This window comes from Pseudomonas sp. c313 (assembly GCF_055407145.1).
Genome location: NZ_JBUZRD010000009.1, coordinates 1 through 56534, shown reverse-complemented (window position 1 = coordinate 56534; position 56534 = coordinate 1). Strand labels below are relative to the sequence as shown.

Below are 56534 nucleotides of genomic sequence, written 5' to 3'. Positions count from 1 at the left end.
TGCGTCCAGCCAGGGTGCGCACCTCGTCGGCCACCACGGCGAAGCCGCGGCCCTGTTCGCCGGCCCGGGCGGCCTCGATGGCGGCATTGAGCGCGAGCAGGTTGGTCTGCGCGGAGATCGACTTGATTACGTCGAGTACTCCGCTAACCCCTTCGATATCCTGGCCGAGGCGGGTGATCGCGGTGGCCACGCTGCCGATGTCGCTGCTCAGGGAGACGATGGCCTGGCTGTTCTGGGTCACGTGGCCCTGGCTTTCGCGCGCTGTGCCGAGGGATTTCTCGGCAGTGTTGGAACAGTCGCTGGTGGTGTGTGCGACCTCCTGGGCACTCGACGACATTTCCGTTACAGCGGTGGCGAGCAAGGTGTTGTCCAGGCGCTGGGTCTCCGCCCGCTCGGTCATGACTACCGACAACCGCGCAACGTCGTCGGCTTGGCGCAGCAGCTTCGAGGACTCATCGGCAATTGTGCGTAGCATCAGCCGGAGGCTGCCGGCGTAGCGGTTGACCGCGCCGCGCAGCAGGCCGATTTCATCCGCACGCAGAATCTCCAGCTCGGCCGCGCCGGCGCCTTGCTGCTCGCCCAGACGGTTGATTTGCAGAGTGGTTTCGTCGATCTGCCTTAGCAACGTGCGCCCCGCTAGCCATGCCAAGCCGAAAATAAGCAGCAGCACTGGTACCAGGGTAGTGAGGATGTCGATGGTCAGGCGGCTGGCGATCGCGGTCATCTGTGCTTTCGGCGTGACTAGGCCAATCACCCAGCCACTGGCGTTGATGCCCGTCAGGCTGACGTAGCCGGCCGAGCCGAGTCGGCTGTCGTCCTCAATGGCGAAGGTATGCGCCTGCTGCTGGCCGGTCTTGCGCCATTGCGTCACGCTGTTGAACCATGGCGCGCTGTTCAGCAAGCCGGTTTCGTCGGCTACAGCCTGACCTTGGCCGACTGGGAAATAGAGCACCTTGCCTGAGGCGTCCAGGGCGAAGGCATAGCCGCCGGTCACGTTGCCGTTTGCCTTGAGAAAGTCTGCCAGACCGGTGAGGGTCAGGTCGATGGTAGCGACCCCGGCGAAGCGCTGATCGCGGGTGTAGCCGATGCTGCAGGTGGTCATCAGGATCTTGCTAACCGGGTCCTCATAGGCGTCCGACCAGTTGCAGTGGCCATCTTTGCCGGCCTTCCCCTGGGCGTACCAGTCGGCTGCATGGTAGGCCTCAGCCTGTGGCGCGTTGTATTCCTCGGAGTAGCCCAGGCTGCTCTGGTTGCGCGCCCAGTAGAAGCTCCGCCTTTCGACACCGGGAGTGAAGGCATTCGGCTCGGGCCAGAGGCCACCACCGGCCACCGCCGCGTCGCCCTGGGAGTCGATGATGCGCGCAAGGCTCGGCTTGATCAGTTCCACGTCGTTGGGCAGGGTCGCGCCGAGGCTGGCCATAGCACCCACCCGTCCGTCGATTTCGGCTAGCTTGATGCTCAACTGGCGCGCGATGGCCACCGCCGATTGCTGCGCGCTCTGGGTATTCGACGCGATCAGCTTGGGCTCGCCACTGAGCACCATCACCGCGTAGATGGAGCCGGCGGTGACCAGCACGATGGCGCCCATCGCCAAGCTGAAGCGCGGCATGATTTTTACAGGCAGCAGGCGCATGGCCGTCTCCTTGAGGAGTAAGAGAACCGGCGCCCTAGGCGAACGGCAAACACAGTATCATCTGGGGCTATCGGCGCCTTGCCAGGGATCATGAGGGCGCCGGACCAATAAACTGCACCTTTGGACGGTCATCAAGCCGCCGTGTCCGCCAATTCGAGGCCAGTTGATGGATACCCTTGCGGCCGCTGATCGGTGGTCCGATCGCGTAGGATATTTATCTCTACTTCGCAGGCTTGACCGAAACGACCTCAATGAACCTGTATTTTTTCCGTGCCATCTTCGTCGCGTCCAGTTCAGCCTGAAGCGTGCTTAACGTGTTGGCCTCGTGGGTGAACAACTCGGTCTTCCCTTCGAACTCGTTACCTACGCGCAACGTAACCTCCAGCTCAGCCACCTATAACGTCCCCTTGACCTGCGCCATGCTGTGTTTTTTCCACGGTACGACACAGATGAAAACCCTCTCAGTTCGTCGAAAACTCTAGGCCAAACATGTCCTCGACACGACCTGTAACAATGCAAGTGTCGTTATCCCGTTTGCGCAGATACCATGCCCTCTCTTATGCCTGGCGCCTATCAGGCTAAACACGACTCGAATATACAACCTGAAACAAGAGGTATTAAACGGTGAGAATTGTACTTGTGCTGCTATTGAGTGCGCTGTCCATGCAGGCCTTGGCGGCCAATATGGGTGAACGCCTGACACCCTGGACCTTACAAGATCAGCACGACCAACCCTATACCCTGGACGCGAAAACCCACGTCTTGCTGGTAGCTCGAAATATGGACGGCTCCAAGTTGGTAAAGGCCGCGTTGGAAGATCAACCCAAAGGCTATCTGGAAGCACGCAATGTTGCCTTTCTCGCTGATGTGCAGCGTATGCCTTCGTTGATCGGAAAATTTATCGCGATCCCGGCCATGCGTAATTATAGCTACCGTGTCGTCCTCGACCGCGATGGTAGTGTCGCGGTTAATTACCCAGGTGCAGAAGATAAGGTGCTGTGGCTGCAACTGGATAACGGAATCCTGGTGGCCCAGCAGGAGTTTACCAATGCTGATGAACTGCGTTCAGCGTTGGAAAAGTTGCCAGCTCAATGATTTCGATGATCTGTCCTTGGGGCAATAGGTGTAGGGGGATAAGGTCCAAAGGAATGCTTTTGGCAAGCACCCGGTAGTAGATTTTGAGCAGGTTAAATGGCTAAACAACAGCCTCAAGGCGATCATATGAAAAAAACGGCCATAATAACGGGCGCCAGTCGTGGGATTGGCTACGCTATTGCCAAATATCTGGCTTCATGCGGTATGGATCTGATTTTGATCGCCCAACATATCGACGGTCTCTCCCGGGCAAAGCAGTCAATCATGGATGCGCACCCAGAATGCTGCGTTCATGTCGCCCCCGTTGATATGGAGGACGCGGCGTTTTTCAAGGTAGTTGTCGCATCAACCGTCTAACTATGCCGCTCTTTTCTCAACCTGTTGCTCTCGATCCGGGTTCAACAGCACGGTGCCGATCGGCTCCCAGTTACGTGTTCGACCCGACCACCGCTCAGGCTTTTTCTCTTTGGCTCGTTCGTACAGCTCATGTCGCCGGGCCAAGACCTGATGGTCCAGTCCTCGATGCCGCTCAGCCGGTGTGACGAACCGGATTCGGCTATGCCGGTACTCGGTGTTGTACCAGCGCATGAAATCCTTCACCCAAGCGCGTGCGGCGTCCAAACTGGCAAAACCATCCTGCGGCCATTGCGGGCAGTATTTCAGTGTTCTAAACAGCGACTCCGAGTACGGATTGTCGTTGCTGACCCGCGGTCGTCCCCGCGAAGGCGTAATGCCCAGTTCATACATCTTGCTCAACAGCGTCACCGATTTCATCGGCGCGCCGTTGTCCGAGTGCAGCACCAGCGGTTCGCGTAAACACTGCTCGCCGATCACGCTGCGTTGTAGCAGCGCGGCGGCTTTCTCGCCGCTTTCCTCGTCGTAGACCTCCCAGCCCACGGCCTTGCGGCTGTAAATATCCTCGATCAGATAGAGGTAGTAATACTTGCCGCGTATCGGCGATGGCAAATACGTGATGTCCCATGACCACACCTGATTGGGCGCTTTGGCTGCATGCGTCGTCGGTGCTGCGTACCGCCTGGGGCGCTGACTACGGCCTCGATGTTGCTGTTGACCCGTCGCTCGCAAGACGCGATAAAACGTCGCCTCCGACGCCAGATAGCGCCCTTGATCGGCCAGGCGCGGCACGATCTGGCTCGGCGGCAGGTGGGCGTACTCCGGGCTGTTGCACAGCGTCACAATCGCCTGTCGCTCGACCTCACTCAGCGCATTACGCGGCGTTGGTCGTGTGACAGTCGTTCGGGCATCGGCCTGGATAACGTCTGTTTCAGTCCACCGCTGCAAGGTCCGAAGCGATAGACCAATTTCCCGACAGGCCCTGATTTTTCTGGCTCCCGTCGCGACCGCTTGGCTCAGCCAGTCAACGAGTAACTGCCGCTGCGGCAAAGACGTCAATTGTCCTCGTTGTCGGTCCCCCAGTAGTCGTTGAGCTTTTTTCGCAGCACCAACAACGCCGCTGTTTCAGCGAGTGCCTTGTCTTTGCGGCGCAGTTCGCGCTCCAGTTCCTGGATGCGTTTCTTATCTTTGCGAGACTGCTCCCGATCTTCTTTTTGCTGGGCCTTTTCCGATTTCTGGCCGGTGATGAAGGCTTGTCGCCAGGCAGTGATTTGCTCGGGGTAAAGGCCTTTGCGGCAGCAATACTCGCCCAGGTCGATCTCGGACAAACCGGACGCTTCAAGGACGACAGCAAACTTGGTTTCGGCTGACCAGTTCTGAGCCGATTGCTTGTTTTCGGACACTGCACTTCCTTCAGAACTGAGCTGCTTGCGCCAGTTGGACAAAGACATTTCGCTGACCCCTTCGCGCCGGGAAACCTCGGCCATCGACAGGTTCAGTGGGGGAAGCAGCATCTTGAGTAATGCGGCTCTGCGTTCAGGTGAATAGTACGGCACGACCAGTCTCTTTCCGCCCCCGATATGCTTTTTTAGGAAAAACCGGAGAGGCGACAACTATCCTGACACCGGGGCTGCGGCAGCTTTTATGCCGTTCGTCTCAGAATGATCGAAAGCCCCAAACTAACTCTACAAGTCGTTCTGCGATCAGCACATAAGCAGCGATAAGGGAAAGTTGGAGGAAAAGGGGGAACCGTAGCTTGGCGAGCCTGCGAACTCCGTCACTTATATTGAGCACCAAAAGGATGGTTGATAAAGCGATTAGGCCCCACCCAGCCATACCGGAAACCAAGACCCCAATAAAAAGATCATGCTTTCCTCTCAGCGCGCTGGTACCCGCTGCAAAAAGAAGAGCACATACAACCAAATTCTTAATATTGTCAAAGATTTGCGAACTCAGATCGAGCTCTAGCAGTTCCAGATACCTCTTCCAAATATGCCGCATAGTCGATATGCCTAAATTGAGATGTATTGCAAACGGGTGGGTATATAACGCCCAAATGTATCGCCCAATTAAATTGCGTGCCGGACTTAGCTGGCCCATTCAGACGTTATTACTGTGTCGCAGGGCAGCCATCCGATATCCTGCTGGCTGCCTCGCTGATCAACGCGGCTAGGCGTTTGACGTTGTTCTGTTGGGCTGTCACCAGATCTTCGATGGACGGTCCTGACGGCGTCTGCAACGTGCTGCGGCAGGTGACCAGCGAGTTATCGCCAGCGCCGAGTGGGCGCAGGCGCCACTTGACGTCGATCAAGCCATACTGGCCGGGAATCGAGTCAAAGCGCTGCACATCCACCCGCAACGACACTTTGTGTGGCGGGTTGGCGTTCGACAGTTGGTCCACCAGTGCACTGCGCAATTCATCCGCAAGACTTGCACCCCACCAGTCGGTTTCGAGGATCGCCAAGCTGCTATTGCCCTGGCGAATGACGATCTGCGGCCGGTCAACCTGAGGCGGCACGCTGAGGCCTTCGATCTTGATTTCGACACCACTGCCTCGCGCCGGTTGTGCCGGGGTCAGGGTGTGAAAGTGAATCGGATCGCTGCGGCACGCGGTGAGCATTAGCAGCGCGGCGACCAACGTAAACTTTGGCGAAAAAGCCATGGGTGTTGCTCCTGTGGTCAGTTACGCGGTGGCCCTTGCAGATCTGACGGCGCCGCATTGTCGGGACGGCCACGAATCAGCGATTCCGGGTGTCGTCCCAGATAATCCGAGAGTTCACGCAGGGAACGCGACATGCGTTTGAGTTCATCCAGGGTCTGGGTCAGTTGTTCACGCTGCGGCGAGTCTTCGGCCAGGGTCGAACTGGTCGACTGCAAGGTCTTGCTGACGTCCGCCAGGGTGGTTTGCACGCCGGGCAGGGTCTTGGCGTTGAATTGCGCCAGGCCTTTGCGCAACTCGACGAGGTTGCTGTCGAGGTGTCTGGCAATCCGTTCCACCGGCAGCTTGTTGATCTTGTCGACCATGGCTTGGAGTTGTTCCTGCAATTGCTCGAGGCTGCCAGGAATGGTCGGGATGCTGACCGGCCGGGCATTTGGATCGAACGTGACTTTTTCCGCTTTAGGGTAGAAATCCAGCGAGATGTACAACTGACCGGTCAACAGATTGCCGCTACGGGCTTGGGCACGCAGACCATTTTCGATGAAGGTACCCATTAGCCGTATGCTAGCGGCTTCGTCAATGGGGTCATGCTTTAGGGCTTCAATCATTTTGAGGCGGGCATGACCGAGGTGTTGCGGGTAAATCACGATGCCGACATTGACCGGGAAACTACGTTTTTTTTCGTCGAAATCCAGATTTATCGTCACCACTTTGCCGATTTCCATGCCGAGGAATTCCACCGGTGCATCGACCTTGAGCCCGCGCAGGGCCTGCTCGAATCGCAGACTCAGATACTGCGCCTTGCCATTGGGCGGGGCGAGGGCAGTTTGCTGGTCGTCGAACAGCTCGAAGGATTTCTCTGCGGTGGCCGGTTGATCGTTGGGGCTATAGTCCGGGGCACGGAAAGCGATGCCACCGACCAGCAATGACGATAGTGATTCAGTCTTCACCGCAAAGCCGTTGGCGCCGATGTTCAGGTCAATACCGCTAGCGTTCCAGAACCGGGTGTTTTCGGTGACATAGGCGTCGTTGGGCGCGTGGATGAACAGTTCGAGGTTGACGCCTTTGCCGTCGGGATCCAGCGCATAGGCCACCACTTGGCCGACCGGGATCTTGCGGTAATAAACCGGCGAGCCGATGTCCAGCGAACCAAGGTCCTGGGAATGCAGGGTGAAGCGCTTGCCCGGCTCGCCATAGGTAATGGGCGGCGGGTTTTCCAGGCCTTTGAAGTTTTTCGAGCGACCGTCGGAGTGACCGATATCGGCACCGATGTAGTCGCCGGACAACAATGTATCGATGCCCGACACACCGCCAGCGCCAATACGCGGGCGCACGACCCAGAATTGCGAGTCTTCGCTGGTAAAGGTTGCGGCCTGTTTGGACAGCTTGATCGTGGCGTCGACGCTCTTCTGGTCGTTGCTCAACTCCACGTCCGAGACTAGGCCGATCACCACATTGCGGTATTTGACTTCGGTCTTGTTGGCGGTAAGGCCGTTGCCTGTCTTGAAGGTCACGACAATGGTCGGGCCTTCCTGCATGAGACTGTGTACCACCAGGGAAATCCCCACCAGCACGGCCACAATCGGCACGATCCATACCAGCGATACGCTGAAACGACGGGTCTTGATATTGGCCTGACCTGGGGCTTGCGGCCCGTCAGTGGCTTGGGACTTCATCCGTGACCTCCTCGTTGTGTGGTTTGTCCGGCGGGTTATCCCAGATCATTCTCGGATCGAAACTCATGGCCGCGAGCATGGTGAACACCACCACCAGCCCGAAAAACAGAATGCCCGGGCGCGGTTCGATATCGGCCAGGGCTTGAAACTTCACCAAAGAGGCAACCAACGCCACCACAATGACGTCGAGCATTGACCAATAGCCGATGACCTCGACAAAGCGGTACAGTTTCGAGCGCTCCTTGCGCGCCCATTGGCTGTCGCGCTGAACGGTAATCAGCAATAGCGTCAGGGCGACGAACTTAATGCCGGGCACCGCGATACTGGCGATAAAAATAATCAGTGCAATGTCCCACGCACCATGCTGCCAAAACTCCAATACACCGCTCATGATGGTGCTGTCGGCACTGTTGCCGACCATCTTGGTGTTCATCACTGGCAGCAGATTGGCCGGCACGTAAAACGCCAGCGCGGTGAACATATAGGCCCAAGTCCGGGCCAGGGCATTGGTCTTACGCCGATGCAGCGGGGCGCCGCAACGCTCGCATTCATGAGGGGCGTGGGTGATGTCACAAGCCAGGCCACAGGAGTGACACAGGCACAGGCCGAGTTCGCTGGCGAGCGGAGGCGTTGTCATAAGGTGTCCCACAGCTCGCGAATATCGCGCCCGGCAAGGCGGATCATCATCAGGCTGAGAATTGCCAGGGCAAACAGGCCGATACCGGGCAGCACATTCAGCACCCCGGCGAGCTTGATCACCGCAACCATCGCCCCCAGCAGACAGACTTCGAGCATGCTCCAAGGCCTGAGGGTTTCGAGCCAACGCATGCAGAATTTAAAGCCGGGCGCGCGCTGGCGGGCGAGGGCGAAGCTCAATACCCAGATCAGCAGCAATAACTGGAAGATCGGCGCGATGATCATGGCAATTGCTGCGACCATGGCGATGAAGGTGATCGGTCCCAGACTCAGGGCCAGCATCGAATCCCAAAGCGTGGCGCTGTTTTTCAGGCCTTTGAGACTGATGCTCATAACCGGAAATAAATTGGCGAAAATCCACAGCACCAATGCGGTGAAGGTCAACGCCAGGCGCTGCTCCAATGTAAGGCCGTTATAGCGCTGGAGCACGCCGCCGCAGCGGGAGCACAGAGTTTTTTGATGTTTGGCGAGCATGACTTTTTCATACACGCAGTCGCAGTGCTCGCAGATGATCAGTTGGTCAGTCGTAGCCATAGGCCGCACTCGCCAGGAGACAGGAAAGTCAGAGCACTTCCTCAATATAGAAGCGCATCGCGATTGAGCAAATTCTATTGAAGGAAATAAAAAACCTAATGTCGCCTCACCACAAGTCCAAATATTTGCTATACCCCTTATGCTTCTATGCTCTTGTCTTTCGAAACTCATGAACGAGTGAAACTTGTCTGCTTTTCATTTTGCACATTGACTGAGCGGTCATTGCCATTGGCGCGGCAGTCAAGGCGATTCAAGAATGAGACTGGTTTTTTGTTGAATTCATCTGTGTGGCTTCGCTGACCACGACGGGGTGTGCGAATAAGTTAAGCGAACCTGATGAATACTCTGGCTTTCTGAAAGACTACAGCCGGTTGACAGAGTCCCAATCGGCCTCCGGCGTGCCGGTTATGCGATGGATTGATCCCAAGCTAGATTTGAGTCGGTACACCTCTTTCTATATCACGTTAGTAACAACGGCCGTCAGCACTGCCTCCGGTGCCCGTGATCAAGAAACCAATATTGCGACAGAAGCGGTATTTCTCGATGGTGCGACTCAGCAAATCGTCGCGCAGGTGGTACGCAAGGGCACGGGGGCGCCGCTGGAAAATGATAGTAAGGTAATGAAAGCCACTGATATGAAAAGGTATTGGACGGCTGGGCAAGTGACCTGAACCAAACCTACATGAAGCTCAAAGCAAAATGATACATAGCATGGATCAGCATATTTTCGATGGGCTGATTCCAACGCTCTCGCTTGGATCAGGCGACTTTACGGGTCGCCTGATCGAGAAAATGGCAAGTTACCTTGTGCCAAATGATTATCTGTAAAGTCACGCTGCTTCTACATTGGTCACTCGCGCTGTGCGAATAAACAAGGCTCGCACCTTGTCCCAAAAATTTCCACCCAGCACAAAAAAACTGCCGATCAGCATGAGATCACCCAACAGCTGAAGCTGCCAGAGGTTTGGCCGCAGCCCCGGCCAAATGCTGTCGACGTAGGGTTCAAGAAAGGCCGAGATCAGCGGCAGGCAAAACATGACGAGACCGATGTGATGCCGCATCGGGCCAACTTCAGTTTCTGAGCTGGGTGCCAGTGACGTCACGTAACCAAACACGCTGCGCTTCAACTGCTGGAACCCAGCCTTGCCCATGATGGCGATAACCAGGATCAGCAGGACCTTGTTACTGATAAACAGGACGCCCGTCAGCGCGGCGATTTTTGATCCCTGCACACCAAAGGCAGCACCCAGCGGTACCATCAGCCACGATCCCAGCATGAGACAAAGAATGACGATACCCAGTTTGAAACGCCAGCCGGCCGAATGGGGTTGGATAGTCATGATGGTTGCACCTTTTTGATGGATCGCTGCAGTTTGTTGGCACGCTGAAAAGCGTAGCAGCTGATACATGGCAGCGAGTCAAACTACGTTTGAATGACCTCCGCTCGGATTTTATTCGGCCGGCTATGCTCCAGTGATCTATCTGGTTGGAACCCGTTATGCATTCACGTGCAGTCATGCTGATCAGATCGGGGACGCTCTTGCTGCTGCTCGGCCTCTGCGGCTGCATGCGTGTAGGGCCGGACTTCCAGTCACCCGGCGAAGACTGGGTCAAACACTGGAGCACGCCGGCTTTGGAGAAGACCAGCGAGCGGGGGGCGAACCCGGATATCCGTCAGTGGTGGCAAGTTTTCGCCGACCCGGTGCTCGACCAATTGATTGTCGACGCAGATGCGCACAACTCCAGCCTGAAAATTGCCGGTCTACGGATAATGGAAGCCCGGGCGCAATTGGGCATCGCCCAGGCCGGACGTTACCCGCAACTGCAACAGGCCAGTGTTGATGGCCTCTACGTGGAACGCCGTCAGTACAGCGGCAGCAACCCGCAGAACAGCCGATTCTTGCAGTTCAGCGAAGGCGTCGACGTGGGCTGGGAACTGGATTTCTGGGGCCGCTTCAGCCGGGCCATTGAGTCTTCCGACGCCAGCTACTTCGCCGCCCAGGCCAACTACGAAGACGCGCTCGTGCTGCTGCGTGCCCAAGTGGCGGTCACCTACTTTTCGCTGCGCACCACCGAGGCGCGATTGCGCGTCGCCCGCGACAACACCCGGCAGCAAAAGCGCAGCCTGGACATCACCCGCAAACTGTTCAACAGCGGCCAGACGGCTGAGCTCGACCTGCAGCAGGCCAAGACCCAGTACCTCGGCACCCTGGCGAGCATTCCCAACCTCGAAGATCAACTGCATCGAACCCGCAATGCCTTGTCGGTGCTGACCGGGCAAGCGCCGGGGGAGTTGCCGCAAGTGACGGACAATGAAGGGCTGATCCCGCTGGTAGACCGCGCGGTGCTGCAGGATGTGCCGGCTAACCTGCTGCTGCGCCGGCCCGATGTGCGCGCGGCTGAGCTGAACGTTGCCGCCCAGTCGGCGCTGATCGGCGTGGCCGAAAGCGACTTTTATCCGTCGCTGAGTTTACTTGGGAGCATCGTATGGTCGGCCAGTTCGGTAGGAGGCACGTCCAACAACCTGGATTTTATCGGCGGTCCCAGCCTGCGCTGGAACCTGTTTGATCACGGCAAGATCAGCAACAACGTGCGGGTGCAGGACGCGCGATTACAGCAGTTGATTGAGTCTTACCGCGACACTGTGCGCCAGGCCGCCCGCGAGGCTGACGATGCCGCCAGCGGCCTGAGCAAATCCCTGGAACGTGAACGCATCCTGCGCCAGGCCGAGGTGGCGGCCAAACGTTCGCTGGTGCTGGCCAGCGCGCAGTATCGCGAAGGTTTTTCAGACTTTCAGCGGGTGCTGGATGCCCAGCGTGCACTGCTCGACCAACAGGACAATTACTTGATCAGCCGCAGCGATGCCGTGAGCAATCTGATTGCCCTGTACAAAGCCCTTGGCGGTGGCTGGTACGCCGCCCAGCCAACCATTGACAGCGCCACGCGCAAGCAAATGGAAAAACGAACGGACTGGGACGACCTGCTGGACGACCCCGCCGCTGCGCAGCCCGCCTATCCACTGCCCGACAAGGTGAACAACCATGAGTGAAGCCGCACCGCCCCCTGTCGAAGCGCCGGCGCCGAAAGCAACGGCACCGGCCGCCGACCCGGCGAAAAAAGGCATCAAGTGGGTGCTGCTGTTGATCATCCTCAGCCTCGTCTGGTACTTGCTCGCCGACCGCTTCACGCCTTACACGCAGCAGGCGCGGGTCGGGGCGTTTGTCATTCCGGTGGCGGCGGAAGTGGCGGGGCGGGTGATCCGCGTAAACGTGCGCAACAATCAGGACGTCAAGGCCGGGGACATTCTCTTCGAGGTCGATCCGCAGCCGTATCAGATCGCCGTTGATCGCGCCCGCGCGGACCTAGAATCGACCCGTCGCCAGATCGGCGCCGGCACCGCTGGCATCGCCTCGGCACAAGCGTCGCTGCGATCGTCCCAGGCCAACGAGCTCAAGGCGCGACAGGATAATCAGCGGCTGGAAGGCTTGTATCGCGAAGACCGGGGAACGGTGTCTGTGCGTCTGCTGGAAGTGTCGCGGGCCAATCTCGAACAGGCCGCCAGCCAAGTGGCGGCGGCCCGTGCCGAAGTTCAACGGGCGAAGGAGCAGGAGGGCGGTAACGAGGCGGAGAACGCACAGCTACGCAGCGCTGCGACGGCGTTGTCGAAAGCCGAGCTGGACTTAGCCAATACTCGCATCTACGCGCGTTCAGCGGGGTTGATCACTGACCTGCGCACCGACGCCGGACAGTTCGCCGCAGTCGGCAGCCCGGTGATGACACTGATCGCCATCCACGATGTGTGGATCAGCGCCGAAATGACCGAAAACAACCTGGGCCTGATCCAGCCCGAGACCCCGGTGGCTATCGTGCTGGATGCGCTGCCGGGCGAAGTCTTCGAGGGCCGTGTGCGCAGTGTCGGTTATGGCGTCAGTGTTGGCCAAGCGACAGCGCCTGGCACCTTGCCGAGTATTCAGAACAGCCGTGACTGGCTGCGCCCGGCCCAGCGCTTTCCGGTGGTGATCGAGTTCGGCGAAGACGCCTTGAACAGCCTGCGCGACAGTCGCGGCATCCGGGCCATACGCGCTGGCGGTCAGGCTGAAGTCATGGCGTTCCCGAGCCAAGGCAACCCTCTGAACCCGCTCGGGCGGGTATTTTTGAGTCTGATGAGCTGGTTGTCGTATGCCTACTGAGCGCACCGCCCGGGATCAGCGCACCCTGCGCCTGGCCACGGGTACGGCGTTGTGCCTGGCCGCCAGTTTCGGTCTGGCGTTGCCGATTCCTTTTCTCGCGCCAGTGCTGACGCTGCTGTTCCTTGCGACCCTTAATCAGCCGCTACCGTTCAAGACCGGGGTGGCGCTGGCGTTTGTGGCGATGCTGACCACCGGTATCGGGCTGTTGTTGATTCCGCTGCTGCGCTATTACCCGGTCAGTGGGCTGTTGCTGATTAGCCTCGGTCTGTTCGTGGTTTTTCGTTTTGGCCTGCGCGGTGGCAACAACCTGATCGTGACGTTTCTGGTAATTGGCTTGACCATGATTTCGGCTGCCGGGATCGCTGGTTTCGACCTGGCACTGATGGTCATCGGTGCGCTGGTCAAGGGGTTGCTGCTTGCCGTGATCGTAGTGACGTTGAGTCATGGTCTGTTTCCCGAGCCGGCCAATGCACCGCCAGCATCCGCCGCCCCGACACTGCCGGCAGAAGACGTCGACCGGGTCGCTTTGCGCGCCACGTTGATCGTGCTGCCGACGTTCCTGCTGGCGCTGATCGATCCGGCCAGCTACTTGCCGATCATCCTGAAAGCCGTCAGCCTCGGTCAGCAGAGTTCTACCACGACCGTGCGCAACACCGGTCGCGAGTTGCTCGGCTCGACGCTGCTCGGCGGCGCATTGGCGATCCTGTTCTGGTGCGCCCTGAGCCTGTTTGTGCACCTTTGGATGTTCTTTTTGTGGATGCTGCTGTTCGGCCTGGTACTGGCGCGCAAACTCTACGCCCTGAGCCCGACCCGGTTCAGCCCCGGATTCTGGCTCAACAGCCTGATCACCCTGATTATTCTGCTGGGCCAGTCGGTGCAGGACAGCGCCGCCGGCAAGGACGTCTACACTGCAGCCGCCGTGCGCATGGGGCTGTTTATCCTGGTGACGTTGTATGCCTGCCTGATGGTTCACCTGCTTGTGCAACGTAAGCAAGATCGAAGCTCCGGCAACCCTCTCACTGAGACTCAGGGATCAACCTGATAACCCCGTCCTTGCAAGCAACTTGAATAGGCTGATGAATTGGTTGTCGCGGTGGTCTTTTGCTGCGCTCGTTTGTATAGCTTTTTTGGTAGAACCTGTGGGATTTGAAGCCCCGTCCAGTCGTGCACCCTGAATACGTAACGATGGGATGTTTTAACAATGTGATGTTCATCAATCTCCTGTAAACAGATGTGAGGATTTGACCTCTATATGCGGAACGCATGCGCATGACAATAAACAGCACGAATGATCGTGGACCGCTCTCTGTATTTCTTATCTTTTTGCGTCTAGGACTGACATCTTTCGGCGGCCCAATTGCACACTTAGGGTATTTTCGCGACGAGTTTGTCACTCGCCGACAATGGCTAACTGAGCGCAGTTACGCCGACTTGGTTGCTCTTTGCCAATTCCTGCCGGGACCCGCGAGTAGCCAGATTGGCATGGCACTTGGGCTTTCACGTTCGGGTTACCGTGGGGCGCTGGCTGCGTGGGCGGGATTCACATTGCCCTCGGCGATCCTTCTCATCCTGTTTGCTTTAGGTATTTCCAACTACGGTGAAATCATCGCGCCTGGTGTGCTGCATGGCCTGAAAGTCGTGGCTGTCGCGGTAGTTGCTCAAGCGGTATGGGGAATGGCTCGCAATCTATGCCCGGATGCGTTGCGGATTACCATCATGGCGATTTCGACGTGTGTGGCGTTGCTGGTGCCGTCTGCATGGGGGCAGATCGGTGCAATTGCCGTAGCCGCTGTTGCCGGCTTATTCCTGTTCAAGCCGGCACAAGCCGCCGAACATGATCCATTGCCGATCAAGGTCGGTTACCGGGCAGGTTTATTCTGGTTGTCATTGTTTTTCGCGTTGCTGGTTGGTTTACCGATCTTGAGTCAGTTGCTCCCCAGTCAGACGCTCGCCATGGTGGATGCATTCTATCGCTCCGGGTCCCTGGTGTTCGGTGGAGGGCATGTGGTCTTACCGTTGTTGCAAGCAGAAGTCGTGCCTTCAGGCTGGGTCAGCAATGAAACCTTTCTGGCTGGCTATGGGGCAACGCAGGCTGTCCCAGGGCCGCTGTTAGCGTTTGCTGCATTCCTTGGCGCCTCGATGAGCACCGCACCCTCTGGCTGGATCGGTGGGTTCATTTGCTTGCTGGCCATTTTCCTGCCGTCTTTTTTGCTGATTGTTGGCGCTTTGCCGTTTTGGGAGCAGTTACGACGCAGCGTACACACTCAGGCAGCGTTGCTTGGTATCAATGCAGCGGTGGTGGGCTTGCTGCTCGCGGCGCTTTATCAGCCGGTATGGACGAGCGCGATCCACCAACCACAGGACTTCGGCTTGGCGCTGGCGTGCCTGGTCGCTCTGATGTTCTGGAAGCTAGCGCCATGGTTGGTCGTGATCGGTGGTGGTGTGGCCGGATGGCTGCTGAGTGTGGTGTTTTGACGTTCGCTTCAGTCCGTCAGGTATTTCCAACCGGCAGGATCGCTCAGGGGCAGGCTATCGACGTTTCCTTTTCTGGCTGACGGCCAGTTCAAACAGCAATGTCGAACGTCCAGTCACTTGGTAGTGGTCGCCAAACTTGAACACTTCCTCCGCCACCAGTTCCGGCTGGTTGGTATCTAACTGTAATTTCCAATGTTGCCCTTGCGGCACTTCGGGCAAGACGAAGGCAACTACGTCGAAATGTGAGTTGACGATAATCAAGAGCGAGTTTTCTCCACCCGCTTTGCGAATGCCGGTAGGTTGCGCACGGCCATCCAGCAGAATGCCCATACATCGGTTGCTACCATCACTCCATTGCTCGTTGCCCATCTCCTGGCCATTGGGCTGTAGCCAGCTGACGTCCTTGATATCCAGATGCTCGTTGTAGACGCCTGTGAAGAACCGGTTGCGACGCAGCAACGGGTAGCGCTTGCGTAGCTCGATCAGGTATCGCGTGAAGTCCTGCAGCTCGGCGCTTTTTTCGCTGATGTCCCAGTTGATCCAGCTGATCTCGCTGTCCTGGCAGTAAGCGTTGTTGATACCGCCTTGAGTTCTTGCAAACTCATCGCCGGCGAGCAGCATGGGCGTGCCTTGAGCCAGGAACAGCGTGGCGAGTAAATTGCGCATCTGTCGGTAGCGCAATTCGATGATCTCGGGGTCATCGGTTTCGCCCTCGACGCCGCAGTTCCAGGAGCGGTTGTCCGAGTGGCCATCGCGGTTATCTTCGCCGTTGGCTTCGTTGTGCTTATCGTTGTAAGACACCAAATCGTTGAGCGTGAAGCCATCGTGGGCGGTAATAAAGTTTACAGAGGAGGCCGGCTCGCGCCCGCGTCGGTTGAACTGATCGCCAGAGGCCAGGAAGATCTTGGCGAAATCCCCGAGGCGATCATCGTCGCCTTTCCAGAAGGCGCGGGAGACGTCGCGAAACTTGTCGTTCCACTCCATCCAGCCTGGGGGGAAATTACCGACCTGATAGCCGCCAGGGCCACAATCCCAGGGTTCTGCAACCAATTTGACGTGGTTCAGGGTAGGGTCTTGGCGGCAGGCATCGAGAAAGCCACCGCCTTCATCGAAGCCGTGGGGTTCGCGGCCCAGGATGGTCGCCAAGTCGAAGCGAAAGCCATCAACGCCCATCTCGTTACTCCAGTAACGCAACGAGTCGGTGACCATCTGCAGTACACAAGGATGGCTCATGTTCAGGGTGTTACCCGTACCGGTGTCGTTGATGTAGTAGCGCGCATCGTCCGGCATCAGGCGGTAATAGTTGGCGTTGTCGATGCCCTTGAGTGAGAGCGTTGGGCCCATCTCGTTACCTTCGGCAGTATGGTTGTAGACAACATCAAGAATGACCTCAAGGCCAGCCTTGTGGAGTCGCGAGACCATAATCTTGAATTCGCCGATAGAACTGCCAGCCATGTAGCGTGCATGCGGCGCGAAGAACGCCAACGTGTTGTAGCCCCAATAATTTCGCAGGCCTTTCTCAAGCAGGTGGTTGTCATCCAGGAAGTGATGGATGGGCATCAGCTCAACCGAAGTTACGCCTAGTGACTTGATGTATTCCACTACATCACTTTCGTGGAAAGCGGCAAACGTACCGCGCGCAACTTCCGGCACACTGGGATGTTGTTTGGTAAAACCGCGCACGTGGGCTTCATAGAAAACGGTACGGGCCCATGGAATATTTGGCTTGGGCGTGTTGCCCCAGGTAAACGCTGGATCGATCACCCGGCAGCGCGGCATGAACGGCGCGCTGTCGCGCTCATCGAACGATAGGTCAGCATCGGGATGGCCTATGGTGTAACCAAACAGCGCATCGTCCCACAGCAGTTCACCCACGATCTGCTTGGCGTACGGGTCGATTAGAAGTTTGTGATGGTTGAAACGATGGCCGTTTTTCGGCTCATAACGCCCGTGCACTCGATAGCCATATAAAGTGCCAGGCCGGGCGTCGGGTAGGTAACCGTGCCACGTTTCGTTAGTGAACTCTGGCAGCTCAATTCGCTCGATTTCCTCTTTCCCGTCGGCATCGAATAAGCAAAGTTCGACCTTTGTAGCGTGGGCCGAGAAAATTGCAAAATTGACCCCGGAACCGTCCCATGTTGCTCCGAGCGGATAGGGTTGGCCTTCCTGAACACGTGAATGCATTGATGAGATCCCTGCAACATGGCGTTGGGTCGATTGACTTGGAATAGAGTGACCTTGAAGGCATTGCATTGTTTAAACCATAACAACCTATTGTTTTTTATTGAAAATTTATGCGGACAAAGAAAAAGACAACAGCGCCTTGATGCGCGATTCCAATACGCTCTCTCGCTGTTTATCCAAGGTATCGAGAGCATCACTATGAAGCAGTGCGTCACGCGTTTTTCAGGTATTGATGGTTGTCTCCTCGTTTCGGGAAAAAGTTCGAACCAAGCCAGCATGTTTCTCCGTACATATGGTGGTGTTGCAGCCCTGCTTGCGGTCACCAGTGTTTCAGCCGACCCACTGTCCGCACCTAGTCTTTCCAGCACGTTGCAGCCGAACGACAACCCTTTTGCCATTGATGCTGGCCCTCTGGGGAAAGTCTACGTAAGCGGGCAACTGACAGGGATCGCCCTGTGGCAAAACCATGTGGTCGATGCACCCGACACCGGCAATTCGCGGTCGCTGGCCGATGTCAGCAACGCCCAGGTGGAAATCCAGACGATCGAGGGGCCGCTGCAGTTCTACATTCAGGCCGGATCGTATGCGCTGCCCTCCCTTGGTACGGCCTATCTCAAGTCGAGCAAGACCGTGGACAGGCTTTACGGCGACGTCCCCGTTGGTTACCTGAAGGCAGTGATCAGCCCGGAAATCTCCGTAATGGCCGGCTCGCTGCCCACAATGATCGGGGCCGAGTCGACCTTCACCTTCCAGAACATCAACATCCAGCGTGGGCTGCTGTGGAACCAGGAGCCTGCCATCAGCCGTGGTGTGCAGGTCAACTATTCCAGCGGCAAGACCAATGCAGCGCTATCGCTGAACGACGGTTTCTATTCCGGCAAGTACAACTGGGTGACGGGCTCCTTCTCATATGCCTTTGATGCCGCCAACACCTTGAGCGTGATCGGGGGAGCAAACGTCTCCAGCAACTCGAAGTCCTCGGCCGCGACACCCACGGCGCAGAACAACAGCCAGATTTACAACGTGATCTTCACCCACACCGATGGGGCATTGACGCTCACGCCCTACCTGCAATACACCCGGGTCGATAAGGACTCGAAAGCAGGTATAGATCGCGCAGCGCAAACGTACGGGGCAGCGTTCCTTGCCAAGTACAGCTTCTCTAGCCACTGGTCGATCGGCGCCCGCGCCGAATACCTGGACAGCAACGGCGGCGGCTGCGGAGCCGACGAGGACTGCTCGCCCACCAACCTGCTTTATGGAACAGGCTCCAACGCCTGGTCGTTGACCGCTACGCCCACCTATCAAGATGGTCGCTTCTTCGTGCGCGGCGAACTCGCCTACGTGCGCGCCGAGGAGGCCACCTCTGGCTCAACCTTTGGCGACAGCGGTACCCAGCACGATCAGGTTCGTGTGCTTGCTGAGGCCGGCGTGCTTTTTTAATTGGCGTTTGGATGCTTATAAGGGGATCAAGGACTTAGGTGCTTGATCCCCTTTCTCGTTTTTAGCGTTGGCGGACTCGGCTTCAGAGGGGCCTTACGGTTGATGATCGCCAGCTATAACGGTCGAGAATACTTGACGCGGGCTTTTCTATTTTCGGGTAATGGCATGGGAGGGTAGCATCAAGCCACTTCGCAGCGGCCTATACGCTAGTTTGCAGTGCAAGGAGGATCGGCCCCTGTTGCGGGCTCGATCAGCAGGCGGCCCGTTAGCCCCACTAAGAAGAAAAAAAATCAGAAGGAGCGTTTATGTCCACGTCTACCCCCGCCACCAGAGCGGACTTTGAACACCTTGATCAAATTGATGAATTGCGCAACTCCCGTGAGCGTTTCGACTTGCCCGAGGGCGAGATCTACCTTGATGGCAACTCACTGGGCGCGATGCCGGCACACATTCCGGCGCGGATCGAGAAGGTTCTCAAACAGGAGTGGGCCCAAGGCCTGATCCGCTCCTGGAACGATGCCGACTGGTACCCTGCGCCCCAGCGCACCGGGGCGAAAATTGCCACGTTGATTGGTGCTCATGGGCACGAAGTGGTCGTTGCCGACTCGACCTCGATCAACCTGTTCAAAGTGCTGGTCGCCGCCACCCGCTTGCGTCCTGGGCGCAGCGTGATCCTGGCCGAACGCGGCAACTTTCCGACTGACGTTTACATTGCCGATGGCGTAGCCGAGCTGACCGGCAGTCAGCTGCGTTGCGTCGAGCCGGATGACATCCTTGATGCCCTGGATGAGGACGTGGCGATTGTTTCGCTGACGCATGTCAACTTCAAATCCGGCAAGCGTTATGACATGGCGCGCATCACCGAGCGGGCTCATGCAGTCGGCGCACTAGTGGTTTGGGACCTGTGCCACTCGGCCGGTGCCATGCCTGTCGCACTGAACGAGGTCAACGCCGACTTCGCCGTGGGTTGCGGCTACAAGTACCTCAACGGCGGTCCGGGTGCGCCGGCGTTCGTGTTCGTCGCCGAGCGTCATATCCCCCACATTCGCCAACCGCTCACGGGCTGGCATGGACATGCCAAACCGTTCGATTTTGACCACCACTTTCGACCTCACCCCACCATTGACCGCATGCTCACCGGCACTGCGCCGCAACTGGGTGTGCTGGCGCTGGAGGCGGCACTGGAAGTGTTCGACGGCGTCGACCTCAAGCTGTTACGGCAAAAAAGCGTGGCCCTGGGCGACCTGTTCATCTTGCTGTGTGATCAGCAATTGGCCGGTCTGGGCATCGAGTTGCGCTCCCCGCGTGACGGTGAGCAGCGCGGCAGTCAGGTGTCGCTGGCCCATGAACACGCCTATGCAGTCATGCAGGCGCTGATCGCGCGCGGCATTGTCGGCGACTTCCGTGCGCCGGACATCCTGCGGTTTGGTTTTGCCCCGCTGTACATCCGCTATGTGGATATCTGGGACAGCGTGGTTGCCTTGCGTGAAATCTTTGAACAAAAAGAATGGGATCGCCCGGAATTTCTGGCACGCAAATCAGTGACCTGAGCCCCTCCCACCGATTCGGAGCATATGTGCAATGACAAAAATAACCAGCACCTTCGAACACTTGATAGACCGTGAAAAAGGCTTGAAGCAAAGCCTCACCAGCGGCCAGTTGTCGATGATCGCCATTGGTGGCGCCATCGGCACCGGGCTGTTTCTGGGTAGCGGTTTCGCCATTGGTTTTGCTGGCCCCAGCGTTCTGGTCAGCTATGGCATCGGTGCCTTGATTGCCCTGTTGTTGATGGGCTGCCTGGCAGAAATGACCGTGCACCACCCAACCTCGGGGTCGTTCGGTTCCTTTGCCGAGTTCTACGTGGCACCGTGGTTTGGCTTCGCGATTCGCTACGCCTATTGGTCGTCGATTGTGTTCGCGGTCGGCACCGAAATCACCGCCGCTGCGATGTACATGAAGTACTGGTACCCGGACGTGCCGGGCGGTTACTGGATGGTCGCGTTTTCCATGGCCCTGATCGTTGCCAACGCGTTCAGTGTCAAGGTGTTTGGCGCCATCGAATACGTGTTCTCGCTGATCAAGCTCTGCGCCATTGTCGTGTTCATTCTGTTGGGGGCCTACGTCGTGTACGGTGCTCCGGCAGACACCAGCATCGGCTTTGCCAACTACACCAATGACCGGGGCTTTTTCCCGAACGGCTGGTGGGGGACCTGGGTAGCGGTGATCGTCGCGTTCTTCAGTTACCTGAGCATCGAGATGATCGCGGTGGCGGCCGGTGAGGCCAAGGACCCGCAACGTGCGGTGACCCGCGCGTTCCGGATCACGGTCGTACGCCTGGTGGTGTTTTACCTGCTGACCATCGCGCTGGTACTGGCAATTGTGCCTTGGGGCCAGAACAGCGGTGGCCAGAGCCCATTCGTTACGGTGATGGCGGCGACCGGAGTGCCTTACGCGGGAGCAGTGTTTAATGCGGTGATTCTGATCGCAGCACTGTCGGCGATGAATAGCCAACTCTACATAACCACCCGATTAATGTTCAGCCTGTCGCGGGCAGGGCAGGCACCGACGATGTTTGGCCGCTTGAACAGTAAAGGCGTGCCGCTGCCAGCGCTGTTGCTGTCGTCAGTTGGGATTGGTCTGGCCACACTGCTGTACCTGGCTTATCCGGAAAAAGCCTTCACCCTGATGATGTCCATCGCGATGTTTGGTGCGATGTTTACCTGGGGCGGGATTTTCCTTACGCACCTGTTTTTCCGCCGCCGTCAGGCCGGTCAACCGTTGGCCTTCAAACTTTGGGGCTATCCGTGGACCAGCCTCGCCGGATTACTGCTGATGCTGGCGGTGATGATCACCACGCTGTTCACTGAAGAGTTTGCCCCGACCTTGCTCTGCGGTATTCCGTTTCTGGTGGTGATCCTGCTTATCTACTTCCTGCGCTTTCGGCAAAAGGCCCCCGTTCTAACGGACGAGCCCAAGCCTTTGCCACTGCAACGCTAAGTGGCTCCGCCTGACCATGGAGGGTCAGGCATTTTCTTTCTGCTGATACGTTGACCAGGCACACCGCTGCCCTGGTCGACTGCGCGCGCCGATAAAACGCTTTTCGGCTCGCTTTCCAGATTGGGGTTGTCATGAATCACACCAGAATCATTGTTCTGTTGTTGGCCAGCGCCTGCGCGTTGCCTTCGTTTGCTACGCAGCCAGCGGAGTCTGGGCGCGGTTTTATCGCGGGCAGCAGTGCCGAGGTATTGTTGCGCAATTCCTATTTCAATCGCAGCAAGGAAGACGGTCGCCGCGATGCCCGCGACTGGACCCAGGCCGTGCTCGGCCAATACACCTCCGGCTTCACCGAAGGCACCTTCAGCGTTGGCGTGGATGCTTTTGCGTATATGGGTTTGAAGCTGGACGCACCTGCCGGCAAGTCTGGCACCGCCAACCTGGCGGTGCATGACGATGGGCAACCGGCGGATAGCTATTCCAAGGCCGGCGCGGTGCTGAAGCTGCGGCTGTCCAACAGCATTTTGAAATACGGCGAGCAACGACCAGAAACGCCGGTGTTCGGCGTTAGCCATTTTCGCATCGTGCCGCAGACTGCCACCGGATTGTCGCTGTTCAGTCGCGAGTTCGAAGGGCTTGAGGTTCAAGCCGGACATTTTACTTCCGCTACCAGCCCGGTCACCACCAACGCCGATGGTGATCTGTGGGCGGTGATGGCCGGGGTTACCACGCCGACGGCGGACTATTTGGGGGGCAGCTATCAGCTGGCGCCGGGACTGACCGTAAGCCTGTACGGCTCGCGTTTCGAAGACATTTGGAACCAGTACTACGCCAACCTCGAAAGTCGCACTGACCTCGATGCACTGAACCAGTTTGGCCTGGGCCTGACGGTCTACCGCACCGTGGATGAAGGGCGAGCCAAGGCCGGTGAAATCGACAACACCAGCCTTGGCTTGTCGACCTTCTGGCGCAGCGGCGCACACCGCTGGTTGTTGGGGTTGCAGAAGATCGATGGCAATACACCGTTCGATTACCTGGGCGTCGGTGACAACGACCGCAACGGCCGCAACGGCAACGATCAGGGCGCCTCGATTCTGTTGCCGAACGCGGCGCAGTTCTCCGATTTCAACGGCCCGCAAGAGCGCTCCTGGCAAGTGCGTTATGACCTGTCACTAGCGCCTTACGGTGTGCCCGGCCTGACATTCATGAGCCGCTACGTGCGTGGGTGGGGTATCGACGGCAGCCACATCGCTGCCACCGGCCCTTATTCCGGCCGCTACGGCGACGATGGCAAGCACCACGAAACCAATCTGGAAGTTCGCTACGTGGTCCAGTCCGGTCCCGCCAAAGGCCTGAGTGTACGGGCGCGACAGGCCTGGCACCGGGCGAACGGTGACCAGGGCTCAGGCGACCTGGACGACTTCCGGCTGATCACCGATTACCCCATCGACATTTTGTAAGGCCGGCGCGTGGCTTCGGCATGAGGTTTTTCAACGGTTCACAACGCTTGGCAATGACCTGTATCGCCCAACCGGGCTCAACCACTGGAGTGAATAATGAAAACAATGCGACTCCCCAACAAACCCCATGTGCCATTCCTCAAAGGCGCGCTTACCACCTGTGTGATGTTGGGCCTATGGACCAGCGTCCAGGCGGACAGCTCGGCACCGGTCAACATCACCGACCCGTTCGTCAAGCAGCAGACTGCGTTGTCTGTGGACAAGATTCCACCGATGCCGGCGCCGGGCAGCTATGGCATGGACAAAGCCACGGGCAAGTTCACCCACCCGGTTGCCACGCCGTTCAGTCACGAGGGCGAGCCGTTTGCCGGTGAGCTGGATTACTGGGATACCAAAAGCTACATCAAGAACATGACGGTCGAGGCGTACTATCCGATCACGGTAGAGCCGTTCCACACTTGGCAGAACATCGTCGACTTCGATGGCAAGCGTTACCTCTATCAGTACGTGCGCCGCAACCTGAAGGTCTTCGATATCACCCATCCCAAAGACGTGAAGCTGGTGTTCACCAAGGGCTCGACCTGGGGCCCGAAAGGTCCGAGTGCGGAAGAAAATCCGTATGCCCCGGACGATATGTTTGGCGCGGCCTCGGTGCAATGGAACAAGAAACTGGGCAAATACATCATGGTCCAGTCCTTCGAAGTTCGTCGCTTTGGCGTATTGAGTGACAAATACCGCGAGCCGGAAAAAGTCGAAGCCATCCGCAAGTCCAAACACCTTAAGGGTTTCAAAGTCTACGAGATGAACGGCCCGCTGCCGGCCGACTGGAAACTGATCGCCACCCGCACCACCGACATCGAGCATCCCGATGCCCCGATTGGTGAACAGCAGGGCTCCGGGGTGCGCGACATTCCGGCTTACTTCGGTGGCGATGTGATGTACGTGGCCGCAGCGCCAAGCGACAAATACGCACTGACTGAATACCCCAACGACCTGTACAACGCCGGCTATCAGTCCTGGGATATGTCGGACCCGAGCAACCCGAAGCTCTTGCAAATGCTTACCGTGCCGGGACAAATCGTCGGTGATCCGAAGCACGAAGCGGTGTTCAAGGCCAATTCTCGGGCGGGTAACCGCGCTTCGTGGATGGGGGCGCGAATGTCGTTGTTCATTCCAAAAACCGTCGAGCAGGGCGGCAAGTATGGCTATGCCGCCATGGGTGGGATGGGCCTTTACGTGGTCGACATCACCCAAGCCGACAATATGAAAGTGGTGGGCCATCTGGAGTTCCCGGTGAGCGTAGCGGGTACTGAAGGCGACAATATCGACGTCTCGCAAGTGGAGAAAACCGGGCTTATCTACTTCAGTGGTTATCCGCTGTCGGAAGATTGCTTCGAGGCTAAAAAGGATATTTTTGCGGTGAGCGTCAGCAACCCACAAAAGCCGTCCATTGAGTATGTGCTGCCGCGCCCGACGCCACCGAAAGAAGCGGCCTTCACCGATTACTGCCAGCGTAAAGGCAGCTTCGGGCCAAAACGTTCGGGTTACTACACCCAGCCAGGGATCTCGCGTGAGGGCATCTTGCCGTACGCGTTCTACAACGCCGGCGTGCAGGTGTTCGATGTGCGCGAGCCTGGCAAACCGACCATCGGTGCGTACTTCGTGCCGCCGTTCGATACCAAGAACGTAGCGAGTTACGCCATGGGCAACCTGACCCACGGTACCTACACCGAGTACGACCGCAACCTGATCTGGGTTTTCACCAACCACGGCTTCTACGCACTGTCGACGCCGCTGCTGGGCAAGCCAAGTTTCGACGCCCCGAGCAAACCATGGCCGGGCCGAGACTGAATACGCGGTAACTGACGACTCACAATAAAAATAAATAAGAAAAGTCTGGCGGTGGCTCGGTATCGAGCCATCGACCAGCACTTTCGCAGTGTCCGGAGTTTTTCATGCGTAAATTATTACTCGCCCTTCCGTTGATGAGTGGCGCTTGTTATGCGGAGTTCAAGGTGTCCGGGGTGGTTGACCTGACGTACGAAGTGGCGCGCTCGGGAGGCGACACTGTGGATCGGCTTACGGGTGCGGGCCTGAGTGCCAACCGCATTCAGTTCAAGTGGACACAGGAGGTGACCGATGACATCAAGCTCAATGCTGTCTACGAAGCCATGTACAACCCTCACTCTGACGACTCGACTGGTAAACGCGAAGCCTATTACCAAGTGATTTCCGAGCGCTGGGGCACCCTCAGCGTCGGTCGCCAGGACACGCCGTCGGCCAACAGCTACGGCTACGCCGACCCGCTTTACGGCAACGACTACAGCCTGATCAACAACGTCCAGGTGTTTTATGCATCGTGGCGGGAGAACGATTCGCTGATGTACATCAGCCCGCGTTACGAGGGCTATCAGTTTCGCGGCATGGCCACCCTGGGTGAGAAGGATGGCAGCCGCGACGGCGTGGTCTACAGTACCAGCATCGATTACTGGGCCGACAGCCCGTGGTATTTCGCCGCCGCCGTTGACCGCAAATACCAGCGCAACCTGTGGGACAAACACACCATGGAGCAGGCGACCGACGCCTACGTCACCGTGGTCTACAGCATGGGCACCACTGATCTGACGGCGGTCTATCACCGTTATGTCGGTTACTACGCCTATGCGCCCTGGGTGGATTTCGACTCCCGCGGCAGCGACCTGCAACTGGGCATCCGTCACAACTTCTGGGACACCCAGAACATCGCTGTCAGCGTGGTCTACAAGGACGACCGCAAGAACGAGGCGTTGAGTGACGCCAGCGGTATCAACCTGGCGTATATCTACAACGTCAACAAACAGACCGACCTCTACGCCGTGTATGGCTACGTCCACCACAACCGTGATTCGCAGGTGCGTTACCCGGTCAGCTGGAACCTGGAAAGCCCGTTACGCAACGAAAATCCCGAAGGTTTGCAGATGGGCGTGCGATACAAGTTTTGATAGTTTGCAGATTTCAGGGCGCCGTGAGGCGCCTTTTTTTGGGCCTTGAAAACCTTGGGCCGGGTCCTGCAGAGACTGGACGTTGGGCATAAAAAAGCCCCGCTGCAATCACTCGCAACGGGGCTTGATGCAACGTGAATCCTCAGAGCCCGAAGAACGCCTCTGCGTTACTCCCCAGAATGCGCGCCTTGGTCTGTTGATCCAGTTCCGGGTGTTCGATCACACCAGCGCCGATACTTTGTTCGCCCAGCGGGAAGGGTGAGTCGGAGCCGAGCATCACTCGGTCGCTGCCCATTACCTCCACCAGCAACTTCAGCGAGCGCGGGTCGAACACGGCGGAGTCGACGAAGAAGCGTTTGACGTAGCTCGATGGCAGGTTCGGGCAGTCTTCACGGACGATGTCGCGGTGTTGCCAAGCGTTGTCCACCCGTCCCAGCAGGAAGGCAAAACCCCCGCCGCCGTGGGCAAAGCACAGGCGCAGCGATTGCGGAATGCGTTCGAAGGCGCCGGACAAAATCAGCGATAAAATACCCAGCTGGGTTTCTGCGGGCATCGCCACCAGCCACGGCAGCATCCACTTGCGCATGCGCTCGCCACCCATCATGTCCCAAGGGTGCACCAGCACGGGAATGTCGTCCTGCGCGCAGTGGGTGAAAAACGTCACCAGGCCTTCGTGGTCGAGGTCGTGATTGCCAACATGATTGCCGATTTGCACACCCACATGGCCGGCGGCCCTGGCCCGACTGGCTTCGCGGCAGGCTGCGTCGATGTCCTGCAAGGGCACCTGGGCTAGCATTTTTAGCCTGCTCGGCGCTACAGCGGCCATTTCCAATGCACGGTCGTTCATCAATTGCGCCCAAGGTAGGGCGCGTTCGATGGGGGCGTCATAGGCGAACATCACCGGCGTGGCGCACATGATCTGTACGTCCAGGCCTTGCTCGTCGAGGTGTTCTATACGGCGGTTCATGTCCCACAACACGTCATGCACCGGGCGAAACGGTTTATCGCCGACCATGATCTGGCCGGTGCGCCCGCTGGTGTGCAACCACGGCCCTCGATCGCTGCTCAGGCGAGCGGCCTCGGCTTGGCTAATGGCGGGGAAAAAGTGCGAATGCATGTCGATTTTCATGGGCGTTTTACTTCTTCGAGGGTGCGGTGCCAGGTCTGCCAGTCACGACCGGGATGGATTTCGCCGCAGCCATTGCAGCGCCGTTCGGCGTCGCTGGTGGCGTAGAACTGTTCATAGACGGGCGGCAGGTCGTTGACGATGCTTTGCAGCTGTAGCTCATACCGTTTGACCAGCGTGCCGCAATGGGCGCAAGACCATTGAAGGGCGTCGAACTGACCCTCTGGTCGCGCTTTTTCGATCACCAGGCACAGGCTGCCCGGCTCTGGGCGCTGCGGTGAATGGATCACATGCGGGGCCATGAGGTACAGGTCGCCTTCGCGTAAATCGATGCGCTCGTATTGGCCACGGTCCCAGATGTTCAGGTACGCATTGCCCCTGAACTGGTAGAAAAATTCTTCCACCGGATCGTCGTGAAAATCGGTGCGTTGGTTAGGGCCGCCGACCACCGTAACCATGGTGTCGCTGTCTTTCCACAACTGACGATTACCCACCGGCGGCTTGAGCAGGTGCGCGTATTCTTCGATCCAGCGATTGAAGTTCAGGGGTGGACTGAAGTGATGCTTGTCCATCTTGTTGTCCTTAGCGATTGAGTGGGGCGTAGGCCACGCCTTTGATTTCGATGCGCAAATGCGGGTGTGGCAATTGGTGCACGGCCACGGTGGTGCGGGTGGGACCGGTTTCGTCGAAGTACTGCGCGTAGACCTGGTTGTAACCGTCGAAGTCATTCATGTCGACGAGAAAACTGCTGATCTCCACCAGATCGGCAAGACCTGCGCCTTCGCTGTTCAGAATTTCGCGGATGTTCTCGATCACGGCGCGGGTCTGTGCACGAATGTCGAGGCGAGTGGTGCCCATGGCATCGACTTCCACGCCTTCGAAGCTATTATCGGGACGGCGTGAGCTGGTGCCCGACACGTAGAGAAAATCGCCGGCACGCTTGATATGCGGAAAGCGTCCGCGAGGTTTGGCCTTGCCGGGCACTACGGTAGATCGACTGATGCTCATTTCAACTCTCCTTGCCGGGCGGAAACGCTGAAACCGCACTCGCCGAAACCGGCAATTTCCACGCTGACATGCGCACCTGGGCTCAAGGCCTCGGCAGCAGTAGCGGCGCCGGCCATGATCAAACTGCCTGCGGGCAGGGCGATTTCCGCCTTGGCCAGCAACTGCGAAGCTTGCACCAGACTGCGTAGCGGATGACCGAGGATCGCGGCGGTCGAACCGGCCTGAACCAGTCGGCCATTGATGCGCATCAGCACCCCGGCATTGGCCAGGTTGGCGAAGTCTCTGGACCAGGCACCGACCACCAGGCCGGATGAAGAACAGTTGTCGGCGACCACGTCTTCGAGGCTGAACTTGAACGCCTGATAGCGTGAGTCGATGATCTCGATCGCAGGCGCCACAGCTTCCAGATAGTCAACCGCTTCGAGCGCGGTTAACGGGCGGTCGATGGTCCGCCGAGTGAGAAAGCACACCTCCGGTTCGGCTCTTGGGTGGATGAAGCGCCGCAGGTCAACGACACCGCCATCCTCTTCGAGCATGGCATCGGTGAGCCAGCCCCAGATCAGGCTGTCGACGCCCATCTGGATCATCTTCGCGCGGCTGGTGAAACCCAGTTTGAGGCCGATCATGCGTTCGCCGGCATCGTAGCGATGCGCAATCGAGGCACGTTGAATCAGGTAGGCGTCATCGAGGCTGAAAGGGCTGTGGGTGCTGAACTGGGTCACCGGCACGGCTCTGCGTGCCGCCTGATCCAGAGCGTTGGCAATGTAGGCAATGTCGGTGCTCATGGGCGTTGTTCCTTGCGCGAGTTCAGAAGGTCTAGTGCGACATCAATGATCATGTCTTCCTGCCCGCCGACCATGCGCCGCTTGCCGAGCTCGACAAGAATATCCACGGCCTTGATTCCGTATTTGTGCGCCGCAATTTCGGCGTGGCGCAGGAAGCTTGAGTACACACCGGCGTAGCCCAGGGCCAGGGTTTCGCGGTCAACGCGTACCGGGCGATCCTGCAGCGGGCGTACGATATCGTCGGCTGCGTCCATCAAGGTGTATAGGTCTGTGCCGTGGTTCCAGCCCATACGTTCGGCGGCTGCGATAAACACTTCCAGCGGCGCATTGCCGGCACCGGCGCCCATGCCGGCGAGGCTGGCATCGATACGGTCACAGCCTTCCTCGACCGCGACAATGGAGTTGGCCACGCCGAGGCTCAAGTTGTGGTGTGCATGCATGCCTGTCTGGGTTTCAGGTTTGAGCGTGGCTTTGAGGGCCTGGAAGCGTTCGCGAATATCCTGCATGCCCATGGCGCCACCGGAGTCGACCACGTAGATGCAGGTGGCGCCGTAACTTTCCATCAAGAGTGCCTGAGCGGCCAACTGCTGGGGGCTGATCATGTGGCTCATCATCAGGAACCCGACGGTGTCCATACCCAGTTTGCGGGCGTACTCGATGTGCTGCCGCGACACGTCGGCTTCGGTGCAATGGGTTGCCACACGCACAATGCGCGCACCGGCCTGATAAGCATTTTTGAGGTCGTGCAGAGTGCCGATGCCGGGCAGCAACAGTGTCGCGACCTTGGCGTGGGTGAGCACATCACTGACCGCTTCGATCCATTCCAGATCGGTGTGGGCGCCGAAGCCATAATTGAAACTTGAACCTTGCAGGCCGTCACCATGGGCGACCTCAATCGAATCGACGCGCGCCTGATCCAGCGCACGGGCGATTGCCTGCACCTGATTCAGTGAGTATTGGTGACGGATCGCATGCATACCGTCGCGCAGCGTGACATCGCTGATGTAGAGCTTTTTGCCCGGGTTGAACGTCATTGCAAATCTCCTCAGGCGTTAAGCATCGACTGCGCCATACACTCGGCGGTGGCCAAGGCAGCGGAGGTCATGATGTCGAGGTTGCCGGCATACGCAGGCAGATAGTGGGCAGCGCCTTCAACTTCGAGGAACACCGAAGTCTTCAGGCCGCTGAAGCGTCCGTGGCCGGGAATCAGCAGTGGGGTGTCGGCGCTGATGACGTCGAACTGCACCTTTTGCTTCAGACGATAACCCGGCACGTAGGCCTGAACCGCCTGAACCATTTCTTCGATGGATGCCTCGACCTTGGCCTGCTCGACAGCCTCAGACAGCACATACACGGTGTCGCGCATGATCAGCGGCGGCTCGGCGGGGTTCATGACGATGATCGCCTTGCCCTTGGCTGCGCCACCGATCATCTCAATGGCCCGAGAGGTGGTTTCGGTGAACTCGTCGATGTTGGCGCGTGTGCCGGGGCCGGCGGACTTGCTGGCAATCGAGGCAATGATCTCGGCGTAATGCACATTGGCGACGCGGGAAACGGCGGCCACTATCGGGATGGTCGCCTGCCCGCCACAGGTAACCATGTTGACGTTGAGCTGATCCAGATTGTGCTCCAGATTCACCACTGGTACGCAGTAGGGGCCGATGGCTGCCGGTGTCAGGTCAATCAAACGGATGCCCGGTTTTGCCTTGCGCAGCAGGGCAGCGTTGTGTACGTGGGCGGCGGCCGAGGTGGCATCGAAGACGAAATCGATGTCGGCGAACTGTTCCATCTCGATTAGCCCTTCGACACCTTGATGGGTGGTCGCCACGCCCATGCGTTTGGCGCGGGCCAGGCCATCGGAATGCTCGTCGATGCCGACCATCACCGCCATCTGCAAATTCCGGGCGTTGCGTAACACCTTGATCATCAGGTCGGTGCCGATGTTACCGGAGCCGACGATGGCGATTTTCAGTTTTTGGCTCATGTTCGATTCCCCGGTCACGATTGCAGGTCAAAGGCGGCACTGACACTGCCCAGGCCCTGGATGTGGGCGGTAAATACATTGCCCGGCTGCGCCGCGACCATTGGCCCGAGAGCGCCGGTCAGCAGAATGTCGCCGGCGCGCAACGGTGTGCCGAAGCGCACCATGATGTCGGCCAGCCAAACGGCGGCGTTCAACGGGTTGCCCAGGCAGGCCGCACCGGCGCCAACCGACACTGGCTCACCGCCCAGGGTCATGCTCATGCCGCAGCGCACCAGGTCCAGTTGCGACAACCGTACCGGGCGGCTGCCCAATACAAACAGACCCGACGACGCGTTATCGGCGACAGTATCGACCAACTGGATATCCCAATTGGCGATGCGACTTGCGACCACTTCAATGGCTGGCAGCGCAAACGCGGTGGCCCGTATCAGATCGGCGATGGTGTGGCGTTCGTGGCACAGGTCGTGCTCCAGCACCAGGGCAACTTCTGCCTCAACCTTCGGTTGTTGTGTGTCGAGCCAGGCAATCGGCTGATCGTCACCGCGGGCCATGCTGGCGAACAGTTGGCCGAAGTCCGGTTGATCGACGCCGAGTTGTTGCTGAACGGAATGCGAGGTCAGGCCGATTTTGCGCCCGACAGGACGCTGGCCGGCCTCGATGGCGGCTTGGTTGTTGTACTGCTGTACGGCGTAAGCGAGGGCGACAGGGTTCGCAGAGGGGTCGGCGGCGAGGGCGCTGGCGATCAGTTCGCGGACTGGCGGGCACGGTTGCCCGCCCCGTTCGGCCTGGCGCAGCCGATAGGCCGCGTCAATGAGAGCTGCATGCATGGACGAAACTCCGGGGCTCAAGGGTTGACACAGATGGTGGTGATTTGAGAGTAAAAATCCAGGGAATGGCGCCCACCTTCTCGACCTAGTCCTGACAGGCGAGTGCCGCCAAATGGGGTGCGCAGGTCGCGCAAAAACCAGGTGTTAACCCATACCATGCCGACTTCAAAACGCCGTGAAACCTTGTGTGCGCGCTTCAAGTCGCGGGTCCACAGCGCGGTAGCCAGCCCATAGGCCGAGTCGTTGACCCGCTGCACGACTTCGTCGTCGCCGTCGAAGGGGGCGATGTGGCAAACCGGGCCGAATACCTCTTCGCGCATGCAGCGAGCATCGTCGCCGAGGCCGGTCCAAATAGTTGGTTGCACGTAGGCGCCGTTATCGCGCTCGTCGCCAAAGTTGGGTACTCCGCCGCCAGTGACCACTGTCGCGCCTTCACTGCGGGCCAGTTCGAAGTAGCTCAGAACTTTGTCGCGATGCTTGTGGGAAATCAGCGAGCCCATGTTCACTCCGTCTTCATCCGGGTAGCCGATTTTCAGCGCTTCGGCGCCAGCCTTCATGGCCGCGACAAAACGCTCGTAGATCGGTCGCTCGACATACACCCGCTCCGAGCACAGGCAGACCTGCCCGGAGTTGGTGAAGCTGGAGCGCAGGACACCGGCCACCGCCGCGTCGAAATCGCAGTCGGCAAACACCACTGCCGCGTTCTTGCCGCCCAACTCGAACGACACATCACGCATGCCTTCGGCGGCGACTTTCATGATGGTTTCTCCGGTGCGTGACTCCCCGGTGAAGGTAATGGCGTCGACATCCTTGTTGCGGGCCAGGAACTCACCAGCCGAACCCGGCCCGAAGCCGTGCACCAGATTGAACACGCCAGCGGGCAAACCGACTTCGTGCATGACTTCGGCGAGCAGGGTGGCGGTGGAGGGTGAATCCTCCGACGGTTTGATCACCACCGAGTTACCACAGGCCAGCGCCGGGGCAACTTTCCAGGTCATCAGCAGCATCGGCAGGTTCCATGGCGAGATGATCGCCACCACTCCGTGGGGCTTGCGCACCGAGTAGCTGAACACGTCGTTGCCATCGGCGGTGCGCATCTCGAAGCACTCGCTGCCGGCTTGATTGATCAGCTCGGCAAAGGTGCGGAAATTGTGAATCCCGCGGGGAATATCCAAGGTGCGCGCTTGTTGCATCGGGCGCCCGGTATCGGCAACTTCGGCGGCGACGAAGTCTTCGAAACGGCGTTCGATGGCGTCGGCGATACGCTGCAACACCGCAGCTCGCTGACTGGCGCTGTATTCTCCCCATGGCCCATGCTGCGCGGCTTTTGCTGCCGCAACGGCACGGTCAACCAACGCCTTTTCGGCTTCACAGACATGGCTGAGCGTACGGCCGTCGATGGGTGAAATGTTGGGGAAGGTCTGCTCGCCGGCGACGAATTCGCCCGAGATATAATTACGCAGCAACTGCAAGGGTGCAGACACATCAGCCTCCGAAAAGCGTGGGTAGTCGGAGGAAGTGTAGGGAAAGTGGATATTAGTGAATAATAAAAATGTCGCGCCTTTCTATATCTATTTGGAATACCAGAGCCAGGCCTTCAAAGGGTGATTTGCTGGCGCTCATCAGACTCGCAACGGGCCTGATTCAGGCACTCGCGAAACAGCCGCGCCGCGGGCCCCAGCGCCCGCGTATTGGAGAAGAAACAGCCAATATCGCCGAACTGCAAAGGCGCTCCCAAGTCGAAGGCCTTGAGCAAACCGGCACCGACAAACTGTTGAGAGGCTTCGTAGGGCATCAGCGCCACGGTCTGTTGATCCTGCATCAGGGTGATGTTGGTGAGGATCGACAGCGACTCGACCACGTTGTCCGGTGTGGCCAGATCTGCGTCTGCGAACAGTTTGTCGGCGGTGCGTCGAAGCAGGGAGTCGCGGGTTGGCAGCACCCACGGATACTCATGCAAATCGGCCAGGCTGACCGGCGACCGCTCGTGCAATGGATGGTTGGCCCCGGCGACCACACTCAACTCTTCGGCGTACAGAACCTCGACATCGAGCATGGGTGACTCATTGCGCCAGCGCCAATCGTCAGGCACCCGACCCACCACCAGATCGACTTCACCCACGGCCAGGGCCGGAAACAATTGGTCCATCTGCCCGACCCGTAACGACACCAGCACACCGGGCGCCTGTTGCTTGAGCAACTGCATAGCTCTGGGTAGTAAAGACGTCGAGGCAGAGATCAGTGTGCCAACCATCACGTGCCCGGAGGTGCCTTCCTGGAAGGCGTTGACCTCGTCGGTCAGCGAACGCAACTCTGCCAGCAACGACTTGGCTCGCCGTACCACCAGTTCACCCAGTTCGGTGGCCGTGACGCCGCGATTGCCACGGATCAGCAACGGCGCATCGAAGTACGACTCCAACTCATGAATGATCTTAGTCACCGCCGGCTGAGTCAGGTTCAGCGCCTGCGCGGCACGCACCAGCGAGCCACTTTGCAGCACCTGATCGAACACCACCAATTGGTAGAACTTCAGCTTGCGCGCAACAGAGATCGTGGTGAACTTCATGCAGAGCCTCGAGTTACGCTTGGGCGCAGTGGATAGCCTGAACCGTGGGCGGCGGAGTGCGGGAGGGCGCTATAGTAATCACAATCAGGTGGGGGCGGGGAAGAGGTTGGAAGGGCGGGGGCCGCCAATGCTCGACTCCTGGCGGCTTTAAAACTTTAGTTAAGCGGTCATCTCTTGCATTGAATGCTTCGTCGTACCTGGAGTTCGCCGCAATGACCGCATCTGGTATTGACGACAGGCAAGAACCGGCCAAAAGCAGCCATTGCGCTTAAGTGGTCTTGTGCCGTAGAGCGCTAACCCAACACAGGCAAATCACCGATATTGTTTTATGGAAGGGGTGTCCTTTTCCTGTACTGGTATTACAACGACATGATATTTCCAGCCAGTGATATGGCGACACAGGATTTAAGTAGCCTTTTGCTTGATGTCCGTTATCGTGTCGGAAAAATTACCTAGCGTTGGGCGTTCTTACCCGACGAGTGCGGCAATTTCCGCCGATGTTCATTTAGGAGCGTACACGTGATCTGGTTTCTTGAAGGTCAATCCAGCCAACGCGACATTATTATGGGCGCGCGTGAAGCATTGCCGGCGAGTGTCAGGGTTTTTGCCTCCCATCGTCAGGACCGGCCCGAAATTACAGGGCAGGCCGACGTTAGCTTTCAAGAGCCTCAAGACAACCAGGAGCGTATTGACTGGGTGATTGAAACGGCACTTGAGCACCGCATCGAGGTGGTGCTTGCTGGTCGTATCGGCAGTTTGTACGAAACGGCCCGAGATCGGTTCGACGCTGCTGGCTTGCGCCTTGTTACGGGCGGTATGTCCATGGATACCTTCAATAACGTGGACGATAAAAGCCTGTTCACTGCCGAGGCCGAGCGTGCGGGGCTCGCTTGCACGCCGGCGCTAACGGTGACCAATGCCCAGGAACTGGCCGCTGCTTATGAGGTGTTGTCGAGCCAGGGAGAGGTTTGCATCAAGCCTGTCGTCGGGATCTATGGCCAGGGGTTCTGGCGGTTTAAGTCGGGTGTCGACCCGTTCCGCTGTCTGGAAAACCCAGACGCGCGGGAAGTCGACTTTGATACCTACCTGAAGATTTACATGTCCGGCGCAGAGCGGGTGCCCATGTTGGTCATGCCTTATCTGGCCGGCAACGAGTGCTCGGTGGACATGGTTTGCGAGTCGGGCAGGCCCGTGGCATTTGTGGGCAGAAGAAAGCAGGGTGTTTACCAGACATTCGAGCGCGAGTCGGTCGCCGTGGAGTTAGCCCTCAAGGCAGCCGCGCACTTTAAGTGCGATGGTTTGGTGAACGTGCAGACACGGGATGACCACGAGGGTATTCCCCATCTGCTGGAGATCAATCCGCGCTACTCCGGAGGTATTGGCTACACCCGGGCGACAGGGGTGAACCTGGCCGGAATATTTGCCACTCGTCGGCTGGGTCTGCCGGAGCCTGCGAAGCAGTGGGTCGAGGGTGTGCGCGTGAAGCCCATCACGGTTGCCGTGATAGCCTCTTCCTGATATTACAGCGCCATACAGACAGTGAATGATTCTTGATGTGTTGGCATAATTGCCGCCACATCGTTCAAGGAAGACCAGGATGAAGGCGCTTACACCCGGGGCAAACACCGCGATTTCAGGTGTAAAGACTACATGGACACTGGACTGTAGTAACTCCAGCGCCTTCGGTGAGTACGCCGCCGTGGCGTTGCTCCCTGTCACCGAGAAGCGTATGCCGACAGGGGACCCTGCGCTGTTTCAAGTCACCCAGAAATGGATGGAGTGGAGCGGCACGCCAGCCTCAATTGGTTGCTCCCTTGATTTGTCAGCGCTGCCCGGCGGCAGTGAGGGGGTGTTGCTGGTCGTTTATACATTTGCCGCAGCAGGCCCTGTCAGTGAACTCAAGGAGTTGCGTCTACAGGTCGACAACGAGGTCGAGTTGTCCCTCGATTTGCGCAATAACGGCGAATCGGCCATTGTCATTGGCGAGTTTTATAAACGTAACAACCAGTGGAAGTTCCGCGCGCTCGCCGAAGGCTCGGCCTATGGCCTTGCCGCGATGGGGCGACGGATGGGCATTGTCATCGATGACGCACACCCGACCCGCCGTTCGTACTCAGGCGATTCACCGAGAAACCGTGGTTCTGCCACGGGCACCGGTTTTGCCGTTTCACCCAGTCATGTGATGACGTGTGCCCATGTGATTGAGGACATGCAGGAGCTGCACATTTCCTCTTTTGCCGGTCGTTACCGCGCCGAAGTGGTGGTGGTCGATCAACGAAATGATATTGCCCTGTTGCGGGTTCAGGATTGCCCGCCACTGGTGCCAGTGGTCTTCAAGGAAGGCGCCAGCGGCGCGTTGGGCGAATCGGTGATTGCCCTTGGCTTTCCGATGGCGGGCCTGGCAGGCGGTGGCGTTCATGTGACACAGGGAGGGGTGTCGGGCCTGTTTGGGCTACACAACGATGCCAGTTTGCTGCAATTCACCGCAGCGATTCAGCCTGGGTCCAGTGGTAGCCCATTGTTTGATACCAGCGGCGCGGTCATCGCCATGGTGACGTCGACCTTGCCGGACGCGCAAAACATGAACTTTGCCGTCAAGGCCGGCCTGCTTCTGGCTTTCCTGGATGCCTGCCAGGTGTCCCCTTCCAAATCGCCAACGGGCCGCCTGTATTCGACCTCGGAAATGGCCCGTGAAGCACAATCCTCGCTCTGGCGGATCGAGGCCAGAAATCCGTAGAGGCATCTTGCTTGAAACAATAGTGAGCGATGTCTGACTCACTAAAACGCCTCTTTTAGGAATGTTGTACATGGAAGCCGCAGTAGTGAAAGCACCGATCTATCGACTCAGCGCGCAGCTCAAGCGCGGGTTAATGGAAGTTGATGTAGAGCAATCCTCCATCGCCCCCGAATCCTTGTTCGGGTTCGCCGAGCGCCGTAATCCAAAGCGTGCGTTCCTGTTTGTATCCCGCGTGCTGGGCAAGCATATTCCTGTGCGCCCATCGACTATGCAGGCCAGTTACGAAAGCCTGGCCGCCAAGATTCCCGCCGACTTGCCGGGGCCAGTGCTGGTGATCGGTATGGCCGAGACCGCAGTGGGCCTGGGGGCCGGTGTACACCGCGCTTATAGCAAGACTCGCCCGGACACGGTTTATCTGGTGAGCACGCGCCATCCGGTGGGCACTGAAATGTTCGCCCGTTTTGAAGAAGAGCACAGTCACGCCAGTGCACACCTGATCCATCAGCCCACCGACCCCGATATTCGGGAAATGATGCAGCAAGCGCGCTCCCTGGTGCTGGTGGACGATGAAGCCTCGACCGGCAAGACGTTCATCAATCTGCACCGGGCACTGATAGAGGCCGGGCTGAGCAAGGTAGAGCGGGTAGTGACCTGCGTGCTTACCGACTGGTCCCAGGGCGCTGTGCGCAATGCGCTGGGCGAGACCGCCGATGAGGTGTCCCTGCTGCAGGGCACGTATCGTTTCCTTGAGGATGTGAGCGCGCCATTGCCGGAAATGCCCGATGTGGGGGCGGTTGCGGTGGGTGAGTGGCCGATCGATCCGTGCAATGACTGGGGCCGTCTGGGCGTGCGTCATGTGGATGACACGCTGGCACCGGATATTCAGGTCAAGCCGGGTGAGCGGATCATCGTTGTGGGGACTGGCGAGTTCGTGTGGCGTCCGTTCCTGTTGGCTGAGCGCCTTGAAAAGGCAGGGGCTGACGTCCATTTCAGCTCCACTACTCGCTCGCCGATTGCCTTGGGCCATGAGATCGGGAGCGCATTGTCGTTTGCCGACAACTATGGTCTAGGTATTCCTAATTTTCTTTACAACGTGCGGCCAGGGCAATTCGATCGGGTATTGATTTGTAGCGAAACACCTGTCGAAGCGGTTCCCCAATCGCTGATTGACGCACTGAGCGCAGAGGTCATTGTCGATGAGCAGTAAGCGTCCTCTGATACTCATCGACCTCGATGACACGCTGTTTCAGACTGCCCGCAAGATGCCCGAAGGCGCAGCCCGGCATACTGCGACGCTGGATGTCGATGGCCAGCCCAATGGCTACATGAGTTCGGTGCAGAAAACCTTCGTGGAGTGGCTGCTGGAGTCTGCCGATGTGGTCCCGGTCACGGCGCGTAGCGTCGAAGCCTACAGCCGCGTGCAATTGCCCTTTGTCGCGGGAGCGGTGTGCTCCCACGGTGGGGTGATCCTTCAGCCCGATGGGACGTTGGACATGGACTGGCATGGGCAGATGACTGATGTGCTCGCGGCCTATCAAAGTCGGCTGCCTGCGCTCAGCGCAGCGACCTTGGCCATTGGCCAGGAAATGGGGTTCTCCCTGCGCGGTTGGGTGGTCGAAGAACAAGGCCTGCTCAACTACGTGGTGACCAAGCACAACGAGTCCGATGACTCGGTACTGCAAAAGGTCCTGGCTGAAGTTCAGGCCCGTGGCCTGCTGGAAGGTCTGCATATTCACGGCAATGGCAACAACCTGGCCTTCCTGCCCAATGGCTTGGCCAAGCGCCAGGCGGTCCAGGAATTACTGCGTCGAGACCGAGCCGTTAATGGCGAACGCCCGGTGTTGGGGTTTGGCGATAGTGTCACCGACCTGGGTTTCATGAACGAATGCAACTTCTGGGCGACGCCGGCCAATAGCCAGCTGGCAAAGGTTGTGGAGGCGATGATCCATGCTTGATGCTTTCGCCCATCTGACAACCGTCGGCAGCGGTAGCTACCTGGCTGACGACGTGCTCTTCCTGTTGCAGCCCGTCGAGATCGAAGTGACGGATGTTCAGGAGAAAGAGCGCCTGATCCAGACACAACAGAAGCATTACTCGGAGATGATCAGCCAAGAGTCGGCGCCTACCGAGGTTCACAAAGAGCTGTACCAGCGCGCCATGCAGCAGAATGCGGCCAGGATGGCTGGCGACGTGCAGTCCCTGGCCATCGCTTTGGATCAGGCCTGCAAGGGCCCTTCGATTGCGCTCGTGTCTTTCGTTCGTGCGGGTCTTCCGCTGGGTGTGCTGCTGCGCCGCGCGCTACTTGACCTGGGGCGTGAGGCCCATCATTACGGCATCAGCATCGTACGTGATCGCGGTATCGACATGATCGCCCTGGAAGCCGTCATCGAAGCTCACGGCGCTGAAAACATTGTGTTCGTGGATGGCTGGACGGGTAAGGGCGCGATCTCTGGCGAGATCCAGCGTAGCCTCAAGGGCGATGCGCGGTTTCCTGAGCAGCCACGCCTTGTGGTGCTGGCCGACCCCTGTGGGCGCGCCTGGATGGCGGCTTCGGCCGAGGACTGGGTGATTCCATCCGGCATCCTTGGGGCTACGGTTTCCGGCCTGGTCTCGCGCTCCATCTGGCCTGCCGAGGGCGGGCTGCATGGGTGCGTGGTTTACGACCACCTGCACGAACACGACGTGACTCGCGACTTCATCGACCAGATCGAGGTCGTACGCCGTACGTTGCCTGCGGTCGAGTCTGTCGCCCCGTGGACGCAAGCGCAGCGCACCGAGTTGCAGTCTGCGGCGCTGGAGGTGATCGATGTTATTTCCGGGCGTTTTGGCATTACCAATCTGAATCGGGTAAAACCCGGTATTGCCGAGGCCACGCGGGCCGTACTGCGCCGTGTGCCGGATCAGGTTCTGGTGCGTGATCGCAGTGACCCGGACGTGCAGTTGCTGATGCACCTGACCGAACGGGCCGGTGTGACGGTAGAGGAAGTCGGTGCGGCCCTTGGCCCTTACCGTGCCGTGACCGTGATTCGGAGTTTGAGTTGATGAAAAGATTTTCGCCTTACGCCCTCGGCGCCACGCTTTACATGCCGGCCACCCGGGAGGACATCCTGGACGTGGTTTTTCGCAAAAAACTGCCTGAACTGCGGTCCATGGTGGTGTGCCTTGAGGATGCGGTTGCCGAAATAGATGTCGACACGGCATTGCGCAACCTGCACCGCCTGCTCAGTGCCATTGAACAGCAGGGCGGGCGTTCGGATGACGGGCCGATGCTGTTCGTGCGCCCGCGGGACTCGCAAATGGCCGCGGTGCTGAACGAGTGGCCGCTGATGGTCCATGTCGACGGTTTTGTCGTGCCCAAGTTGAGCCTGTCGAACCTGCGCGCCTGGGAGTCGGCGGTCACTAACCCGGAAATTCTGCTCATGCCGACCCTGGAGACCCGGGAAGTCTTCAACCCGGGGGCCATGGTCGAGTTGGGCGAAGCCCTTAAAGAAACGCTGTTCCCGCGGATCATTGCGCTGCGGATCGGCGGTAACGACTTAATGGGCTGCCTGGGTTTACGACGCAATCCGGCCACGACCCTGTACGACACACCCATGGGCTATGTAATCCCCATGCTTGCCGGTGTGATGGGGTCCCAGGGGTTTGCCTTGACCGCGCCGGTGTTCGAGCAGTTGGCGACACCCCATCTGCTGTTGGAAGAGTTGAATCTCGATATTGCCCATGGTCTGGTGGGTAAAACCGCGATTCATCCAAGCCAGATCAACACCATCCAGGACAGCTTGCGCGTTAGCCTGGAGGATCTAAATTGTGCCAAATTAATGCTGAATGAAATTGCGCCCGCTGTTTTCAAACACAATGACGCCATGTGCGAACCAGCGACTCACCTCAAATGGGCAACCAATATCCTTGAACGCGCCAAGTGGCACGGTGTCAGGCATGTCGACGCGGGTCATGCCGACCCGTTAATCCGTCTTGCAGAGGCTGGCCGATGACCCAGGAAATGCTTGAGCGTGGCCCTGCGGGAGCTAAAGTGCTATCGGTCTTTGACTTTGATGGCACGTTGACGCGCCATGACAGCTTTGTACCGTTTCTTAGATTTGCATTTGGTAAGCGAGAATTTATCCAGCGCCTGCCGCGTCTCCTGGGCCCGAGCGTGAGCTACCTGACGCGTCGTTTGTCGCGGGACGAACTCAAGGCAAGGTTGATTGCTGCTTTCCTGACCGATACCAAGGAAGAATGGGTGCGGCACAAGGCTGCAGAGTTCTGCGGCCTGTATTGGGCTCGCCTGATGCGCCCGGTCGGTTTGACCGCTGTCGCGGCCGAAAGACAGGCTGGCCATGAGGTCACGCTCTGTTCTGCTTCCCCTGCGTTAGTCTTGAAGCCGTTTGCCGATCGTCTCAATATCAAATTGATCGGCACTGAACTAGAGGTTGTTGATGGACGTCTGACAGGACGTATATCGGGTAATAACTGCCGCTGTGAAGCCAAGGTACATCGCCTTGAAGCTGTGTACGGCGACTTGACCCAATACCGGCTGCGCGCCTGGGGCGATACGCGCGGCGATCAAGAACTGTTGGCCGCAGCACAAGATCCACACTGGCGACACTTTCACCCCGTATGGCGCCGTGGGCGTATGCGGGTAGCCAAGGCCGGGGATCGAGGTGCAGGCATTATGGCCGTTGCAACTCACCCGGCTGAAGGCAACAACGATAAACACCAGAAAACGACGATCAACAAGGAGCGTACAGATGGCCCTGACTCTGACTAAAAACCAAACAATCTCCCTGGAAAAAACAGCGGGCGGTGGTGGTCTTACATCGATCAGCCTTGGCCTGGGCTGGGACCCGGAGAAGTCCGGGTTCCTGGGGCGATTGATGGGCAACAGCGGTGAAGTCGACCTGGATGCTTCCTGCATTCTGTTCGATGAAAACCTCAAGCCGATTGACTTGGTGTGGTTCCGTCAACTGCAATCGCGCGACGGTTCGATCAAACACTCCGGCGACAACCGTACCGGTGAAGGCGATGGCGACGACGAAACCATCACCGTTGACCTGCAGCGCCTGCCGGCCACGGTCAAATCGCTGGTGTTCACCGTGAACAGTTTCACGGGGCAGAACTTCGAAAAAATTGCCAATGCCTACTGCCGCATTGTCAATGCGAGCAACAAGACCGAACTGGCGCGCTTCAATCTGTCCGAGAAGGGCCGTCATACCGGTGTGGTCATGGCAAGCCTGGTGCGCGAGGGCGGCGACTGGGAATTCAAGGCCATCGGTCAAGTGACCAACGGCCGTACCGCTGACGATCTGGTCAGCCTGGCTGTTCAGGCCGTGCGCTCATGACGACCCTGGGACCAGGCGCAAACGCTCCGGTCGCCACCGGTCAGGCGCAGGTCGAGATCAGCTACTCGCCGATTCCGGGCGCTGATATTGATGTGTCTGCGTTTGTTCTGGGGGCCGCCGGGAAAGTCCGTGGCGACACCGACATGTGTTTCTACGGGCAGACCACTGTACTGGGCGGCACGGTGCAAATGACCGAGTCCTCGGCCGGTCGCGCAGTGTTCACCCTCGACTTGTCGCGCCTTGAGGCGGTGGTCGAGAAAGTGGCGCTGACCGCGACGATTTACGAGAACAAAGCCAGTTTTGATCGCGTATCTCATCTTGCGCTGACCGTTACGGGCGGTATCGAGGCGCAGATACCCACCACGGGCATGAAGGAAACCGCGTTGATTCTTGGCGAGTTTTACCGTCGCCAGGGTGAGTGGAAATTCCGCTGTGTGGCCCAGGGTTTTGCCGGTGGCCTGGAGCCGTTGGCCAAGCACTTTGGTGTGGAAGTTGCGGCGCCTGCTCCGGTCGTAACGCCTGTACCTGCTCCGGCCCCTGCGCCCGTTCCGGCAGCGGCGCCGAAGCCTTCGGTCAGCCTCAGCAAAATCACCCTCGACAAGACGCGCTCGTCGATCAGTCTGGAAAAAACGTCCGAGGGCTTTGGCGAAATCAAGGTCAACCTGAACTGGAACAAAGGCAAGGGCGGTGGTGGCTTTTTTGCGCGCAACACCTCCATCGACCTGGATGTCGGGTGCCTTTACGAGTTGCAGGACGGCTCCAAGGGCGTCGTTCAGGCGCTGGGCAACTGCTTCGGCGATCTGGATTACGACCCCTACATTCAGCTCAAGGGTGATGACCGTACCGGCGCCGTCAGTGATGGCGAATGGCTTCATATCAACGGTAAACACTGGGGCAATATTCGACGGGTTCTGGTGTTTGCTTTCATTTACAAAGGTGCACCAAACTGGCGGGAGACCGATGGTGTTGTGACCATTCATGTCCCGGGCCAGCCGCCGATTGAAGTTCGGCTGAATGAAGAAGGAGGCCGTCAGGGCATGTGTGCAATTGCCCTGCTGGAAAATGTTGGCGGCGGCGTCAAGGTGAGCCGACGCGTGGACTTCCACAATGGACATTCGGCCATGGACAAGGCTTACGGTTGGGGCATGCGCTGGTCGGCAGGTTCCAAGTAATCCGATTATCAAACTAAAGTTGAATGCGGCGGGCCATTCCGGTCCGCCCTTGAGGTGAACAACATGTTGTCATGGCTGAAAACCAATGCGGCGCTTGCCCGCGAGAAACTGACCACCGAGGTGGCCAAGTTCAAGAACAAAGAGTTCATGGAAGCGGTCGCCAACAGCTGTGCCATGGTTGCAGCGGCTGATGGTGAAGTCAGCTCGGCAGAAAAAACGAAAATGGCCGGGTTCATCAGCAACTCGCCCGAACTGAAAGTGTTCAACCTGACCGACGTTATCAAGGTCTTCAACGACGCTTGTGCCAAGTTCGAGTTCGACTTCCAGATCGGTCAGGCCGAAGCCCTGAAAAACATCAGCAAGATCAAAGGCAAGGACGGTGCGGGACGCTTGCTCGTTCGTGTCGCCTGTGCCATCGGTGCCTCGGACGGCAATTTCGACGACAAGGAAAAAGCCGTTTGCCGCCTGATCTGCCTTGAGCTGGGCCTTCCCCCAGCTGACTTTGAACTGTAAGGAACGACACTGTGGAAGTTAGCCAACTGGGTTTCCCCCCGCTGACCATCGCCGTGTTCGTGGCGTTGGCGCTCGGCGCCATGATTATCGACATGTTTACCCATCGTGGTGACAAACCCATCAGCCTGGCCCAGGCCTCGGCCTGGTCGGTGTTCTGGATCCTCATCTCGTTCGCCTTTGCAGGGTTCCTGTACTTCGAGCACGGTTCAGAAGTCGCTACGCTGTTCATCACCGGTTACGCCCTTGAAAAAGTCCTGAGCGTGGACAACCTGTTCGTGTTCATGGCGATCTTCGCCTGGTTCAAGGTGCCCAATGGTCTGCGTCACCGCGTACTGTACTGGGGCATTCTCGGTGCGATCGTGTTCCGCCTGATCTTCGTGGCCATTGGTACCGGCCTGTTGGCCTTGGGGCCGTGGGTCGAGGTAGTCTTTGCCCTGATCGTTGCCTGGACCGCTGTGATGATGCTCAGAAGCGGTGGAGACGACGAAGAAGAAGAGGATTATTCCACGCACATGGCTTACCGTTTCGCCCAGAAACTCTTCCCTGTGTGGCCGAAACTGCATGGTCATGACTTCTTCGTGCGTCGCAAGACCCTGGAAGCCGAACTGACCAAGCCAGAAAACCAGGGCATGTCCCTGGCCGCCAAAGGCGGTTTGTTCGCCACTCCGTTGTTCCTTTGCCTGGTGGTGATGGAAGTTTCCGACGTGCTGTTTGCGTTCGACTCTGTCCCGGCAATCATCGCCGTCAGCCGCGAACCATTGATCGTCTTCTCGGCCATGCTCTTCGCCATTCTGGGTCTGCGGACCATGTACTTTGTGCTGGAAGCCCTGAAACGCTATCTGGTGCACCTGGAAAAAGCCGTCATCGCACTGCTGTTCTTCATTGCCGTAAAACTTGGCTTGAGTGCGACGGACCACATTTTCCAACACGGCTACACCATTGATCCGAACACCAGTTTGATCATCGTTGTCGTGGTTCTGGCTATCGGTGTTTTTGCCAGTGTGCTCTTCCCGCAAAAGGAAGAAACAGAAGCTGAAAAACCTTAACGTCAAACACATTACCCACAAGGAGTTGTACTCATGGCACTGACCCTTCAAAAAGGCGGCAACCTGTCCCTCTCGAAGACCGATCCGACACTGACCAAGATCCTGATCGGTCTGGGTTGGGATCCTCGCGCTACCGACGGTACGGAGTTTGACCTGGACGCCAGCGCGTTCCTGCTGGGTGCCAACGGTAAAGTACGTAGCGACGCCGACTTTATTTTCTACAACCAGCTCAAAAGCGCTGACGGTTCCATCGAGCACGCCGGCGACAACCGCACCGGTGCCGGCGATGGCGACGACGAAGTGCTGAAAATCGATCTGAGCCGCGTACCTGCGGATATCGACAAGATCGCTTTCACGGTCACCATTCACGATGCTGACGCTCGCAAGCAGAATTTCGGTCAGGTCGGTGGCTCGTTCATCCGCGTAGTCAACGAGATCAGCGGTGCTGAAATTGTGCGTTATGACCTCGCGGAAGACGCTTCGACCGAAACGGCGATGATCTTCGCTGAGCTGTACCGTAACAACGGTGAGTGGAAATTCCGCGCCGTTGGTTCGGGCTTTGCCGGTGGCCTGAAGGCTTTGGCCAACTCGTTCGGTATGAACTTCTAAACTCCACGTCTATTGAGCAAGGAAATTGATCATGGCTGTAAGTCTCTCCAAAGGCGGCAACGTATCCCTGTCCAAAGAAGCACCAGGCCTGACCGAAGTAGTCGTAGGTCTGGGCTGGGATCCTCGCGTCACTGACGGCACCGAGTTCGACCTCGATGCATCGGTTTTCGTCGTGGGCGAAAACGGTAAAGTGCTAGACGACAACAGCTTCATTTTCTACAACAACAAAAAAACGGCTGACGGCTCCGTTGAGCACATGGGCGACAACCGCTCCGGTGCCGGCGAAGGCGACGATGAGCAAGTGACTGTGAAACTGACTTCCCTGGCCCCGCTGGTGAAGAAGCTGGTATTCGCTGTCACCATTCACGATGCCGAAACCCGCAAACAAACCTTCGGCCAGGTTGCCAACAGCTTCATTCGTGTGGTGAACAAGGCTGACGGTAAAGAACTGGCGCGTTTCGACCTGAGCGAAGACGCTTCGACCGAAACCGCGATGATCTTCGGCGAGCTTTATCGCAGCGGTGAAGAGTTCAAGTTCAAGGCGATCGGCCAGGGTTTTGCTGGCGGCTTGAAGCCTCTGGCTGAAGCCCACGGCGTTAGCATTGGCTAACCCAAAGGGTTGAAAAAAAGCCCCGTCTTTCGAGCGGGGCTTTTTCTTGTCTGCCTTTTACGCATGCATGGCTGGTGGTGCCTGTCGTTCGATCAAGCGGCTGATCAATTGTCAGATACAAAAAATCCGGCGGATGGCCGGATTTTTTATCAAAACATGGGTCACGTCACCTGTAGGACTTGGGTCAATTTACCAAGGTCTGGTGACGTCGCTTCAGGCGACGCTTTACGAACACGGCTACAAAAATAAGCACTAGTGTCATTACGCTGAAGAACACCGTATTGAACCATGGAAATGGCTCCGCCCGGCTGTTCGTGGATTCGATAGCTGTGATGTTTGGGAAAACCGAAAGTATCTTAATGCGCCATCCGTAGTACCGAATGATCGCCAACTGCTCAGCATCACGAGAGTAGCCTTGGGCCTTCGCTTGGACGTCTGCAGAGTCGAACTTGAAATACCAGGGGAAGGACCAGCCAGTATCTTCATTGCGGTAGACCATGACTTTCTTGGAGTCTGGGTCTTCGGTGTTGATGAAATAAACGTCCCTGGTCGGGCCATCAGCTGGGTTTTCAGCATTGATGACGCCATCGTGGTCGACTCGCTTGACTTCAACTCCCGTGATCAGCACCACATCATGTTGAGGGAGGACGTAGAAAAGCCCCAGTGCGCCAGCGCTCACTATAAGCAGTACAGCAACTAGAATTACGCCTTTGAGCAACTTCATGCATTCACTCCATTTTAGAAGGTAGGAATTTTGCCCGTTTTCTTCGCAAGAGGGCATGTTTAGTTGATAGCCATCGTCAGTGTTGCATGGGGAAGATAGAGGAAGCGGAAAAATCCTGGTTCGCTAGCATTGCTGGATGAAACAGCCGCCAGTGAAGTTTTCCAGACACTGCGGGTCAATTACGCCACACAGGCATGCACCGATCATCAACCATCCAATGAGGCTGGCCGGCCTGTATGCATACGCCACCTACCCAGCGCTCCCTGGCGCCATGGTCCAGCCAATACGCCGTTCCCTTCAGCACCTGATGCCCCAGCGGTGTCAGCGTCAGCAACCTCAGGGGCCACTGCAGATGGGTATCTGACTCGGTCAACAGCGGCGTCTCGCAGTCAATCAGCGGGCGCATAAGCGCATGGAACATCAAGTCCCCCAGATACGGCAGTGGCTCGCGCTGGGCCATTAACTCGGCGAAAACTCTGGAGAATGCCACCGGGCCAGCTTCCTCTATAAATTGTAACGCCAGGTGTTCAGTCAATGATAAACCGTCCCGAACCCCCGGAAGTTCCTGCAGCTGGCGCAGCAGTGCCGGTGCTAGAAGTGGCAAGCAGCGATGCGTGCCGTGGGCGAGTTCGGCAAGTTTGACCGGTGAGCTGTCGCAATAGGCCAGCCATGCCTGCCGGGCCAGTTGCACGGTTTGCTCATCAATGGGGCGGCGCTGCGGCCATAACCAGGCCAATACGTCGGGAGCCAGTTGGCCGATGCCGATGAAGCGCTGGACGCCGGGGATACGGTCGACTTCTATCAGCTCAAGCTTGAGTGGTGCGCGCTCCAGGCCTGCCAGGGCACGAATCAGGAACAGTTGGTCGTAGGCGTCTGCCTCGCACCACAGCACGCTGTGTTCGTCGTTGGCCAATAACGTGAGGTGGTTGTATTCGTCGTCGAGCCTGCGCGCTACATCGGCGCAGTCCATCTCAAACGCCTCACTGATATAGCGGCTGCGCACTGCCCGGTATTGCTCGGCAGGCAGGTTTGGAACAGGCCCCATGCATAACGGATCGGACAGCATTCGAAAGTGGCCCTTGAACCCCGCCAACTGCAGGCTATGCGCAATATCGTTGCCACATCGCCAGTGGGTGCTCAGGGCTTCATCGCTCGCCGCAAAAACTGGATGGCGAGCAGCGAAATCAACCGCATCCACGTGTGCCTTGAGTTTTGGCCAGCTACTGAAACCCAACTGTCTGGCGATCAGCCACTGGGCGTCGGACAAAATGGGCGATGAGGATGGAGGGCCGCCAGGGATCAGGGAAAGTTGTTCGGGCGCCGCACCACTTTTCATGCGCAGCAGAAGCTCCTTGGCGCGCTTGCGTTGCTGCTCAAGGTTGATACGGCCGTCATGGGACGAGGATACTGGATGTTGCGACATACGATCTCCTTGCACAAACCTTGTCCGCTTTAAGGTTGGGAGTCGTAGAGATGTGGTATTCAGTCAAGGTCCTGGGCGCAGCCCTTTCCGCGGATGGAGGCGTAGATGGCGCCTTGCGGGAATATAGGCAGTGGCGTATTTGATTGCAAGCCGTTCAGTATAGGATTGAGTCCATGACGGACACCGTTTACCCGTTGATCGAAGCCAGGGCACTGACGCGAATGGATGAGCGCCATCAGGCTCAGCTGCTTCACACCACTGACTTCAAGCTGTACCGCACAGACCGTATCTCCATCACCGGCTCATCAGGCTCGGGAAAAAGCGTTTTCCTCAGGGCGCTTGCCTTGCTGGACGCGCCGACGTCTGGAGACATCCTGTGGAACAACCAACCCGTTCCCAACGCGCTAATACCCAGGTATCGCAGTCGCATCTGCTACCTCTCGCAGCGGCCGGCACTTATTGACGGTACGGTGGAAGATAACCTGCGCTTTCCCTACAGCCTCAAGATCTTGCAGCACCTGGACTTCGATCTGGAAACGGTAAAAGTCCTGCTGGACCATGCCGGAAAAGAGCCAGGATTCCTGTCGAAAAGGGCGGGTGATCTGTCGGGCGGCGAGTCGCAGGTCGTTTCGTTGATCAGAACACTGCAACTGGACCCGCAGGTGCTACTGCTGGACGAACCGACAGCGGCACTCGACCCTGCATCGTCTCTAGAGGTTGAGGCCTTGATACAGGCCTGGTTCGACAACGGCTCGGGATCGGCCCATGCCTACATTTGGGTTTCCCACGACCAGACCCAGGCGCAACGAATGAGTACCACCCGGTTGCACATGAGCGCTGGTGTGTTAACCGGAGCCATCCCGTCATGAACTATCAAAACCTGTCGGTGCTGGATATTTCTATCGCCGCCTCGTTGATCCTCATCAACGGTGCGCTGTCACTGCTGCTGAAGCTGGGCCTTGAGCGACAACTTCTTTGGGCCGCTATCCGCACGGTGGTTCAACTGCTGGCGATTGGTTACCTGCTGGGCTGGGTGTTCGAGTTTGCCTACTGGTATGTGGTGTTGCCGCTGATGTGCTTGATGACCCTGATCGCCGGCATGTCGGCAGCGGGGCGGGGCAAGCGCACGTATGCGGGCCAGCGTGTCGACAGCATTGTGTCAGTGTGGGGCAGTTCGTGGCTGGTGACTGCCGTGGGGTTGTTCGCCGTCATCCGCATTCATCCTTGGTACGAGCCGCAGTACGCGATCCCTATCCTGGGGATGATCCTCGGCAACACGCTGACTGGCGTGTCCCTGGGGATTGAACGCATGACCCAGGAGTTGACCTCGGGACGCAACACCATCGAAATGATCCTGGCGTTGGGCGGGTCGCGCTGGGAGGCGGCGCAGGGCGCCATCCGCCAGGCCGTCAGGGCCGGCATGATCCCGACCCTCAACCAGATGACGGTGGTCGGCATTGTCAGCCTGCCGGGTATGATGACCGGCCAGGTGTTGGCGGGAGAGAGCCCGGCGGACGCGGTTCGTTACCAGATCGTCATCATGTTTCTGATCGCCGCGTCATCGGCATTGGGCACGGTAGGTGCTGTACTGCTCACCTACCGACGGCTGTTTTCAGCCGATCATCGTTTCTTGAGGTACAGGCTAGAAGAGCGGCCTTAACCGTGTCGGTTACGCTCGTCTGCTGCCTCAGGTTTGGCGTTTGATGCTAGTGGCATCACCGAGCAATCCGCCGCCATTGTCAGTGGCCTATCGCTGCCCGAGTGGTTGATCGAGATTGAGGCGCAGGCGTTGATTCTTGACTGAGCAAGCTCCTACGGTCACCCAGGGCTCAATAGCGAATCATCACCGACTTCAGCTCGGTGTAATCCTCGATAAACGCACCGCCAAACTCCCGACCCACGCCCGAGGACTTGTTGCCACCAAACGGCACCGCTGGGTCGAGCAAGGTGTGCATGTTTACCCAAACCGTGCCGGCGTTGATTGCCGGCACCATGCGCAAGGCCTTGCCCAGATCGTTGGTCCACAGGTTGGCGCTCAAGCCGCCGGAGGTGTTGTTCATCAGCTCCAGCAGGTCTTCCTCATGGTCGTAGGGGAAGAAGGTGGCAATCGGGCCGAAGGTTTCCTCATGGAGCAAGGTGTCGTTGGCGCTGTTGGCGAGGATCACTGTGGGTTCGACATAACAACCGGGCCGATCCATCCGTTTGCCACCGTGGATGATGGTGTTGTTTTCAGCGCGTGCGGTGGCGAAAAACTCTTCGAGTTTCAACTGATGCTAACGGCGGGTGACCGGACCGAATTCGGTGCGTTCATCCAGGGGTGAGCCGATCGGCGATGCGCAGCAGGGTCAGCGGTGTGAACTCGCTGGGTTTGATAATGATGCTGCAACCGGTCACCAGCGCAGACGCGAGTTTCCAGATGGCGATCATGGTGGAGAAGTTCCACGGCACGATACCCACCACTACGCCGACGGGTTCGCGCAGGGTGAACGCGGTATAGCGTTCGCCGGCGAAGGAGGGCAGCGATGGGGTGATGGTCTGGCCGCTGATCTTGGTCGCCCAGCCGGCGTAGTAACGCAGGAAGTGCGCCGCTTGGTCGACTTCAAAGGCCCGGGAAATCTGAATGATCTTGCCCGACTGGCAGGTCTCGATCTGCGCCAGTTCCTCGCGGTGGCGCTCCAGCAGGTCCGCCAGTTTCAGCAGCACGTTGCCACGGGTTGCCGGTGCGACTTGGGACCACAGCTTGAAACCGCGATTGGCTGACTCCACCGCCGCATCGATGTCGACGTGATCGGCATCGACGACACGGGCGATAACGTTGCCAGTGGCAGGATTGATGACTTCCAGGGTCTGGCTGGAATGGCTCTGGGCATAACCACTGTCGATAAACAATCGATGGTCTCGACCCAGGAAGGCTTCGACTTGGGGTAGCAGGGAAATATCGCTCATGGGGTTTCCTGATTACGAATAAAGGAAAGCCTGAGGTTAACCAGCGGTGGCTGCCGGGGCTTGACTGTGGCTGCCGCGGGGCATGTCTGTGGCTGCCAGCTCGATCAGACCGTCAGCTGTGGAAAGTGCAATCTTGGCTGTGGAAGGTGCATTTTCGTCTCGACGGGCCGATCCCATACTTGCCCTGCATCCAGCACCGTTCCTCGATTTTGAACAGGTGCAGGACATCCAATAATAAGCAGGGCCATCCATGAAAAAGCCAAACGCGCTCCTTGAAGACCTCAAGTCCATTCTGCCGACCATCCAACTCTTGAACCGTTAACACAATGGCTTCGTCGGTGAGATCAGGCGATGTTTTGAAGCGCTCGGACTCCAGGCGCTTGAGCCAAAGGCAAAAGCCGTTGCGCTCCCAATAGAGGATTTTCACTCGGTTACGGTGGCGATTCAGGAAAACGAAAAGCACGGGATCGAACACCGCGACCTTGATATCCAATTCGACAAGGGCAGACAGGCCGTCGATAGATTTTCGAAAGTCCACGGGTTTAGGGTAGAGGTACACTTTTTCAACTTTGGCGTCGGGGCGCATCATAGTTGCTGGCTCCTGAAAGAGATCGGGAGCACAGCTTCAGGCTTCAACTGACGGATTTGAATGTGGGCACGGTGGATCGCTTACACTGGATTTTCCCCTACTTACCAAGTGGACTGATCTTCTAGGCTGGCCTTCAGGAGATCGTCTTTCCACTCCTCATTTGCGAATCTAAAGATATCTTCGAAAAAACCTCTCGGGTCATCTATCTCGGTCTCATCCCAAGCCATGCTTATATATTTGTCATGGTCGCTTTCAAATTCTTTCGAAAAATTAAACTCTGGAATTTCTAATGCGTCTTTCAATATGGTAATTAAGACAAAGCGGTGTCTGTAAGGTAGGTACATAAGATCCTTTAAAATAAACGACCTAATGATCTCTTCTCGGTCTTTAGAATCGTTAGGGTTGTATTGCCAGAGCGCTTCGCCTTTAGTTTCTTCACGGTCATATATCGAGAGCGCTCCCAGTATATGGGAGGTTTTTGGCTCGTAGGGAGCATCTATATATGGAATTTTTAACATTTTTTTTCTCACTGGAAACGCAGTGAAAGGTAAGCGACCCATAAACCACGCATGGCAAAAAACCGATGTGAGCTTTTAGCGCGAGATAGTTGCATTACAAAGGGGATGGATCTATTTTAAGATTTTATGTAAATAGGTCCATCCCCCTTATCGATGCTGTGGCTTCCGTCTGGTATCGTGTCAAGCACTCAAGTAAAACTTTCATAAAATGGCGATGATCAGAAATCTCATCATCAAAATATGTATCGAATAGGTAGAGAACGGAGTCGAAGTTGTTATAAATGGATAAGTAGTGAATTAAGGTGCTAATAAACCAATTCTGGTCGTCCTTTGTATATGAAATAAACTCTGGCTTGGTTAGTGCGTCGAAAAGTTCTGATAATTCTGTTGCGTTATTCACGTTTTTCGAGGCGATAAGTTCTTCTCTTTCTAGGTCTTTGATGTTTTCAGTGCTGTATGTGAATAGAAGGCCTCGAATTATCGAAAGGTTAGGTGGTTTTTTCATTTTACAAACTCCGTAAAGGCGGTAATGGGCTTGCCGTTTTTTGTCGAGAACCACAATTGCTTTTGTTTGCGTACCATATTTAAGGCCATCATTTTTATATCCCTCGCCAATGACTTTTTCCATGTCTATAGAAGGCATCGCACCAGCTTTGCTGTTGACTTTGTGTAACAGGGGCGATCTATTTTGTTTTTTGAGATTTTACGTAAATAGGTACGTCCCTTTTATCTTGAAGTTGTACGTAAATATATCCGCCCACTTTATGTTGAAGGTCACAAAGATTTCATGGTTGTACGCAGACCAAATGTGGGAGCTGGCTTGTCTGCGATGGCGGCCTGGCAGTCGCCAAAGATCTTGATTCTTACCAAGTAGACTGATCTTCTAGGCTGGCCTTCTGGATGTCATCTTCCCATTCCTTATTGGCTAATCTAAAAACCTCTTCGAAAAATCCTCGTGGATCATCTATTTCGGTCTCGTCCCAAGCCATAGATGTGTACTCGTCATGGTTGTCCTCAAAATAAATATGAAAGTCAAAATTTTTCGTGGTTAGTGCGTATTCTAAGTTCTCAATTAGTTTGTATTTGTGCCTATATGAAAAACTTTTGTCCGGGTCGAGGCAGTACTTGAGTATCAGTTCTTTTCTATCTTTTGGATCGTTTGGGTTGTATTTTGCTAGCTCTACACCTTTTGTCTCTTCTCGGTCATATATATCAAATATTCCTACGAAATAATTCAAGCTTACGTCGAAAGGTAGGTGGTCTGAAAGTGGATGGAACAGCATTTTATTTTCCTTCTATTGGAAATAGTGTGAAGGGGTTCCGACTTGCCGAAATTTCATCTCGGCGCCATTCATGGAGTTATTAAATACAGGATTCTGTTTATCATTTTTATTGGGTCTGTAGCCTCTTCCCGCTCCAGGTTGCTCTATTCGTACTATGTGGTTTTTCTTATCGTCAAGTCCTGTATGTCGGGTCATGCCTCTATCGGCTCTTGTGGTCGCCTCAACCCATGCATTTAACTGCATTTTCCAACTTGTGAACTGAGAGCTGGGATTGCCTTTTGATTTTGGTGGGGTGTAGCCAGTTATTGGGTCAGCATTGTAAAAGGGGACGGATCTATTTGTTTTTTTAAATTGTACGTGAATATACCCGCACCCTTTATCTTGAAAATCACAAGGATCTCATGGTTGTACGAAGACCAAATGTGGGAGCTGGCTTACCTGCGATGGCGGCCTGTCAGTCGCCAAAGATCTTGATTCTTACCAAGTAGACTGATCTTCTAGGCTGGCCTTTCCAAGGTCATTTTTCCATTCTTTATTCGCGAGTCTAAAAATATCCTCGAAGAAGCCTCTGGGATTTTCCATGGCGTCCCATCCGTAAGGTAAGGCGCAATGGGACTCGGGATCTTGACTAAGAATCTCTGAGAAGTCGTATGAGCTATCATTAAGAGCCGAACTTAAGACATCTATTAGAGATTTCCTATGCCTATGATTTAAGTCTGTGCTCCTGTCAATTATGTGGTTTTTAATTAACTCTTCTCTGTCGGCGGGCGAATTTATGTTGTAGTTTGCAAGGGCTTCACCTAAAGACTCTTCACGGTCATAGATGTCAAGTCCGCTGAGTAAATATTGCAGCTTTGGTTTGTACGGTATGTTTAGAAAAGGGTGTTTTAACATTAACGAGTGCTCACGGGGAATGCTGTGTATGGTCGTTTTGTTTCACGATCAAACTTTACGACAGCGGCGTTCATGTTTTCATCGAGTATTGGATTGTTAGGGTCTTTTTTATTTGGTATGTATCCTCTGCCGCAGCCTTGCATTTCAATCCTGACGACAGGGTTGCCATATTCGTCTTCTCCAGTGAAACGCTCCATTTTACGTGCCTCTCTTGTCATGGCTTCGTTTAAGACGTTTAACTGCATTCTCGAACTTTTAAATTGTGAACTGGGTTTCATAAAGTTCTTTCTTTGTTGATGGGTGGCTAGCTATTTTCAAACACGTTCATCCAGCTATTTGCCGTGTTCATGTTGATTCGCTCTCTGCAGCCTCTACGTGGTAACGCATAAGGCATTCGAGCAAAACCGTCATGAATTTACGCTGGTCAGCGACTTCATCGTCAAAGTACGTCGTGACTTTTGAGAAGAATGAGTCAAAGTTGTCGCCGGTGGATAAGAAGTGGTCAATTGTATTTATAAACCAATCCTGGTCATCTTTTGTGTATGAAAGGAATTCTGGCTTTGTTAGCTTGTCGAAAAGCTCTGAAAGTTCTTTTTCATCATTAACATTCTTTGATGTAATGAACTTCTCCCTCTGGATGTCATTAGTGTTTTCGATGTCATACGTAAAAAGCAAGCCGCGTATTATTGAGATATTAGGAGGTTTTTTCATGTTTAGAAGTCCGTGTACGCAGTTATGGGGTTGCCGTTTTTATCTAGGATTACTATTGCGTTGTTTTGCTTTCCATATTTAAGTCCATCTCGCTGATAGCCCTCGCCGATGGGTTTTCCCATATTAATTGGCGATACCGAATCGGTGCTTCTGTTATTTCGAAAAATAAATATTGCACGGTTAATCGCATTTAACTGATCTCGGTGACTTAGGAAGTGGGTGGCCGCAATAGGTGTTTTTGGTTGCCCGATTTTTTTTCCTGAGATGTACGTTTCAACAATGCCGGTAGTAGGGTTTTTTCCAAATTTAACTCTTTCTAGCTGAGAAGCGAGAGTTGTCTGTGCTCCATGCTTTTCCAGAAAGTGTGCTCCGGGTGTTGCTCGTTCAAGTTCAACTAGGCGGCGGTAAGCATTTGCTTCTGCAAGCTCGTCAATTCGTGCGCGTCGTTCAGCCTGTGTCAGACGAGGTAAAGCAGGCAGTCCTTCATCAACCGTTGCTTTTCCGGCTGGATTTCCAATCCCGACGTCCGGCTTACACCCATCCCCACCCGGGCACGTACTCAACCCCAACGGATCCACCCACCCCGTCGGGTTGGGCACGTATTGGTATCCGTTCAGCCCGCCCGCCAGTTTCACCGGGTCGGGCGTCAGATAGCGGCCGTTATCGGGATTGTAGTAGCGATGGCGGTTGTAGTGCAGTCCGCTTTCTTGATCGAAGTACTGGCCCTGGAAGCGCAGCGGGTTGTTGACG

At 57.0% G+C, this 56534-nt stretch carries 54 protein-coding genes and 3 pseudogenes (1 of these 57 running past the window's edge); 28 read left to right on the top strand and 29 right to left on the bottom strand.

Features of this window, described 5'->3' with window-relative positions; all coding sequences use genetic code 11:
• Both ACZRKZ_RS21400 and ACZRKZ_RS21395 read right to left on the bottom strand, forming a co-directional pair.
• On the bottom strand, positions 1 to 871 hold the 5' portion of the coding sequence (locus tag ACZRKZ_RS21400) for a methyl-accepting chemotaxis protein (protein WP_463982737.1). 359 nt of this gene lie to the left of the window's left edge; 871 of the gene's 1230 nt are visible here — the first part of the coding sequence; the start codon lies at positions 869 to 871; its stop codon lies beyond the left edge, outside the window.
• Between the two features lie 159 nt (positions 872 to 1030).
• Positions 1031 to 1420, bottom strand: a pseudogene (locus ACZRKZ_RS21395) (cache domain-containing protein); the annotation flags it as partial.
• Between the two features lie 837 nt (positions 1421 to 2257).
• Between ACZRKZ_RS21395 and ACZRKZ_RS21390 the strand changes: the two are divergent.
• Complete coding sequence (locus tag ACZRKZ_RS21390) at positions 2258 to 2728, top strand: FAD/FMN-containing dehydrogenase (protein WP_133102831.1); 471 nt, start codon at positions 2258 to 2260, stop codon at positions 2726 to 2728.
• Between the two features lie 96 nt (positions 2729 to 2824).
• Positions 2825 to 3085, top strand: coding sequence for an SDR family NAD(P)-dependent oxidoreductase (locus ACZRKZ_RS21385; RefSeq protein ID WP_463982679.1), 261 nt, complete (start codon positions 2825 to 2827; stop codon positions 3083 to 3085).
• Here the strand turns inward: ACZRKZ_RS21385 and ACZRKZ_RS21380 are convergent.
• The 6 genes from ACZRKZ_RS21380 to ACZRKZ_RS21355 form a co-directional block, all read right to left on the bottom strand.
• A protein-coding gene (locus ACZRKZ_RS21380; protein ID WP_463982678.1) for an IS3 family transposase occupies positions 3086 to 4638 on the bottom strand; the annotation gives its coding sequence in 2 pieces (ribosomal slippage) (positions 3086 to 4176 and positions 4176 to 4638; 1554 coding nt in all).
• 100 nt (positions 4639 to 4738) lie between these two features.
• Entirely contained in the window at positions 4739 to 5083 is a 345-nt protein-coding gene (locus tag ACZRKZ_RS21375) for a hypothetical protein (RefSeq protein ID WP_463969590.1), read from the bottom strand.
• A 109-nt stretch (positions 5084 to 5192) separates the two neighbouring features.
• On the bottom strand, positions 5193 to 5744 hold the full coding sequence (locus tag ACZRKZ_RS21370; RefSeq protein ID WP_463982677.1) for a PqiC family protein: 552 nt from the start codon (positions 5742 to 5744) through the stop codon (positions 5193 to 5195).
• A gap of 17 nt (positions 5745 to 5761) precedes the next feature.
• Positions 5762 to 7417, bottom strand: a complete 1656-nt coding sequence (locus tag ACZRKZ_RS21365; RefSeq protein WP_463982676.1) for a PqiB family protein — start codon at positions 7415 to 7417, stop codon at positions 5762 to 5764.
• On the bottom strand, positions 7398 to 8054 hold the full coding sequence (locus ACZRKZ_RS21360; protein WP_463982675.1) for a paraquat-inducible protein A: 657 nt from the start codon (positions 8052 to 8054) through the stop codon (positions 7398 to 7400). Before ACZRKZ_RS21360 ends, ACZRKZ_RS21365 begins: the two co-directional genes overlap by 20 nt.
• Entirely contained in the window at positions 8051 to 8647 is a 597-nt protein-coding gene (locus ACZRKZ_RS21355) for a paraquat-inducible protein A (protein WP_463969264.1), read from the bottom strand. Before ACZRKZ_RS21355 ends, ACZRKZ_RS21360 begins: the two co-directional genes overlap by 4 nt.
• A 281-nt stretch (positions 8648 to 8928) precedes the next feature.
• Between ACZRKZ_RS21355 and ACZRKZ_RS21350 the strand changes: the two are divergent.
• Positions 8929 to 9350: pseudogene (locus tag ACZRKZ_RS21350) on the top strand (DUF3313 family protein).
• A 127-nt stretch (positions 9351 to 9477) separates the two neighbouring features.
• On the opposite strand, the gene ACZRKZ_RS21345 reads toward ACZRKZ_RS21350, so the two are convergent.
• Positions 9478 to 9987, bottom strand: a complete 510-nt coding sequence (locus ACZRKZ_RS21345; protein ID WP_133102813.1) for a transporter suffix domain-containing protein — start codon at positions 9985 to 9987, stop codon at positions 9478 to 9480.
• Between the two features lie 176 nt (positions 9988 to 10163).
• Between ACZRKZ_RS21345 and ACZRKZ_RS21340 the strand changes: the two genes are divergently transcribed.
• From ACZRKZ_RS21340 to chrA, 4 genes are all read left to right on the top strand, one after another.
• Entirely contained in the window at positions 10164 to 11696 is a 1533-nt protein-coding gene (locus tag ACZRKZ_RS21340) for an efflux transporter outer membrane subunit (RefSeq protein WP_463982674.1), read from the top strand.
• Positions 11689 to 12837, top strand: a complete 1149-nt coding sequence (locus ACZRKZ_RS21335) for an HlyD family secretion protein (RefSeq protein WP_463969266.1) — start codon at positions 11689 to 11691, stop codon at positions 12835 to 12837. The genes ACZRKZ_RS21340 and ACZRKZ_RS21335 overlap by 8 nt, the downstream gene beginning before the upstream one ends.
• The gene (locus ACZRKZ_RS21330) at positions 12827 to 13879 is read left to right on the top strand and encodes a DUF2955 domain-containing protein (RefSeq protein WP_463982673.1); all 1053 of its coding nucleotides are present in this window, start codon (positions 12827 to 12829) and stop codon (positions 13877 to 13879) included. Before ACZRKZ_RS21335 ends, ACZRKZ_RS21330 begins: the two co-directional genes overlap by 11 nt.
• 227 nt (positions 13880 to 14106) lie before the next feature.
• Positions 14107 to 15312, top strand: coding sequence for a chromate efflux transporter (gene chrA / locus ACZRKZ_RS21325; RefSeq protein ID WP_463982736.1), 1206 nt, complete (start codon positions 14107 to 14109; stop codon positions 15310 to 15312).
• A 54-nt stretch (positions 15313 to 15366) separates the two neighbouring features.
• On the opposite strand, the gene glgX is transcribed toward chrA, so the two are convergent.
• Positions 15367 to 17496: a glycogen debranching protein GlgX gene (glgX, locus tag ACZRKZ_RS21320; protein ID WP_463982672.1), complete on the bottom strand. Its 2130-nt coding sequence runs from the start codon at positions 17494 to 17496 to the stop codon at positions 15367 to 15369.
• 54 nt (positions 17497 to 17550) lie between these two features.
• Between glgX and ACZRKZ_RS21315 the strand changes: the two genes are divergently transcribed.
• From ACZRKZ_RS21315 to ACZRKZ_RS21290, 6 genes are all read left to right on the top strand, one after another.
• Entirely contained in the window at positions 17551 to 18939 is a 1389-nt protein-coding gene (locus ACZRKZ_RS21315) for a porin (RefSeq protein WP_463982671.1), read from the top strand.
• A gap of 305 nt (positions 18940 to 19244) precedes the next feature.
• Positions 19245 to 20489 (top strand): kynureninase, encoded by a 1245-nt coding sequence (kynU, locus tag ACZRKZ_RS21310; protein ID WP_463982670.1) that lies wholly within the window; start codon positions 19245 to 19247, stop codon positions 20487 to 20489.
• Positions 20490 to 20520: 31 nt separating this feature from the next.
• Positions 20521 to 21936 (top strand): amino acid permease, encoded by a 1416-nt coding sequence (locus ACZRKZ_RS21305; protein ID WP_463982669.1) that lies wholly within the window; start codon positions 20521 to 20523, stop codon positions 21934 to 21936.
• Positions 21937 to 22067: 131 nt separating this feature from the next.
• Entirely contained in the window at positions 22068 to 23393 is a 1326-nt protein-coding gene (locus tag ACZRKZ_RS21300; protein WP_463982668.1) for an OprD family porin, read from the top strand.
• A 96-nt stretch (positions 23394 to 23489) separates the two neighbouring features.
• A complete protein-coding gene (locus ACZRKZ_RS21295; RefSeq protein ID WP_463982667.1) occupies positions 23490 to 25244 on the top strand; it encodes an LVIVD repeat-containing protein in 1755 nt (584 codons plus the stop codon).
• 104 nt (positions 25245 to 25348) lie between these two features.
• Entirely contained in the window at positions 25349 to 26374 is a 1026-nt protein-coding gene (locus tag ACZRKZ_RS21290; RefSeq protein ID WP_463982666.1) for a porin, read from the top strand.
• A 142-nt stretch (positions 26375 to 26516) separates the two neighbouring features.
• Here the strand turns inward: ACZRKZ_RS21290 and ACZRKZ_RS21285 are convergent, their stop codons facing one another.
• The 9 genes from ACZRKZ_RS21285 to ACZRKZ_RS21245 all read right to left on the bottom strand — a co-directional run bounded on the left by ACZRKZ_RS21285 (position 26517) and on the right by ACZRKZ_RS21245 (position 34670).
• A complete protein-coding gene (locus ACZRKZ_RS21285) occupies positions 26517 to 27503 on the bottom strand; it encodes an amidohydrolase family protein (protein WP_463982665.1) in 987 nt (328 codons plus the stop codon).
• On the bottom strand, positions 27500 to 28072 hold the full coding sequence (locus tag ACZRKZ_RS21280) for a 3-hydroxyanthranilate 3,4-dioxygenase (RefSeq protein WP_463982664.1): 573 nt from the start codon (positions 28070 to 28072) through the stop codon (positions 27500 to 27502). The genes ACZRKZ_RS21285 and ACZRKZ_RS21280 overlap by 4 nt, the downstream gene beginning before the upstream one ends.
• Positions 28073 to 28082: 10 nt before the next feature.
• Entirely contained in the window at positions 28083 to 28508 is a 426-nt protein-coding gene (locus ACZRKZ_RS21275) for a RidA family protein (protein ID WP_463982663.1), read from the bottom strand.
• Complete coding sequence (locus ACZRKZ_RS21270; protein ID WP_463982662.1) at positions 28505 to 29293, bottom strand: 2-keto-4-pentenoate hydratase; 789 nt, start codon at positions 29291 to 29293, stop codon at positions 28505 to 28507. Before ACZRKZ_RS21270 ends, ACZRKZ_RS21275 begins: the two co-directional genes overlap by 4 nt.
• Positions 29290 to 30327: a 4-hydroxy-2-oxovalerate aldolase gene (gene dmpG / locus ACZRKZ_RS21265; RefSeq protein ID WP_463982661.1), complete on the bottom strand. Its 1038-nt coding sequence runs from the start codon at positions 30325 to 30327 to the stop codon at positions 29290 to 29292. Before dmpG ends, ACZRKZ_RS21270 begins: the two co-directional genes overlap by 4 nt.
• An 11-nt stretch (positions 30328 to 30338) precedes the next feature.
• Positions 30339 to 31277: an acetaldehyde dehydrogenase (acetylating) gene (locus ACZRKZ_RS21260; RefSeq protein ID WP_463982660.1), complete on the bottom strand. Its 939-nt coding sequence runs from the start codon at positions 31275 to 31277 to the stop codon at positions 30339 to 30341.
• Between the two features lie 14 nt (positions 31278 to 31291).
• Complete coding sequence (locus ACZRKZ_RS21255) at positions 31292 to 32104, bottom strand: fumarylacetoacetate hydrolase family protein (protein ID WP_463982659.1); 813 nt, start codon at positions 32102 to 32104, stop codon at positions 31292 to 31294.
• Positions 32105 to 32121: 17 nt separating this feature from the next.
• Complete coding sequence (locus ACZRKZ_RS21250; RefSeq protein WP_463982735.1) at positions 32122 to 33576, bottom strand: 2-hydroxymuconic semialdehyde dehydrogenase; 1455 nt, start codon at positions 33574 to 33576, stop codon at positions 32122 to 32124.
• Positions 33577 to 33701: 125 nt separating this feature from the next.
• On the bottom strand, positions 33702 to 34670 hold the full coding sequence (locus tag ACZRKZ_RS21245) for a LysR family transcriptional regulator (RefSeq protein ID WP_463982658.1): 969 nt from the start codon (positions 34668 to 34670) through the stop codon (positions 33702 to 33704).
• Positions 34671 to 35189: 519 nt separating this feature from the next.
• Between ACZRKZ_RS21245 and ACZRKZ_RS21240 the strand changes: the two genes are divergently transcribed.
• The 13 genes from ACZRKZ_RS21240 (at position 35190) to ACZRKZ_RS21180 (ending at position 46696) form a co-directional block, all read left to right on the top strand.
• Positions 35190 to 36188, top strand: a complete 999-nt coding sequence (locus ACZRKZ_RS21240) for an ATP-grasp domain-containing protein (RefSeq protein WP_463982657.1) — start codon at positions 35190 to 35192, stop codon at positions 36186 to 36188.
• A gap of 79 nt (positions 36189 to 36267) precedes the next feature.
• The gene (locus tag ACZRKZ_RS21235) at positions 36268 to 37407 is read left to right on the top strand and encodes a trypsin-like peptidase domain-containing protein (protein ID WP_463982656.1); all 1140 of its coding nucleotides are present in this window, start codon (positions 36268 to 36270) and stop codon (positions 37405 to 37407) included.
• A gap of 70 nt (positions 37408 to 37477) precedes the next feature.
• On the top strand, positions 37478 to 38614 hold the full coding sequence (locus tag ACZRKZ_RS21230; protein ID WP_463982655.1) for a phosphoribosyltransferase domain-containing protein: 1137 nt from the start codon (positions 37478 to 37480) through the stop codon (positions 38612 to 38614).
• Positions 38604 to 39362, top strand: coding sequence for an HAD family hydrolase (locus ACZRKZ_RS21225; RefSeq protein WP_463969272.1), 759 nt, complete (start codon positions 38604 to 38606; stop codon positions 39360 to 39362). Before ACZRKZ_RS21230 ends, ACZRKZ_RS21225 begins: the two co-directional genes overlap by 11 nt.
• The gene (locus ACZRKZ_RS21220) at positions 39355 to 40449 is read left to right on the top strand and encodes a cysteine protease StiP domain-containing protein (RefSeq protein WP_463982654.1); all 1095 of its coding nucleotides are present in this window, start codon (positions 39355 to 39357) and stop codon (positions 40447 to 40449) included. Before ACZRKZ_RS21225 ends, ACZRKZ_RS21220 begins: the two co-directional genes overlap by 8 nt.
• A complete protein-coding gene (locus ACZRKZ_RS21215; RefSeq protein WP_463982653.1) occupies positions 40449 to 41399 on the top strand; it encodes an HpcH/HpaI aldolase/citrate lyase family protein in 951 nt (316 codons plus the stop codon). The genes ACZRKZ_RS21220 and ACZRKZ_RS21215 overlap by 1 nt, the downstream gene beginning before the upstream one ends.
• The gene (locus ACZRKZ_RS21210; RefSeq protein ID WP_133102784.1) at positions 41396 to 42175 is read left to right on the top strand and encodes an HAD-IB family hydrolase; all 780 of its coding nucleotides are present in this window, start codon (positions 41396 to 41398) and stop codon (positions 42173 to 42175) included. The genes ACZRKZ_RS21215 and ACZRKZ_RS21210 overlap by 4 nt, the downstream gene beginning before the upstream one ends.
• The gene (locus ACZRKZ_RS21205) at positions 42156 to 42746 is read left to right on the top strand and encodes a TerD family protein (RefSeq protein WP_149415121.1); all 591 of its coding nucleotides are present in this window, start codon (positions 42156 to 42158) and stop codon (positions 42744 to 42746) included. Before ACZRKZ_RS21210 ends, ACZRKZ_RS21205 begins: the two co-directional genes overlap by 20 nt.
• The gene (locus tag ACZRKZ_RS21200) at positions 42743 to 43918 is read left to right on the top strand and encodes a TerD family protein (RefSeq protein WP_463982652.1); all 1176 of its coding nucleotides are present in this window, start codon (positions 42743 to 42745) and stop codon (positions 43916 to 43918) included. Before ACZRKZ_RS21205 ends, ACZRKZ_RS21200 begins: the two co-directional genes overlap by 4 nt.
• 63 nt (positions 43919 to 43981) lie before the next feature.
• Positions 43982 to 44431 (top strand): tellurite resistance TerB family protein, encoded by a 450-nt coding sequence (locus ACZRKZ_RS21195; protein WP_133102781.1) that lies wholly within the window; start codon positions 43982 to 43984, stop codon positions 44429 to 44431.
• 11 nt (positions 44432 to 44442) lie between these two features.
• Entirely contained in the window at positions 44443 to 45477 is a 1035-nt protein-coding gene (locus ACZRKZ_RS21190; RefSeq protein WP_463982651.1) for a TerC/Alx family metal homeostasis membrane protein, read from the top strand.
• A gap of 33 nt (positions 45478 to 45510) precedes the next feature.
• Entirely contained in the window at positions 45511 to 46086 is a 576-nt protein-coding gene (locus tag ACZRKZ_RS21185) for a TerD family protein (protein WP_133102779.1), read from the top strand.
• 31 nt (positions 46087 to 46117) lie between these two features.
• On the top strand, positions 46118 to 46696 hold the full coding sequence (locus tag ACZRKZ_RS21180) for a TerD family protein (RefSeq protein WP_149415124.1): 579 nt from the start codon (positions 46118 to 46120) through the stop codon (positions 46694 to 46696).
• Positions 46697 to 46880: 184 nt separating this feature from the next.
• Here ACZRKZ_RS21180 and ACZRKZ_RS21175 read toward each other — a convergent pair whose 3' ends face one another.
• Complete coding sequence (locus ACZRKZ_RS21175; RefSeq protein WP_463982650.1) at positions 46881 to 47420, bottom strand: DUF1523 family protein; 540 nt, start codon at positions 47418 to 47420, stop codon at positions 46881 to 46883.
• Between the two features lie 175 nt (positions 47421 to 47595).
• The gene (locus ACZRKZ_RS21170; RefSeq protein ID WP_463982649.1) at positions 47596 to 48843 is read right to left on the bottom strand and encodes a DUF1835 domain-containing protein; all 1248 of its coding nucleotides are present in this window, start codon (positions 48841 to 48843) and stop codon (positions 47596 to 47598) included.
• A gap of 173 nt (positions 48844 to 49016) precedes the next feature.
• Between ACZRKZ_RS21170 and ACZRKZ_RS21165 the strand changes: the two genes are divergently transcribed.
• Both ACZRKZ_RS21165 and ACZRKZ_RS21160 read left to right on the top strand, forming a co-directional pair.
• Positions 49017 to 49712 (top strand): ABC transporter ATP-binding protein, encoded by a 696-nt coding sequence (locus tag ACZRKZ_RS21165; RefSeq protein WP_463982648.1) that lies wholly within the window; start codon positions 49017 to 49019, stop codon positions 49710 to 49712.
• The gene (locus ACZRKZ_RS21160; RefSeq protein ID WP_463982647.1) at positions 49709 to 50503 is read left to right on the top strand and encodes an ABC transporter permease; all 795 of its coding nucleotides are present in this window, start codon (positions 49709 to 49711) and stop codon (positions 50501 to 50503) included. Before ACZRKZ_RS21165 ends, ACZRKZ_RS21160 begins: the two co-directional genes overlap by 4 nt.
• 169 nt (positions 50504 to 50672) lie before the next feature.
• Here ACZRKZ_RS21160 and ACZRKZ_RS21155 read toward each other — a convergent pair.
• The 8 genes and pseudogenes from ACZRKZ_RS21155 to ACZRKZ_RS21120 form a co-directional block, all read right to left on the bottom strand.
• Positions 50673 to 51789, bottom strand: a pseudogene (locus ACZRKZ_RS21155) (aldehyde dehydrogenase family protein).
• Between the two features lie 112 nt (positions 51790 to 51901).
• A complete protein-coding gene (gene tnpB / locus ACZRKZ_RS21150; protein ID WP_463982646.1) occupies positions 51902 to 52378 on the bottom strand; it encodes an IS66 family insertion sequence element accessory protein TnpB in 477 nt (158 codons plus the stop codon).
• 101 nt (positions 52379 to 52479) lie between these two features.
• Positions 52480 to 52896, bottom strand: a complete 417-nt coding sequence (locus ACZRKZ_RS21145; protein ID WP_463982645.1) for a hypothetical protein — start codon at positions 52894 to 52896, stop codon at positions 52480 to 52482.
• Positions 52897 to 53020: 124 nt separating this feature from the next.
• Positions 53021 to 53524 (bottom strand): hypothetical protein, encoded by a 504-nt coding sequence (locus ACZRKZ_RS21140; RefSeq protein WP_463982644.1) that lies wholly within the window; start codon positions 53522 to 53524, stop codon positions 53021 to 53023.
• 235 nt (positions 53525 to 53759) lie between these two features.
• Entirely contained in the window at positions 53760 to 54179 is a 420-nt protein-coding gene (locus ACZRKZ_RS21135) for a hypothetical protein (protein WP_463982643.1), read from the bottom strand.
• 893 nt (positions 54180 to 55072) lie between these two features.
• Positions 55073 to 55351, bottom strand: a complete 279-nt coding sequence (locus ACZRKZ_RS21130) for a hypothetical protein (RefSeq protein ID WP_463982642.1) — start codon at positions 55349 to 55351, stop codon at positions 55073 to 55075.
• Positions 55352 to 55418: 67 nt separating this feature from the next.
• Positions 55419 to 55784: a hypothetical protein gene (locus ACZRKZ_RS21125; protein ID WP_463982641.1), complete on the bottom strand. Its 366-nt coding sequence runs from the start codon at positions 55782 to 55784 to the stop codon at positions 55419 to 55421.
• A 2-nt stretch (positions 55785 to 55786) separates the two neighbouring features.
• Positions 55787 to 56534: RHS repeat-associated core domain-containing protein (locus ACZRKZ_RS21120; RefSeq protein ID WP_463982640.1), on the bottom strand; the 748-nt coding region annotated here is incomplete at its 5' end.

Excerpts from the sequence above, each read along its gene's own strand:
- ACZRKZ_RS21275 (WP_463982663.1), bottom strand. The coding sequence starts at position 28,508 with ATGAGCATCAGTCGATCTACCGTAGTGCCCGGCAAGGCCAAACCTCGC.
- ACZRKZ_RS21290 (WP_463982666.1), top strand. The coding sequence starts at position 25,349 with ATGCGTAAATTATTACTCGCCCTTCCGTTGATGAGTGGCGCTTGTTAT.
- ACZRKZ_RS21225 (WP_463969272.1), top strand. The coding sequence starts at position 38,604 with ATGAGCAGTAAGCGTCCTCTGATACTCATCGACCTCGATGACACGCTG.
- kynU (WP_463982670.1), top strand. The coding sequence starts at position 19,245 with ATGTCCACGTCTACCCCCGCCACCAGAGCGGACTTTGAACACCTTGAT.
- ACZRKZ_RS21215 (WP_463982653.1), top strand. The coding sequence starts at position 40,449 with ATGAAAAGATTTTCGCCTTACGCCCTCGGCGCCACGCTTTACATGCCG.
- chrA (WP_463982736.1), top strand. The coding sequence starts at position 14,107 with ATGACAATAAACAGCACGAATGATCGTGGACCGCTCTCTGTATTTCTT.
- ACZRKZ_RS21280 (WP_463982664.1), bottom strand. The coding sequence starts at position 28,072 with ATGGACAAGCATCACTTCAGTCCACCCCTGAACTTCAATCGCTGGATC.
- ACZRKZ_RS21270 (WP_463982662.1), bottom strand. The coding sequence starts at position 29,293 with ATGAGCACCGACATTGCCTACATTGCCAACGCTCTGGATCAGGCGGCA.
- ACZRKZ_RS21260 (WP_463982660.1), bottom strand. The coding sequence starts at position 31,277 with ATGAGCCAAAAACTGAAAATCGCCATCGTCGGCTCCGGTAACATCGGC.
- ACZRKZ_RS21140 (WP_463982644.1), bottom strand. The coding sequence starts at position 53,524 with ATGGAAAAAGTCATTGGCGAGGGATATAAAAATGATGGCCTTAAATAT.
- ACZRKZ_RS21235 (WP_463982656.1), top strand. The coding sequence starts at position 36,268 with ATGAAGGCGCTTACACCCGGGGCAAACACCGCGATTTCAGGTGTAAAG.
- ACZRKZ_RS21130 (WP_463982642.1), bottom strand. The coding sequence starts at position 55,351 with ATGAAACCCAGTTCACAATTTAAAAGTTCGAGAATGCAGTTAAACGTC.
- ACZRKZ_RS21220 (WP_463982654.1), top strand. The coding sequence starts at position 39,355 with ATGCTTGATGCTTTCGCCCATCTGACAACCGTCGGCAGCGGTAGCTAC.
- ACZRKZ_RS21145 (WP_463982645.1), bottom strand. The coding sequence starts at position 52,896 with ATGTTAAAAATTCCATATATAGATGCTCCCTACGAGCCAAAAACCTCC.
- ACZRKZ_RS21175 (WP_463982650.1), bottom strand. The coding sequence starts at position 47,420 with ATGAAGTTGCTCAAAGGCGTAATTCTAGTTGCTGTACTGCTTATAGTG.
- ACZRKZ_RS21135 (WP_463982643.1), bottom strand. The coding sequence starts at position 54,179 with ATGCTGTTCCATCCACTTTCAGACCACCTACCTTTCGACGTAAGCTTG.
- ACZRKZ_RS21335 (WP_463969266.1), top strand. The coding sequence starts at position 11,689 with ATGAGTGAAGCCGCACCGCCCCCTGTCGAAGCGCCGGCGCCGAAAGCA.
- ACZRKZ_RS21205 (WP_149415121.1), top strand. The coding sequence starts at position 42,156 with ATGGCCCTGACTCTGACTAAAAACCAAACAATCTCCCTGGAAAAAACA.
- ACZRKZ_RS21195 (WP_133102781.1), top strand. The coding sequence starts at position 43,982 with ATGTTGTCATGGCTGAAAACCAATGCGGCGCTTGCCCGCGAGAAACTG.
- ACZRKZ_RS21300 (WP_463982668.1), top strand. The coding sequence starts at position 22,068 with ATGAATCACACCAGAATCATTGTTCTGTTGTTGGCCAGCGCCTGCGCG.
- ACZRKZ_RS21210 (WP_133102784.1), top strand. The coding sequence starts at position 41,396 with ATGACCCAGGAAATGCTTGAGCGTGGCCCTGCGGGAGCTAAAGTGCTA.
- ACZRKZ_RS21200 (WP_463982652.1), top strand. The coding sequence starts at position 42,743 with ATGACGACCCTGGGACCAGGCGCAAACGCTCCGGTCGCCACCGGTCAG.
- ACZRKZ_RS21180 (WP_149415124.1), top strand. The coding sequence starts at position 46,118 with ATGGCTGTAAGTCTCTCCAAAGGCGGCAACGTATCCCTGTCCAAAGAA.
- ACZRKZ_RS21355 (WP_463969264.1), bottom strand. The coding sequence starts at position 8,647 with ATGGCTACGACTGACCAACTGATCATCTGCGAGCACTGCGACTGCGTG.
- ACZRKZ_RS21245 (WP_463982658.1), bottom strand. The coding sequence starts at position 34,670 with ATGAAGTTCACCACGATCTCTGTTGCGCGCAAGCTGAAGTTCTACCAA.
- ACZRKZ_RS21170 (WP_463982649.1), bottom strand. The coding sequence starts at position 48,843 with ATGTCGCAACATCCAGTATCCTCGTCCCATGACGGCCGTATCAACCTT.
- ACZRKZ_RS21230 (WP_463982655.1), top strand. The coding sequence starts at position 37,478 with ATGGAAGCCGCAGTAGTGAAAGCACCGATCTATCGACTCAGCGCGCAG.
- glgX (WP_463982672.1), bottom strand. The coding sequence starts at position 17,496 with ATGCATTCACGTGTTCAGGAAGGCCAACCCTATCCGCTCGGAGCAACA.
- ACZRKZ_RS21365 (WP_463982676.1), bottom strand. The coding sequence starts at position 7,417 with ATGAAGTCCCAAGCCACTGACGGGCCGCAAGCCCCAGGTCAGGCCAAT.
- ACZRKZ_RS21295 (WP_463982667.1), top strand. The coding sequence starts at position 23,490 with ATGAAAACAATGCGACTCCCCAACAAACCCCATGTGCCATTCCTCAAA.
- ACZRKZ_RS21375 (WP_463969590.1), bottom strand. The coding sequence starts at position 5,083 with ATGCGGCATATTTGGAAGAGGTATCTGGAACTGCTAGAGCTCGATCTG.
- ACZRKZ_RS21185 (WP_133102779.1), top strand. The coding sequence starts at position 45,511 with ATGGCACTGACCCTTCAAAAAGGCGGCAACCTGTCCCTCTCGAAGACC.
- ACZRKZ_RS21385 (WP_463982679.1), top strand. The coding sequence starts at position 2,825 with ATGGCTAAACAACAGCCTCAAGGCGATCATATGAAAAAAACGGCCATA.
- ACZRKZ_RS21360 (WP_463982675.1), bottom strand. The coding sequence starts at position 8,054 with ATGACAACGCCTCCGCTCGCCAGCGAACTCGGCCTGTGCCTGTGTCAC.
- ACZRKZ_RS21345 (WP_133102813.1), bottom strand. The coding sequence starts at position 9,987 with ATGACTATCCAACCCCATTCGGCCGGCTGGCGTTTCAAACTGGGTATC.
- ACZRKZ_RS21340 (WP_463982674.1), top strand. The coding sequence starts at position 10,164 with ATGCTGATCAGATCGGGGACGCTCTTGCTGCTGCTCGGCCTCTGCGGC.
- tnpB (WP_463982646.1), bottom strand. The coding sequence starts at position 52,378 with ATGATGCGCCCCGACGCCAAAGTTGAAAAAGTGTACCTCTACCCTAAA.
- ACZRKZ_RS21160 (WP_463982647.1), top strand. The coding sequence starts at position 49,709 with ATGAACTATCAAAACCTGTCGGTGCTGGATATTTCTATCGCCGCCTCG.
- ACZRKZ_RS21125 (WP_463982641.1), bottom strand. The coding sequence starts at position 55,784 with ATGAAAAAACCTCCTAATATCTCAATAATACGCGGCTTGCTTTTTACG.
- dmpG (WP_463982661.1), bottom strand. The coding sequence starts at position 30,327 with ATGACGTTCAACCCGGGCAAAAAGCTCTACATCAGCGATGTCACGCTG.
- ACZRKZ_RS21305 (WP_463982669.1), top strand. The coding sequence starts at position 20,521 with ATGACAAAAATAACCAGCACCTTCGAACACTTGATAGACCGTGAAAAA.
- ACZRKZ_RS21370 (WP_463982677.1), bottom strand. The coding sequence starts at position 5,744 with ATGGCTTTTTCGCCAAAGTTTACGTTGGTCGCCGCGCTGCTAATGCTC.
- ACZRKZ_RS21330 (WP_463982673.1), top strand. The coding sequence starts at position 12,827 with ATGCCTACTGAGCGCACCGCCCGGGATCAGCGCACCCTGCGCCTGGCC.
- ACZRKZ_RS21165 (WP_463982648.1), top strand. The coding sequence starts at position 49,017 with ATGACGGACACCGTTTACCCGTTGATCGAAGCCAGGGCACTGACGCGA.
- ACZRKZ_RS21285 (WP_463982665.1), bottom strand. The coding sequence starts at position 27,503 with ATGAAAATCGACATGCATTCGCACTTTTTCCCCGCCATTAGCCAAGCC.
- ACZRKZ_RS21255 (WP_463982659.1), bottom strand. The coding sequence starts at position 32,104 with ATGCATGCAGCTCTCATTGACGCGGCCTATCGGCTGCGCCAGGCCGAA.